This window comes from Micromonospora sp. NPDC057141 (genome assembly GCF_042670805.1).
Lineage (GTDB): Bacteria > Actinomycetota > Actinomycetes > Mycobacteriales > Micromonosporaceae > Micromonospora.
Genome location: NZ_JBHUVA010000009.1, coordinates 39,859 through 91,514 on the forward strand (window position 1 = coordinate 39,859; position 51,656 = coordinate 91,514).

Annotated in this window: 49 protein-coding genes; 19 read left to right on the forward strand and 30 right to left on the reverse strand. The window is 73.7% G+C overall.

Features of this window, described 5'->3' with window-relative positions:
• Positions 1-4 precede the first annotated feature (4 nt).
• Positions 5-1,426 (forward strand): arabinofuranosidase catalytic domain-containing protein, encoded by a 1,422-nt coding sequence (locus ACFT41_RS08540; protein WP_377613780.1) that lies wholly within the window; start codon positions 5-7, stop codon positions 1,424-1,426.
• Between the two features lie 90 nt (positions 1,427-1,516).
• Positions 1,517-2,989 carry an arabinofuranosidase catalytic domain-containing protein gene (locus ACFT41_RS08545; RefSeq protein ID WP_377613770.1) on the forward strand — a complete coding sequence of 491 codons (1,473 nt, stop codon included), beginning with the start codon at positions 1,517-1,519 and terminating at the stop codon, positions 2,987-2,989.
• An 83-nt stretch (positions 2,990-3,072) separates the two neighbouring features.
• Here ACFT41_RS08545 and ACFT41_RS08550 read toward each other — a convergent pair whose 3' ends face one another.
• The 4 genes from ACFT41_RS08550 to ACFT41_RS08565 are packed head-to-tail and all read right to left on the reverse strand — an operon-like array spanning position 3,073 to position 9,333.
• Entirely contained in the window at positions 3,073-5,475 is a 2,403-nt protein-coding gene (locus ACFT41_RS08550) for a GNAT family N-acetyltransferase (RefSeq protein WP_377587527.1), read from the reverse strand.
• Positions 5,472-6,764, reverse strand: a complete 1,293-nt coding sequence (locus ACFT41_RS08555) for a lysine N(6)-hydroxylase/L-ornithine N(5)-oxygenase family protein (protein WP_377587528.1) — start codon at positions 6,762-6,764, stop codon at positions 5,472-5,474. The genes ACFT41_RS08550 and ACFT41_RS08555 overlap by 4 nt, the downstream gene beginning before the upstream one ends.
• Before the next feature lie 45 nt (positions 6,765-6,809).
• On the reverse strand, positions 6,810-8,300 hold the full coding sequence (locus ACFT41_RS08560; protein WP_377587529.1) for a pyridoxal phosphate-dependent decarboxylase family protein: 1,491 nt from the start codon (positions 8,298-8,300) through the stop codon (positions 6,810-6,812).
• Positions 8,301-8,304: 4 nt separating this feature from the next.
• Positions 8,305-9,333, reverse strand: coding sequence for an ABC transporter substrate-binding protein (locus ACFT41_RS08565; RefSeq protein ID WP_377587530.1), 1,029 nt, complete (start codon positions 9,331-9,333; stop codon positions 8,305-8,307).
• 83 nt (positions 9,334-9,416) lie between these two features.
• On the opposite strand from ACFT41_RS08565, the gene ACFT41_RS08570 reads away from it, so the two are divergent.
• The 5 genes from ACFT41_RS08570 to ACFT41_RS08590 all read left to right on the forward strand — a co-directional run bounded on the left by ACFT41_RS08570 (position 9,417) and on the right by ACFT41_RS08590 (position 14,076).
• The gene (locus ACFT41_RS08570) at positions 9,417-10,511 is read left to right on the forward strand and encodes a FecCD family ABC transporter permease (protein ID WP_377587531.1); all 1,095 of its coding nucleotides are present in this window, start codon (positions 9,417-9,419) and stop codon (positions 10,509-10,511) included.
• Positions 10,508-11,533, forward strand: a complete 1,026-nt coding sequence (locus tag ACFT41_RS08575; RefSeq protein WP_377587532.1) for a FecCD family ABC transporter permease — start codon at positions 10,508-10,510, stop codon at positions 11,531-11,533. Before ACFT41_RS08570 ends, ACFT41_RS08575 begins: the two co-directional genes overlap by 4 nt.
• 95 nt (positions 11,534-11,628) lie before the next feature.
• The gene (locus tag ACFT41_RS08580) at positions 11,629-12,462 is read left to right on the forward strand and encodes an ABC transporter ATP-binding protein (protein ID WP_377587533.1); all 834 of its coding nucleotides are present in this window, start codon (positions 11,629-11,631) and stop codon (positions 12,460-12,462) included.
• Positions 12,459-13,430, forward strand: coding sequence for a response regulator transcription factor (locus tag ACFT41_RS08585; RefSeq protein ID WP_377587534.1), 972 nt, complete (start codon positions 12,459-12,461; stop codon positions 13,428-13,430). Before ACFT41_RS08580 ends, ACFT41_RS08585 begins: the two co-directional genes overlap by 4 nt.
• Before the next feature lie 151 nt (positions 13,431-13,581).
• The gene (locus ACFT41_RS08590; protein WP_377587535.1) at positions 13,582-14,076 is read left to right on the forward strand and encodes a hypothetical protein; all 495 of its coding nucleotides are present in this window, start codon (positions 13,582-13,584) and stop codon (positions 14,074-14,076) included.
• Between the two features lie 203 nt (positions 14,077-14,279).
• Here ACFT41_RS08590 and ACFT41_RS08595 read toward each other — a convergent pair whose 3' ends face one another.
• Positions 14,280-14,495: a hypothetical protein gene (locus tag ACFT41_RS08595; protein WP_377587536.1), complete on the reverse strand. Its 216-nt coding sequence runs from the start codon at positions 14,493-14,495 to the stop codon at positions 14,280-14,282.
• Between the two features lie 304 nt (positions 14,496-14,799).
• Between ACFT41_RS08595 and ACFT41_RS08600 the strand changes: the two genes are divergently transcribed.
• Positions 14,800-15,729: a condensation domain-containing protein gene (locus ACFT41_RS08600; RefSeq protein WP_377587537.1), complete on the forward strand. Its 930-nt coding sequence runs from the start codon at positions 14,800-14,802 to the stop codon at positions 15,727-15,729.
• Here the strand turns inward: ACFT41_RS08600 and ACFT41_RS08605 are convergent.
• Positions 15,710-16,249 carry a DUF6194 family protein gene (locus ACFT41_RS08605; protein ID WP_377587538.1) on the reverse strand — a complete coding sequence of 180 codons (540 nt, stop codon included), beginning with the start codon at positions 16,247-16,249 and terminating at the stop codon, positions 15,710-15,712. The genes ACFT41_RS08600 and ACFT41_RS08605 overlap by 20 nt on opposite strands.
• Positions 16,250-16,338: 89 nt before the next feature.
• Here ACFT41_RS08605 and ACFT41_RS08610 point away from each other — a divergent pair, with 89 nt between their 5' ends.
• Positions 16,339-17,070: a MerR family transcriptional regulator gene (locus tag ACFT41_RS08610; RefSeq protein WP_377587539.1), complete on the forward strand. Its 732-nt coding sequence runs from the start codon at positions 16,339-16,341 to the stop codon at positions 17,068-17,070.
• Between the two features lie 72 nt (positions 17,071-17,142).
• On the opposite strand, the gene ACFT41_RS08615 is transcribed toward ACFT41_RS08610, so the two are convergent.
• The 7 genes from ACFT41_RS08615 to ACFT41_RS08645 all read right to left on the reverse strand — a co-directional run bounded on the left by ACFT41_RS08615 (position 17,143) and on the right by ACFT41_RS08645 (position 23,088).
• Complete coding sequence (locus ACFT41_RS08615; protein WP_377587564.1) at positions 17,143-17,817, reverse strand: RibD family protein; 675 nt, start codon at positions 17,815-17,817, stop codon at positions 17,143-17,145.
• Positions 17,818-17,888: 71 nt separating this feature from the next.
• Entirely contained in the window at positions 17,889-18,542 is a 654-nt protein-coding gene (ribA, locus tag ACFT41_RS08620; RefSeq protein WP_377587540.1) for a GTP cyclohydrolase II, read from the reverse strand.
• A gap of 20 nt (positions 18,543-18,562) precedes the next feature.
• On the reverse strand, positions 18,563-19,585 hold the full coding sequence (locus ACFT41_RS08625; RefSeq protein ID WP_377587565.1) for a lysylphosphatidylglycerol synthase domain-containing protein: 1,023 nt from the start codon (positions 19,583-19,585) through the stop codon (positions 18,563-18,565).
• A 113-nt stretch (positions 19,586-19,698) separates the two neighbouring features.
• Positions 19,699-20,526 (reverse strand): class I SAM-dependent methyltransferase, encoded by an 828-nt coding sequence (locus ACFT41_RS08630; RefSeq protein ID WP_377587566.1) that lies wholly within the window; start codon positions 20,524-20,526, stop codon positions 19,699-19,701.
• 74 nt (positions 20,527-20,600) lie between these two features.
• The gene (locus ACFT41_RS08635; protein WP_377587567.1) at positions 20,601-21,626 is read right to left on the reverse strand and encodes a glycosyltransferase family 4 protein; all 1,026 of its coding nucleotides are present in this window, start codon (positions 21,624-21,626) and stop codon (positions 20,601-20,603) included.
• Positions 21,627-21,706: 80 nt separating this feature from the next.
• Positions 21,707-22,105 carry a 6-carboxytetrahydropterin synthase gene (locus ACFT41_RS08640; protein WP_043963320.1) on the reverse strand — a complete coding sequence of 133 codons (399 nt, stop codon included), beginning with the start codon at positions 22,103-22,105 and terminating at the stop codon, positions 21,707-21,709.
• Positions 22,093-23,088, reverse strand: a complete 996-nt coding sequence (locus tag ACFT41_RS08645) for a zinc-binding alcohol dehydrogenase (RefSeq protein WP_377587541.1) — start codon at positions 23,086-23,088, stop codon at positions 22,093-22,095. The genes ACFT41_RS08640 and ACFT41_RS08645 overlap by 13 nt, the downstream gene beginning before the upstream one ends.
• Before the next feature lie 131 nt (positions 23,089-23,219).
• Between ACFT41_RS08645 and ACFT41_RS08650 the strand changes: the two genes are divergently transcribed.
• Both ACFT41_RS08650 and ACFT41_RS08655 read left to right on the forward strand, forming a co-directional pair.
• Positions 23,220-23,978 carry a CDP-alcohol phosphatidyltransferase family protein gene (locus ACFT41_RS08650; protein WP_377587542.1) on the forward strand — a complete coding sequence of 253 codons (759 nt, stop codon included), beginning with the start codon at positions 23,220-23,222 and terminating at the stop codon, positions 23,976-23,978.
• A 31-nt stretch (positions 23,979-24,009) separates the two neighbouring features.
• A complete protein-coding gene (locus ACFT41_RS08655; protein WP_377587543.1) occupies positions 24,010-25,836 on the forward strand; it encodes a sulfatase in 1,827 nt (608 codons plus the stop codon).
• A gap of 55 nt (positions 25,837-25,891) precedes the next feature.
• Here the strand turns inward: ACFT41_RS08655 and ACFT41_RS08660 are convergent, their stop codons facing one another.
• Entirely contained in the window at positions 25,892-26,143 is a 252-nt protein-coding gene (locus tag ACFT41_RS08660) for a hypothetical protein (RefSeq protein ID WP_377587544.1), read from the reverse strand.
• Positions 26,144-26,385: 242 nt separating this feature from the next.
• On the opposite strand from ACFT41_RS08660, the gene ACFT41_RS08665 reads away from it, so the two are divergent.
• From ACFT41_RS08665 to ACFT41_RS08675, 3 genes are read left to right on the forward strand one after another with little or no spacing between them, the layout of a single operon-like run.
• Entirely contained in the window at positions 26,386-27,108 is a 723-nt protein-coding gene (locus ACFT41_RS08665) for a FadR/GntR family transcriptional regulator (protein ID WP_377587545.1), read from the forward strand.
• A complete protein-coding gene (locus ACFT41_RS08670; RefSeq protein ID WP_377587546.1) occupies positions 27,105-27,932 on the forward strand; it encodes a sterol desaturase family protein in 828 nt (275 codons plus the stop codon). Before ACFT41_RS08665 ends, ACFT41_RS08670 begins: the two co-directional genes overlap by 4 nt.
• Positions 27,929-28,645, forward strand: a complete 717-nt coding sequence (locus ACFT41_RS08675; protein WP_377587547.1) for a lysoplasmalogenase family protein — start codon at positions 27,929-27,931, stop codon at positions 28,643-28,645. The genes ACFT41_RS08670 and ACFT41_RS08675 overlap by 4 nt, the downstream gene beginning before the upstream one ends.
• A 54-nt stretch (positions 28,646-28,699) precedes the next feature.
• On the opposite strand, the gene ACFT41_RS08680 is transcribed toward ACFT41_RS08675, so the two are convergent.
• The 7 genes from ACFT41_RS08680 to ACFT41_RS08710 all read right to left on the reverse strand — a co-directional run bounded on the left by ACFT41_RS08680 (position 28,700) and on the right by ACFT41_RS08710 (position 35,096).
• Complete coding sequence (locus tag ACFT41_RS08680) at positions 28,700-28,969, reverse strand: GlsB/YeaQ/YmgE family stress response membrane protein (protein WP_377587548.1); 270 nt, start codon at positions 28,967-28,969, stop codon at positions 28,700-28,702.
• 111 nt (positions 28,970-29,080) lie between these two features.
• Positions 29,081-30,697 carry a hypothetical protein gene (locus ACFT41_RS08685; RefSeq protein WP_377587549.1) on the reverse strand — a complete coding sequence of 539 codons (1,617 nt, stop codon included), beginning with the start codon at positions 30,695-30,697 and terminating at the stop codon, positions 29,081-29,083.
• Entirely contained in the window at positions 30,697-31,029 is a 333-nt protein-coding gene (locus tag ACFT41_RS08690) for a YciI family protein (protein WP_377587550.1), read from the reverse strand. The genes ACFT41_RS08685 and ACFT41_RS08690 overlap by 1 nt, the downstream gene beginning before the upstream one ends.
• Entirely contained in the window at positions 31,026-32,348 is a 1,323-nt protein-coding gene (locus tag ACFT41_RS08695) for a hypothetical protein (RefSeq protein WP_377587551.1), read from the reverse strand. Before ACFT41_RS08695 ends, ACFT41_RS08690 begins: the two co-directional genes overlap by 4 nt.
• A 48-nt stretch (positions 32,349-32,396) precedes the next feature.
• Positions 32,397-33,191, reverse strand: a complete 795-nt coding sequence (locus tag ACFT41_RS08700) for an SDR family NAD(P)-dependent oxidoreductase (protein ID WP_377587552.1) — start codon at positions 33,189-33,191, stop codon at positions 32,397-32,399.
• Entirely contained in the window at positions 33,188-34,168 is a 981-nt protein-coding gene (locus tag ACFT41_RS08705; protein WP_377587553.1) for an alpha-ketoacid dehydrogenase subunit beta, read from the reverse strand. Before ACFT41_RS08705 ends, ACFT41_RS08700 begins: the two co-directional genes overlap by 4 nt.
• Complete coding sequence (locus ACFT41_RS08710) at positions 34,161-35,096, reverse strand: thiamine pyrophosphate-dependent dehydrogenase E1 component subunit alpha (RefSeq protein WP_377587554.1); 936 nt, start codon at positions 35,094-35,096, stop codon at positions 34,161-34,163. Before ACFT41_RS08710 ends, ACFT41_RS08705 begins: the two co-directional genes overlap by 8 nt.
• Before the next feature lie 131 nt (positions 35,097-35,227).
• Here ACFT41_RS08710 and ACFT41_RS08715 point away from each other — a divergent pair, with 131 nt between their 5' ends.
• Positions 35,228-36,358 (forward strand): mandelate racemase/muconate lactonizing enzyme family protein, encoded by a 1,131-nt coding sequence (locus ACFT41_RS08715; RefSeq protein WP_377587555.1) that lies wholly within the window; start codon positions 35,228-35,230, stop codon positions 36,356-36,358.
• A 97-nt stretch (positions 36,359-36,455) separates the two neighbouring features.
• On the opposite strand, the gene ACFT41_RS08720 is transcribed toward ACFT41_RS08715, so the two are convergent.
• The 6 genes from ACFT41_RS08720 to ACFT41_RS08745 form a co-directional block, all read right to left on the reverse strand.
• Positions 36,456-36,809: an L-rhamnose mutarotase gene (locus ACFT41_RS08720; protein ID WP_377587556.1), complete on the reverse strand. Its 354-nt coding sequence runs from the start codon at positions 36,807-36,809 to the stop codon at positions 36,456-36,458.
• 34 nt (positions 36,810-36,843) lie between these two features.
• Positions 36,844-37,677: a carbohydrate ABC transporter permease gene (locus ACFT41_RS08725; RefSeq protein WP_377587557.1), complete on the reverse strand. Its 834-nt coding sequence runs from the start codon at positions 37,675-37,677 to the stop codon at positions 36,844-36,846.
• Entirely contained in the window at positions 37,674-38,636 is a 963-nt protein-coding gene (locus ACFT41_RS08730) for a carbohydrate ABC transporter permease (RefSeq protein WP_377587558.1), read from the reverse strand. The genes ACFT41_RS08725 and ACFT41_RS08730 overlap by 4 nt, the downstream gene beginning before the upstream one ends.
• Positions 38,637-38,697: 61 nt before the next feature.
• Positions 38,698-39,999, reverse strand: coding sequence for an ABC transporter substrate-binding protein (locus ACFT41_RS08735; protein ID WP_377587559.1), 1,302 nt, complete (start codon positions 39,997-39,999; stop codon positions 38,698-38,700).
• Between the two features lie 13 nt (positions 40,000-40,012).
• Positions 40,013-41,014: a Gfo/Idh/MocA family protein gene (locus ACFT41_RS08740; RefSeq protein ID WP_377587560.1), complete on the reverse strand. Its 1,002-nt coding sequence runs from the start codon at positions 41,012-41,014 to the stop codon at positions 40,013-40,015.
• On the reverse strand, positions 41,011-42,267 hold the full coding sequence (locus ACFT41_RS08745; protein WP_377587561.1) for a M20 family metallopeptidase: 1,257 nt from the start codon (positions 42,265-42,267) through the stop codon (positions 41,011-41,013). The genes ACFT41_RS08740 and ACFT41_RS08745 overlap by 4 nt, the downstream gene beginning before the upstream one ends.
• A 102-nt stretch (positions 42,268-42,369) precedes the next feature.
• On the opposite strand from ACFT41_RS08745, the gene ACFT41_RS08750 reads away from it, so the two are divergent.
• Positions 42,370-43,197, forward strand: coding sequence for an amidohydrolase family protein (locus tag ACFT41_RS08750; RefSeq protein ID WP_377587562.1), 828 nt, complete (start codon positions 42,370-42,372; stop codon positions 43,195-43,197).
• 118 nt (positions 43,198-43,315) lie between these two features.
• On the opposite strand, the gene ACFT41_RS08755 is transcribed toward ACFT41_RS08750, so the two are convergent.
• Positions 43,316-44,944, reverse strand: coding sequence for an alkaline phosphatase D family protein (locus tag ACFT41_RS08755; RefSeq protein ID WP_377589986.1), 1,629 nt, complete (start codon positions 44,942-44,944; stop codon positions 43,316-43,318).
• 147 nt (positions 44,945-45,091) lie between these two features.
• On the opposite strand from ACFT41_RS08755, the gene ACFT41_RS08760 reads away from it, so the two are divergent.
• On the forward strand, positions 45,092-46,021 hold the full coding sequence (locus tag ACFT41_RS08760) for a diacylglycerol/lipid kinase family protein (protein WP_377589985.1): 930 nt from the start codon (positions 45,092-45,094) through the stop codon (positions 46,019-46,021).
• Positions 46,022-46,290: 269 nt separating this feature from the next.
• Here the strand turns inward: ACFT41_RS08760 and ACFT41_RS08765 are convergent, their stop codons facing one another.
• Together ACFT41_RS08765 and ACFT41_RS08770 are read right to left on the reverse strand one after the other, a co-directional pair.
• The gene (locus tag ACFT41_RS08765; RefSeq protein ID WP_377589984.1) at positions 46,291-47,955 is read right to left on the reverse strand and encodes an amidase; all 1,665 of its coding nucleotides are present in this window, start codon (positions 47,953-47,955) and stop codon (positions 46,291-46,293) included.
• Positions 47,952-48,254 (reverse strand): hypothetical protein, encoded by a 303-nt coding sequence (locus tag ACFT41_RS08770; RefSeq protein WP_377589983.1) that lies wholly within the window; start codon positions 48,252-48,254, stop codon positions 47,952-47,954. Before ACFT41_RS08770 ends, ACFT41_RS08765 begins: the two co-directional genes overlap by 4 nt.
• A 322-nt stretch (positions 48,255-48,576) precedes the next feature.
• Between ACFT41_RS08770 and ACFT41_RS08775 the strand changes: the two genes are divergently transcribed.
• Positions 48,577-49,593 (forward strand): DUF1996 domain-containing protein, encoded by a 1,017-nt coding sequence (locus ACFT41_RS08775; protein WP_377589982.1) that lies wholly within the window; start codon positions 48,577-48,579, stop codon positions 49,591-49,593.
• Positions 49,594-49,952: 359 nt separating this feature from the next.
• Positions 49,953-51,512 carry a polysaccharide lyase family 1 protein gene (locus ACFT41_RS08780; RefSeq protein WP_377589981.1) on the forward strand — a complete coding sequence of 520 codons (1,560 nt, stop codon included), beginning with the start codon at positions 49,953-49,955 and terminating at the stop codon, positions 51,510-51,512.
• The last annotated feature ends 144 nt before the right edge of the window (positions 51,513-51,656 follow it).

Genomic DNA, 51,656 nt, shown 5'->3' on the forward strand with positions numbered 1-51,656 from the left:
CCCGTTGGTCCTCGCCGTCGTCGCCGGGGCCTACGTGGTCTCGGACGCGCCACAGGCGCGGGCCGCCGGCACCGGCCCGTGTGACATCTACGCCTCAGGCGGCACGCCATGCGTCGCCGCGCACAGCACCACCCGCGCGCTGTACGGCGCGTACAACGGCCCGCTCTACCAGGTCCGACGCACCTCGGACAACACCACCCGCGACGTCGGCGTACTCAGCGCGGGCGGCTACGCCGACGCCGCCACCCAGGACTCGTTCTGCGCCAACACGAACTGCGTCATCACGATCATCTACGACCAGTCCGGCCGCAACAACCGCCTCACCCAGGCGCTCGGCGGCGCCGTGCCCGGCCCCGGTCCCGGCGGATCGGACAACCTCGCCGACGCGAAGGCGGCCCCGATCACCATCGGCGGCCAGAAGGCGTACGGCGTCTACATCGCGCCCGGCACCGGCTACCGCAACAACAACACCAACGGCGTCGCCACCGGCGACCAACCCGAAGGGATGTACGCCGTCCTCGACGGCACCCACTACAACGGCGGCTGCTGCTTCGACTACGGCAACGCGCAGACGAACGCCCAGGCCGACGACATCGGCATCATGGAGACCATCTACTTCGGCAACAACAACTGGTGGGGCTACGGCGACGGCGCCGGCCCCTGGATCATGGCCGACATGGAGTGGGGCCTGTTCTCCGGGGTGAACCCGCGATACAACCCCATGCCGCCCATCAACCACCGCTTCGTGACCGCCATCGTCAAGGGTGAGCCGAACCACTGGGCGATCCGGGGCGGCAACGCCCAGTCCGGCGCCCTGACGAACTACTTCGACGGACCGCGTCCCAACGGCTACCACCCGATGAAGAAGGAGGGCGCGATCCTGCTCGGCATCGGCGGCGACAACAGCAACGGTGCCCGTGGCACGTTCTACGAGGGCGTGCTGACCTCCGGATATCCGACGGCCGCCACCGAGGACGCCGTACAGGCCAACATCGCCGCCGCCGCGTACGCCCCGGCCGGCGGCGGCACCCCGCAACAAAACGTCCAACTCGTCGGCGCACAGTCCGGCCGCTGCATCGACGTACCCAACGCCAGCACCACCAACGGCACCCAGACCCAACTGTGGGACTGCACCGGCGGCACCGCCCAACGCTGGACCCACACCACCGCCAAGCAACTCCAGATCTACGGCAACAAATGCCTCGACGCCAGCGGCGCCGGCACCAGCAACGGCACCCAGGCAATCATCTGGGACTGCCACGGCGGCACCAACCAACAGTGGAACCTCAACACCAACGGCACCATCACCAGCGCCCAGTCCGGACTCTGCCTCGACGCCAACGGCGCCGCCACCGCCAACGGCACCAAACTCATCCTCTGGTCCTGCAACGGACAACAAAACCAACAGTGGACCCCGCGTAGCTGAGCCCGCCGCGACACCGATCGGCCGGGCCGTCTCCGCGAGGTCTGCGGGGGCGGCCCACGCACCACGCCATCCGCCACCCGAAAGGATCCGATGAACGTGAAGAAAAGGCTGAGTCGCTTCATGGCGGCGGCAGGGGTCCCGTTGGTCCTCGCCGTCGTCGCCGGGGCCTACGTGGTCTCGGACGCGCCACAGGCGCGGGCCGCCGGCACCGGCCCGTGTGACATCTACGCCTCGGGCGGCACGCCATGCGTCGCCGCGCACAGCACCACCCGCGCGCTGTACGGCGCGTACAACGGCCCGCTCTACCAGGTCCGACGCACCTCGGACAACACCACCCGCGACGTCGGCGTACTCAGCGCGGGCGGCTACGCCGACGCCGCCACCCAGGACTCGTTCTGCGCCAACACGAACTGCGTCATCACGATCATCTACGACCAGTCCGGCCGCAACAACCGCCTCACCCAGGCGCCCCCCGGCTACTGGCCCGGTCCCGCTCCCGGCGGGTGGGACAACCTCGCCGACGCGAAGGCGGCCCCGATCACCATCGGCGGCCAGAAGGCGTACGGCGTCTACATCGCGCCCGGCACCGGCTACCGCAACAACAACACCAACGGCGTCGCCACCGGCGACCAACCCGAGGGCATCTACGCCGTCGTCGACGGCACCCACTACAACGAGTGGTGCTGCTTCGACTACGGCAACGCGCAGACCGACGGCCTGGCCGACGCTCCCGCCATCATGGAGACCGTCTACTTCGGCGCCAACAAGCAGTGGGGCTACGGCGACGGCGCCGGCCCCTGGATCATGGCCGACCTGGAGTGGGGGCTGTTCTCCGGGGTGAACGCGGGATACAACAGCCTTGCGCCGATCAACCACCGCTTCGTGACCGCCATGGTCAAGGGTGAGCCGAACCACTGGGCGATCCGGGGCGGCAACGCCCAGTCCGGCGGCCTCACGAACTACTTCGACGGGCGGCGTCCCAACGGCTACCACCCGATGAAGAAGGAAGGGGCCATCCTGCTCGGCATCGGCGGCGACAACAGCGTCTCCGGTCGCGGCACCTTCTACGAGGGCGTGCTGACCTCCGGATATCCGACGGCCGCCACCGAGGACGCCGTACAGGCCAACATCGCCGCCGCCGCGTACGCCCCGGCCGGCGGCGGCACCCCGCAGCAGAACGTCCAGCTCGTGGGTGGCCAGTCCGGCCGTTGCATCGACGTGCCGGACGGCAGCACCACCAACGGCACCCAGGTGCAGCTGTGGGACTGCTGGGGCGGAGCAACGCAACGCTGGACATACACCTCGGGCAAGCAGCTCCAGGTGTACGGCAACAAGTGCCTTGACGCCAGCGGCGCCGGCACCAGCAACGGCACCCAGGCGATCATCTGGGACTGCCACGGCGGCACCAACCAGCAATGGAATCTCAACACCAACGGCACCATCACCAGCGCCCAGTCCGGACTCTGCCTCGACGCCAACGGCTATGGCACAGCCAACGGAACGAAGATCCACCTTTGGTCCTGCCACGGAGGCACAAACCAACAATGGAACCCGCGTAGCTGACCACCCGGCTGCGCCCGCTCGCCGCGCGCCGACGGGCAGGCCAACGTGGACCTGCCCGCCGGCGCACCGCCTCCCGCCAGGAATCAGGTAGGGCGGTGCGGGGCGTACGGTGCGATCGGGTTGTCCAGGGTGCCGGCGAACTGGAGCGCCGCCGACGGGTCGGCCAGGTCCACCATCTGCTGGTTGTCGCGCAGCTGGAGCCGGTTGAGGCAGGAGTGCGCGAACTGCGGCGCGAACAGGTCGTAGCGGGCCAGCCGGTCGGCCAGGTGCGGCACCCGGGCGGCGTAGGAGGCTGCGCAGTCGGCGACCGTGCGCCAGAACTCCTCCTCGGTGAGCAGCCCCGCGTCGAGCAGGACCACGTTGAGGTGACGCAGGAAGCAGGAGAACACGTCGGTGAAGATCGACAGGAGCTTCTCGGCCTCGGGGATGTTCGCCCGGACCCGGTGCACCGCCTCGGGCAGGTCCGTGTCCGGGTTCATCACCACGATCTCCTCGGCGATGTCCTTGAAGATCGCCCGCTCCACCGCCCCGTCGCGCAGCACCAGGATGACGTTCTCGCCGTGCGGCATGAACGCCAGGTCGTACGCGTAGAGGGAGTGCAGCAGCGGGGTGAGGTACGCGTCGAGGTAGCGGCGCAGCCACCCGCGCGCCGACAGCCCCGACTCGGCGACCAGGGCGGCGGCGAACGACCCGCCGGCCGAGTCGACGTGCAGCAGCGACGCCATGGTGGCCAGCCGCCGCCCCTGCTCCAGGCCGGGCATGGGGCTCTCCCGCCACAGCGCCGCCAGCATCTTGCGGTACGGGGAGTAGCGGTCGGTGGCCGCCTCGAACCGGCGGTTGCGGTAGCCGATCGCGGCCTGCTCCCGCAGGATCGTCAGCCCGGTGGACTTGAGCACGTCGTCGCGGTCGATCAGGTCGGCGAGCCAGTCGTTGATGGCCGGGGTCGCCTCCATGTACGCCGCCGACAGCCCCCGGACGAAGCCCATGTTCAGCACGGACAGGGCCGTCTTGACGTAGTGCCGCTCGGGGTGGGTGACGTTGAAGAAGGTCCGCACGGACTGCTGGGCCAGGTGCTCGTCCGGGCCGGGGCCCAGGCAGACCAGCCGCTGCTCGGCCACGTCGGCGGCGAACGTGACGGCGAGGCGGTTCCACCACTGCCACGGGTGCACGGGCAGGTACAGGTAGTCGGCCGGGTCGAGGCCGAGCCCGGTCAGCTCGGCGGCGAACCCGGCGAGCGCGCCGTCGCCCAGCTCGGCGCGGAACAGGGTGTCCTCGTCGGTGTCGGCGCAGCAGGTGAAGGTGGTGTGGTCGCGGTGCGCGGCGAGCCAGAGCAGCCGCACGGGCCGGCCGACCTCCGGGGCGTACCGGTGGTATTCGTCGATGCCGAAGCCGATGCGGCCGTTGTTGGCGACGAAGCCGGGGTGGCCCTCGGTCATCCGGGTCTCGACGGTCTGGAAGTCGGCGTGGGCCAGCTCGGCGGCGGCGATCTCCGGCCGGTCCAGCTTGTACGCCCAGCCGGCCAGGGTGGAGGTGATCTCCTCCAGATAGACCGGGAGCACCCGGTCGGTGAGGCCGAGCGCGCCGCGCAGCTCCACGCACAGGTCGAGGGCGTCCAGGGGCAGCTCCACGCCGTCGCGGCGGCGGGTGATGCTGGCCGGGTCGAGGTGCCAGTGGTCCAGGGCGAGCCGGCGGGCGGCGAACCGGTAGGTGACGGTGCCGTCGTCGCTGCGCACCTCGTACTCGGCGGGCGCGCCGGGGGCGTCGTCAATGGACTCCGGGGCGTCGCCGACGGGCTCGGGGGTGAGCAGCCGCTCGTGGGAGAACTCGGCGAGGGCCTTGCGGACCAGCAGCCGGTTGGCGCGCGCCCACGTGTCGGGGGTCAGGTGGGCGACGGCGTCCTGCGGGTCCACGGTGTCCGACTCCAGTGGCTCGGTGGCGGCGGCGAACCGGGCGCGGGTGCAGAAGCTGAGCAGGCCGGTCTTGCCGGGCAGCTCGACGGTGCCGGCCGGGGTGAAACCGACGGCGGCGTTCAGCGCGTGCACGGCGGTGTTGCGCACGTCCGGCTCGACGACCACCCGGCGGTGCGCGGGGTCGGCGAACAGCCACGCCATGACCGTGGTGATGACGGCCCGGGTGAAGCCGGAGACCGGGTTGTCGGTGGGCGCGCAGAGGAAGTGCATGCCCACGTCGCCGGGGCGGGCCGGGTAACGGCCGGCCAGCTCCACGCGCGCCGGGTCGTACCGTTCGACGAGGAACGCCGGCTCGCCGCGCCACAGGCCGACGAACGCGTCGTGGTGTGGGTCGGCGGCGATGCGGGCGTACTCGGCGGCGACCCGGGCCACGTCGGCGTCGCCCATCAGCCAGAACGCGGCCTTCGGGTGGGTCACCCAGGAGTGCAGCAGCGCGGCGTCGGCGGCCGGGTCGAGGGTACGCAGGGCGAACTCGCCGAGCCGGGGGTCGGTGCGGGTGAAGAAGACCTCCGTCACGCCCCCACCCCCGCCGGCACGCCGAACTCCTGGAACGCGATGCGCCGCTCCACCGGGTAGGGCTCGCGCCCCAGCAGCTCCCGGATGATCAGCGAGTTGCGGTACGGGCCCATACCCAGGTCGGGCGAGGTGACGCTGTGGGTGTGGGTGCCGCCGTTCTGCAGGAAGATCCGGCCGGCGTGGTCGACGCGGTAGTCGCGGGCGACGTCGAGACGGCCGTGGGAGTCGAACCGCAGCAGGTGCCGCACCGGGTCGAGGAAGTCCGGCACCTGGTAGCGGTAGCCGGTGGCCAGCACCAGGCCCTCGGTGTCCAGGTCGAACTCGCCGCCCTGCTCGACGTGGCGCAGCCGCAGCCGGTACGCGCCGTCGGCGTGCCCCGCGCCGGTCACCTCCGTGTTGGTGAGCAGCCGGGTGTCCACCGGCCCGGCCACGCTCTTGGCGTACAACAGGTCGAAGATGTCGTTGATCAGGTCGGCGTCGATGCCCTTGAACAGGCCCTTCTGCTCGGCCTCCAGCCGGTAGCGGGTGGGCTCGGGCAGGGCGTGGAAGTAGTCGACGTAGTCCGGGGAGGTCATCTCCAGGGTGAGCTTCGTGTATTCCAGGGGGAAGAACCGGGGCGAGCGGGTGACCCAGGTCAGCCGGTAGCCGTACGTGTCGATGTCGGCCAGCAGGTCCTGGTATATCTCGGCGGCGCTCTGCCCGGAGCCGACGACGGTGACGCTGCGCCTGCGCCGCAGCGCGTCGCGGTGCGCCACGTAGTCGGAGGAGTGCACGACGCCGTCGCCGTCGAGCCCGGCGCAGGCCGTCGGCACGTGCGGCGGGGTGCCGGTGCCGAGCACCAGGTTGCGGGCCCGGTGGGTGACGGTCTCGCCGGTGGCGGTGACCGTGGCGGTCACCGTGAACGCGTCGTCGGCCGGGTCGTGGGTGACGGCGGTGACCCGGTGGCCGAAGCGCACGCTGGCCAGCTTCTGCGCCGCCCACCGGCAGTACGCGTTGTATTCGCTGCGCAGCGGATGGAACCGCTCGCGGATGTAGAACGGGTACAGCCGCCCGGTCTCCTTGAGCCAGCTGAGGAAGGAGTAGGGCGAGGTGGGGTCGGCGAGGGTCACCAGGTCGGCCAGGAACGGGGTCTGCAACCGGACGGTCTCCAGCAGCATCCCGGGGTGCCAGTCGAAGGTGTCGCGGGCCTCCAGGAACAGGCAGTCCAGGTCGGGCAGCGGCTCGGTGAGGCAGGCCAGGCCCAGGTTGTACGGGCCGAGCCCGACGGCGACGACGTCACGGGTGGGCATGGGGTCGCTTTCTGCGCGGGGTCGGGTGGTGGGCACGGTCGCCGGTCAGCCGACCGGGCAGGGAGCGACGGCGGCGGTCCGCTCGCGCACGTACCGGTCGGCGTGCTCGGCGATCAGGTCGACGACGTGCGCCACGTCGTCCAGCGTGGTCTCCGGGTTGAGCAGGGTGAACTTGAGGAACTGCCGGCCGTCGACCCGGGTGCCGGCGACGACGGCCGCGCCGGAGGCGGCCAGGGCCCGTCGGGCGTGCCGGTTGGCGTCGTCGGCAAGGTGCTCCGCCGGGCCGGGCGGCAGGTAGCGGAACACGACGGTGCTCAGCGTGGGCCGGGTGACCACCTCGAAGCGGGGGTCGCCGGCGAGCAGCCGCCACGCCCCGTCGGCCCGGTCGATCACCTCGTCGAAGAGCGCGCCGACCGCGTCGGGGCCCATCATCCGCAGGGTCAGCCACAGCTTCAGCGCGTCGAAGCGACGGGTGGTCTGGAGGCTCTTGTCGACCTGGTTGGGCAGCTGCTCACCGCTCGCGCGGGGTGCCGGGTTGAGGTAGTCGGCGTGGTAGGTGGCGTGCCGCAGCACCTGCCCGTCGCGCACCAGCAGGGCGCTGGAGGAGACCGGCTGGAAGAACGACTTGTGGTAGTCGACGGTCACCGAGTCGGCCCGTTCGATGCCGGCGAGCAGGTGCCGCCGGGTGGGCGAGACCAGCAGCCCGCAGCCGTACGCGGCGTCGACGTGCAGCCGTACGCCGGCGGCGGCGCACCGGTCGGCGATGGCGTCGAGGGGGTCGATGGAGCCGAAGTCGGTGGTGCCGGCGGTGGCGACGACGGCCAGCGCGGTGAGCCCGTCGCGCTGGCAGCGGGCCAGCTCCGCGTGCAGCGCGTCGGGACACATCCGGCGCTCGGCGTCGGTGGGCACGGTGAGCACGGCGTCGGCGTCGAGGCCGAGCAGGGTCGCGGCCTTCTGCACGCTGAAGTGCCCGGCGGCGGAGGTGAGCACCCGCAGCCGGGGCAGCAGCTCGCGGCGGGGGGTCGCGGCGCGGGCGCACGCCTCCTCCCGGGCCAGCAGCAGCGCCTGGAGGTTGGACTGGGTGCCGCCGCTGGTGAAGACGCCGTCGGCGGCGGGTCCGAGGCCGATGCGCCGGGCCGTCCAGTCGATGAGGCGGCGCTCGATGAGGGTGCCGCCGGCGCTCTGGTCCCAGGTGTCCAGCGAGGAGTTCACAGCGGTGAGCACGGCCTCGCCGAGCAGCGCCGGGATCACCACCGGGCAGTTGAGGTGGGCCAGGTAGCGGGGGTGGTGGAAGTAGACGGCGTCGCGCAGGTAGACCTCCTCCAGCTCGTCGAGGGCGGCGGTGGCGTCGGCGAGCGGCCGGTCCAGGTCGACGGCCGCGACGGCCGGGGCCAGCGCTGCCGGGGTGACGCCGGTGAACGGGCGGTCGGTGCGGGCGATGCGCGCGCCGACCCGGTCGATCCCCTCGGCCAGCACCCGCCGGTAGTCCTCGGCGGTGCCGGTGGTCAACAGGTGGGAGCGGGGGGTGCCCGCCACGGCGTCAGCTCACCTTCTTCGCGGCGACGATGGCCTTGGCCAGGTTCTCCAGCAGCGGCGCGGCCCCGGCGTAGGAGAAGCGGGGCACGGCGTCCCACGGCGTGACCTGGTTGGCCTTGACCGCCGGCAGCGCCGCCCAGGTGGGCTTCTTGGCGAGGTCGGCGGGTTGCAGGGCGGTGCTGCGGTTGTCCAGCAGGATCAGGTCGGCCGGGAACCTGTCGGCGTTCTCCCAGCTCAGGGCCTCGAAGTAGTCGCCCTGCTCCAGCTTCGTCGGCACCACGATGTCGACGCCCAGCTCCGCGAAGTACATCAGGTCGGTGCTGACCTTCGGGTTGGAGGCGTAGAACACGTCGGGGCTGCCGGACGCGGCGAGAACCTTGATGCCGGGGTTGGCCTTGACGGCCTGCCGGACGCTCTCGGCGGCCGCCTCGAAGCGGGCCTTCGCGTCGGTGACCTTCTGTGCCTTCAGGTCGGCCCCGAGGGCGGCGGCCAGGGCGGCGTACCGCTCGATGGGGCGGTACATCGGCACCCGGGCGGTCTGGATGGCGACGGTGGGCGCGAGGGCGAGGATCTTGTCCTTGCTCTCGTCGGGGACGTACCAGAACGCGCCCGGGTCGTACATGTGGGTGACCAGCAGCTCGGGGCGCAGGGCGGCGTACTTCTCGATGCTGAACTCGCCCCAGACGTTGCCGAGCACGGTCACCTTGCCGACGTCGAGGTCGCCGGCCTGCGGCTCCTTCGAGCCGTCGGAGCGGGTGGTCTCGCCGAAGACGCCGACGAGCTGGCTGTCGAGTCCGAAGTCGACAAGCGCGGCGGCCACGCCGGTGAAGGCGACCACGCGAGTCGGGGTGGCGTCCCGGGTCACCTTCTCGGGCCGGTCGTCGGTGAACGACCACGGGCCGCCGGTGGCGGCCGGCGAGGAGGACTCGTCGGCACCGCCGCAACCGCCGAGCAGGGCGCCGACGGCGAGGGCGCCGCCGGCGGAGAGCAGGCCGCGGCGGGTCAGGCGCGGGCGGGACACGGGTACGGGCATGACGGCTTCTTTCCGCTCCGGGGTGGTCCGATGACCAAGGGCGAGGTTAAGTTACCCTAACCTAAGTTGTTGTCAACAGCCCCTTGCGTCCGATTCCCACCACACAGGAGCCCGCACTGTCCGTCACCGACTCGTCGCCGACCGCACCCGCGCCGGCGGCGGCGCCCCCAGTCCCGCCGCCGCGACGCGGCCGCCCGGCGGCCCGGCTCGCCGGGCTTCTGGCCGCGTTCGCTCTGCTCACGGCCGTGTGCGCGGTCAGCCTCGCCGTCGGCGCGCGGCAGCTCGGCCTCGCCGACGTCTGGGCGGGGCTGTGGGACCCCGCCTCCCCCGCCCACGCCGTGGTGCAGCAACTGCGGCTGCCACGCACCCTGCTCGGCCTGCTCGCCGGGGCCGCCCTCGGGGTCGCCGGCGCGATCATGCAGGCCGTCACCCGCAACCCCCTCGCCGATCCCGGGCTGCTCGGCATCAACGCCGGCGCGTCGGCTGCCGTGGCCAGCTCCGCCGCGTTCCTCGGCGTCGCCACCGTCGGCGGGTACGTCTGGTTCGCCCTGGCCGGCGCGGCGGCCGTCACCGCCCTCGGGTACGCCGTCGGCGGCGGCCGGGGCGCCACCCCGGCCCGGCTCGCCCTCGCCGGGGCGGCGCTCAATGCGGCCCTCTACTCGTACGTCAGCGCGGTGATGCTGCTCGACGCCGCCTCGCTGGAAAAGATGCGGTTCTGGACGGTCGGCTCGCTGGCCAGCGCCGACCTCGCCACGGTGGCCCGGGTGCTGCCGTTCATCGCGGTCGGCCTGGTGATCGCCCTCGCGGCGGCCCGACCGCTCAACGCCCTCGCCCTCGGCGACGACCAGGCCCGCGCGCTGGGCGCCAACCCCGCCGTGGTCCGCGCCGCCGTGATCGTCGCCGTCACCCTGCTCTGCGGCGCGGCCACCGCCGCCTGCGGGCCACTGGTCTTCGTCGGGCTGCTGGTGCCGCACCTCGTGCGCACCCTGACCGGGCCCGACCTGCGCTGGCTGCTGCCGGCCTGCGCGCTGCTCGCCCCCGTGCTGCTGCTCGGCGCCGACGTCGCCGGCCGGGTGCTCGGCCGCCCCGGCGAACTCCAGGTCGGCATCATGACCGCCGTGCTCGGCGGCCCACTCTTCCTGCACCTGGTCACCCGCACCCGGGCGGTACGCGCGTGAGCGTCGTCCGCCTGCGCCACTGGTCGGTGCGGTTCCGGGCCCGCGCACTGCTCGTCGGGCTCGGCTGCGCCCTGGCCGCCGGCGCGCTGGGCGTCGTGTCGATCGGCGGCGGCCACTACCCGATGAGCCCCGCCGACGTGCTGCGCACCCTCGCCGGCGGCGGCACCCCCGCCGAGGACTTCATCATCGGCGAGCTGCGGCTGCCCCGGCTCGTCACCGCGCTGCTCGTCGGCGCCGCCCTCGCCCTCGGCGGCGCGATCTTCCAGGCCCTCGTGCGCAACCCACTCGGCAGCCCCGACATCCTCGGCGTCACCCAGGGCGCGGCCACCGGCGCGCTCGTCGTCGTGGTCGTCGGTGGCGGCACCCTCGCCCTGGCCGGCGCGGCCGTGGCCGGCGGGCTGGCCACCGGCGTCCTGCTCTGGGCGGTCGCCTGGGCGCGCGGCGCGCACGGGCACCGGCTGATCCTCGCCGGCATCGGCGTCGCGGCGATCCTCACCGGCGTCAACGGCTGGCTGCTGACCCGCGCGCAGCTCATGGACGCCGCCCGCGCCGTGCTCTGGCTCACCGGCAGCCTCGACGGGCGCGGCTGGGCGCAGGCGGTGCCCGTCGCCGTCACCCTCGCGGTGGCCGTGCCGGTGGTGCTGTTCGGCTGTGGGCCGGCGCTGCGGATGACCGAGCTGGGCGACGACACCGCCGCCGCGCTCGGCGTACCGGTGCGGGGCCTGCGCACGACGCTGCTGGTCGCGGCGGTGCTGCTGGTCTCCGTCGCCGCGTCCGCCGCCGGGCCGGTCAACTTCGTCGCGCTCACCGCGCCGCACCTGACCCGCCGGCTCACCCGCGCGCCCGGCCCCAACCTGGCCGCCGCCATGGCGCTGGGCGCGGCGATGCTGGTCGCCGCCGACCTGCTCGCCCAGCGCGGCTTCCCCGGCCACCAACTCCCCGTCGGCGTCGTCACCGGCGCGCTCGGCGGCGGCTACCTGGTGTGGCTGCTGGCCACCGAACGCCGGGCCGGCCGGCTGTAGGGAAGGGCACCTTGACAACGCATTCTGTAGAGGAAGGGCCCCTTCCTGACACCCGCCCGGCCCACCATCCCCCGACAGAGAACGGAGCACTGCCCATGCGGCCCGGCACCCCCCGGCTCAGCGGCGACGGGCTGACCCTCGCGTACGACAGGCGGACCATCGCCGAGCGGCTCACCGTCGCCGTGCCCGACCGGTCCTTCACCGTCGTCATCGGGCCCAACGCCTGCGGTAAGTCCACCCTGCTGCGGGCCCTGGCCCGGATGCTGAAGCCGACGGCCGGCACGGTGCTGCTCGACGGGCGGGACATCCACGCCCAGCCGGCCCGCCGGGTCGCCCGCACCCTCGGCCTGCTCCCCCAGACCTCCATCGCCCCCGACGGCATCACCGTCGCCGAGCTGGTGGCCCGGGGCCGCTACCCGCACCAGGGGCTGCTGCGGCAGTGGTCCCGCGACGACGAGCGGATCGTCGGCGAGTCGATGGCCGCCACCGGCGTCGCCGACCTCGCCGACCGCCTCGTCGACGAGCTGTCCGGCGGGCAGCGGCAGCGGGTGTGGATCGCCATGGCCCTGGCCCAGCAGACCGAGCTGCTGCTGCTCGACGAGCCCACCACGTTCCTCGACATCGCCCACCAGATCGAGGTCCTCGACCTGTGCGCGACGCTGCACGAGGAGCAGGGGCGCACGCTGGTCGCGGTGCTGCACGACCTCAACCAGGCCGCCCGGTACGCCAGCCACCTCATCGCCATGCGCGACGGGCAGGTGGTCGCCGCCGGCCCGCCCCGGGCGATCGTCACCGCCGACCTGGTCGAGCGGGTGTTCGGGCTGCCCTGCCGGGTCATCGACGACCCGGAGACGGGCTCGCCGCTCGTGGTCCCGGCCGCCCGCCGCGTACCGACCGCGTCGGCTGTGGTGCCCATAATCGATGCGTGACTGCTGTAGGCACACGCTTCTCACTCACCGTTGCCCGCGCGCTGGAAACCGCCGACTTCTCCATCCGACAGGTCGCCCCGGGGGATCACCGGAAGCTCTACAACCTCGTCCGTGTCACGATGTCCACCCTCGCGCCCGTCGACAGCTTCTACATCGCGTTCCTCCGCGACGAGCACATGCTGGTGATCCCCTATGTCTACGACGGGAACGAGCACGAACACGCGGGTTTCCAGACCTACGGCCCGGACGGACTCACCGCGTGGATCAAGAAGAACGCGCGGCCGTACCGGTACGGGTCCGACAAGGGCCACCTGCTCCACAGGGGCCACACCTTCGGCGATCACGAACGCCTTTCGCGCGATGCCGTCGTCGTCCCGCTGCTGGAGTCCTCCGAAGACGGCCAGCGGGTCGTCGGGCTCGCGTCGATGCTGACCTATCAGCCCGACGCATACAGCGACGAGGCTGTCCGGGCGTTCGAGTGGCTGGCCCGCCGGACGATGCGCGCGCTGGCCCGCGAGCGGGAAGACGCGCATGAGCTGGCCGGGTTCGCCGAAGAAGGAAGTCGGAGCCCGCTGATCCAGGGCTCCGTCCCTGGTGTCGTCGAGATGGTCACCCACGCGCTGAACTCCATGACAGTGCGAATCACCGCGGCGATCCACCGCCCCGCCGGCGACCTCGACGCCGCCGACCGCGCCCTCCACGATCTGCTGGAGCAGTGTGAGCGACTGCAGACCGACATCGCCGAGCTCCTGCTGATGCCCACGAACGAGGGCGCTGACCTGCTTGCGACGCTCACCCCCAGAGAGCGTGAAGTCGCCGGGCTCATCGCCGACGGCCTGACCAACGAGGAGATCTCCACCCGCCTGGTCATCTCCGAGAAGACGACCAAGACGCATGTGACCCGCATCCTCAAGAAGTTCGGCGTCCGCCAACGATCGGCCGTCGCCGCCAAGCTGCGGCCGTTCTGACGCGCGGGTACGACTTTGTCGCACCCGCGCGACGAGCGCAGATACGCACCGGGTCAATAGCGCCGGGCGCGCCGTCCTCCGACGATGAGAGGAGTTGCCCCAGCCGGCCGCCGCCCGCGGTGGACAAAGAGAGGAACCCAGCATGAGAACAGTGACCGGAAACCGAAAGGTGCTGCACCGGCTCGTCACCGTGCTCGCGACCACCACGGCGCTGCTGCTGTCCGCCGCGACGACCGCCCACGCCGGAAGCGCCAGCGGTGGCAGCAACTACTACGACGGCAAGAACCCGGCGACCACCAAGGACCCGTCCGGCGTCTACTGCAACGTCAACGCCTCGCAGATCGCCACCCGGCCGATCACCGACCGCTACACCGGCCAGCAGGTCGCCACCCTCCAGATCTTCTACTCCTGGTCCTGCCAGTCGAACTGGATCCGCGTGACCGGGAACCCGTACGGTGGCAACACGACCAAGAACATCTTCTCGTCACTCGGGGGTTGGAACAGCGAGTCGGATCCCGGGTACGGGTCGAGCTACTCGATGATGGTCTACGCGCCGGGAACGACGCAGATCAACGGCGAGGTGACCCTGTGGGCCCCCGGGATCAACGAATACAACTGGAAGGCGAAGGGCACGTTCGCTCTGTAGACGCACGCTGACAAGACTCCCGCCGCGTCCCGGCCGTCGACCTCCCCGGGTGATCAAGAGGTTTGCGTCACGGCGGGGCCGGATGATGACGCAAACCTCTTGATCAACGCGTGCGGGGCAACGCGTGCCGGGCAACGCGTGCGGGGCAACGCGTGCGGGGCAACGCGTGCCGGGAGGGGCGGGCGGGATGCGGGTGACGCGGGTCAGGTGGTCAGGGCGCGTTGGATCTGAGAGATCAGCACGCTGCAGGCGTACCGGTCGGTGGCGCCGACCATACCGAGGATGGTCGCCGGGTGCGGGCCGTTGTCCGTGGCGGCCGGGTCGTAGTGCATGAACACGACGAGCTGCCCGCGGTCGATGAACGGGGCGAGGACAGGCTCGGCGTCGAGGCCCGGCGCGAGCGTGAAGAAAGTGGTCATGGCGCACGGGGGCTGCCCCAGCAGGGAACTGCGGTGCAGCACCGACGTGGTGGCCGCGCTGACCCGGAAGTTCGGTCGATGACCCGTAGCTCACCGTTTCGGCCGACCCCGGCGTCGAACGAGCAGTACCCCCGGTACCCGAGGGCGCTGGCCTTTCGGACCCCTGCCGTCAACGCTTCGACCAGTTCCGTGGGCGGTTGGTCGTCGTCGAGCACGCAACCGACCCACGTCGAGGTGGGCTGCGGCAGGTGTACGGACGCACCGAAGTACTCGAGTCGAGGGTGAGCTGGACCTGCGGGCGTTGATGGCCGCCCTCGGCGACGTGCACCGCCGACACGAAGCCCTACACGCCCGCTACCGACGGGTCGACCCACCCGTCGCGATCATCCCGCCCAACCCCGGCATGCCACAACTACTCCTACTCACCGACGCCACCACCACACAGGACGCCCTCGACCAACTCGCCGACGCCGTCCAACAACCCCTCGACTACACCCAAGGCCGCAACTGGCGCACCGCCCTCATCCGCGACCGCTCCACCAACCGCACCCTCCTCGGCATCGGCATCCACCACATCGCCTTCGACGGCTGGTCCCACACCATCCTCGTCCGCGACCTCACCCACGCCTACACCGCCCGCGCCACCGGCAAGACCCCCGAATGGGACCGGCCCGCACCCACCCTCCACCACACCTACGACGAACACACCCGACTCCACGACGCCGCCGACCTGGCCACCCAACGCGAATACTGGCGCACCCAACTCCACCGCCTCCCCTGCCAAGGCGACGGCGAGCTCAAAGTGCCGCTGGAACAAGCCCTCGCCTGGGGCCCAAAGGCCGGGCACATCCTCACCGTCAGCCCGCAGATCCTGCAGCGCTGGGACCAGGCGGCCCGCGAACACCGGTTCAGCCGCTCCAGCTACTTCGTCGCCGCCTTCGCCACCGCCCTGCGCGCCGTCCACCAACAGGACGACATGCCCGGGTTCGCGTACCAGGACAACGCGGTGCTCCCGCTGGACCTGCCCGGCTGCCGCACCGAGGAGGTCGTCGAGCCGTACGCCCGGGAGGTGATGAGCGGGCTCACCGTCGAGGCGATCCCCCGCCACGCCGACGCCCTGCTGCGCATCACCATCCGCACCGATCTGCTGCCGTTCGCCCTCGCCGAGGAACTGGGCGCCCACATGCTGCGCTTCCTCGAAGCTGGGCCCCAGGTCACCGGCCCGGCGCGCTGAGGGAACCACCGTCCGGCCCGTGGCGGTCGCCGGCCCGCCGGTGCCGGTCGGCCGCCCAGGCGTACGCGTGGGCGAGCAGCCGGTCCACCTCCGGGAGCAGGTCGACGCCGGGACGCAGGACGCACGCCCAGCCGTGCAGGCCGTACGCGGGGTGGGGCAGGACCTCGTCGTGCCGGGTGAAGTCGATGCCCGCGCGGTGGTCGGGAAAGCGCGCGGGCGGGTAGCCGAACCGGCGCTGGAACTCCGCGCGGCCCAGCTCGACGTTGAGGCGGTAGACGTCCGGCCGGTCGAGGCGCGAGTCCTCGTCGAACCCGGGTGTGTCGTGCGCGACGATCGTGGCGAACGGCCGGCGGCGGTCCGGGCCGACGAAGAAGAACCGCTCGCCCCAGCTGGCCCGGGGCGCGCCCGACGCCGCGTCGGCCCGCACCTGCGTGACGCCGGGCAGCCCGAGGATCCGCTGGGCGAGTTCGTCCTCGGTCGGCACGTCGGTGGCGGGGGCGCGCGAGGGAGGCTGAGTCATGGTCTCTACCGTATCGTTGAACTCCCTTGTGAAGCTCGGGCCGGCATCTGAACGGCAGGGCCAGCGAGAAGCATCAAACGGGAGGACAGGTGCGCAGGAGCCCCTACCGGCCGACCGACCTCGCGCGCGAGCACGGCATCTCGACGCAGACGGTCCGCAACTACGAGCGCGACGGGGTGTTGCCCCCGGCCCGGCGCACACCCAGCGGCTACCGCGCCTACACGACCGTGCACGTCCGGGCGCTGCGGGCCTACCTGGCGCTGATCCCGGCGCACGGGTACGCCACCAGCGGCGAGATCATGCGCGCCGCCAACGCCGGTGACCTGGACACCGCCCTGCGGGCGATCGACCGCAGCCACGCCCAGCTGCTACGCGACCGGGAGACGCTCGACGCCGTCGAGGTGGCCGTGAGCCTGCTCACAGGGTCACCGGCGACGACCCGACCCGACCGGCCGCCGACGGGCCGACCCGACCGGCCGCTGGCGATCGGTGGCCTCGCCCGCCGGATCGGCGTGACCCCGGCGGCCCTGCGCAAGTGGGAACGGGCCGGGATCCTCACGCCGGGCCGGGGCGCGGCCACCGGCTACCGCCTCTACTCGGCCGACGACGTGCGCGACGCCGAGCTGGCCCACCTGCTCCGGCGCGGCGGCTACCGGCTGGACCACATCGCCACGGTCGTGCGGCAGGTCCGCGACGCCGCCGGCACCGAGCCGCTGGCCGAGTCCCTGGAGAACTGGCGGCGGCGGCTCACCGACCGGGGCCGGGCCATGCTCACCGCCGCTGTACGACTCGCGGAGCACCTGTCCCCGCCGGACGTCTGACCTGCGCGGCGCGGCGGCCAACGCCTGGCCGGCACGCCGGGGCGGAGCAGGCACCCGCGCGGCGCGGCCGGGTCAGGCGCCGGGGCATCTCCCGGAGAGTGCGTAGCGCAGCAGGACGACGTCGCCGATCTGGCGGACCTCCGCCAGGCCGGCGCGGCGGCCTGGGTGCCACGGAAACCGGCCCTCGCCGGGGAAGCGCGGCGCACGGCGGTCGCCGACGAAGAACGGGGCGACCACCAGGTGCAGCTCGTCGGCGAGGCCCGCGCCGAGGAACAGGGCGTGCACGGCCGCCCCGCCTTCCACCATGAGCCGGTGTACCCCCCGGGCGGCCAGGTCGGCCAGCACCCGGCAGGGGTCGACCGGATCGCCGCCGTCGGTGACCGTGGCCAGTGCGCCGAGCCGGTGCCGGGTGCGCGCCAGCACGGACGTGGCGCAGTAGACGACCCGGTCGGCGTCGCCGACGGTGAAGAACCGGGCCGCCGGGTCGAGCTCACCGCTCGCGGTGACGGTCACCTTCGTCGGCGACGGCGGCAGGCCCCGGGCGGTCCGCTCCTGCCGGCGCTGCGGCGAGCGGATCACCAGGCGCGGATCGTCGACCCGGACGGTGGCCGCGCCGACGAGGATCGCGTCGCAACCGGCCCGCACGGCGTCGACCCGGTCCAGGTCCGCCTCGTTGGACAGCAGCAACCGCTGGTCGGTGGCGTCGTCGATGTAGCCGTCGATCGACATGGCGCAACTGAGCAGCACGTACGGCCGCCGCGGGTCGGGCGTACCGGCGGCGTCGGGCCCGGCGTCCTGCGGAGCCGGCGCGGCGTCGGTCACCGGACGAACGGGAGGTCGATGGTGTGGGCGGCGCGGTCCACCTTGGCCGCGAGGTAGCCGGCGTTGGCCTCGGACAGGTGCAGCCCGGTGGGCACCCGCTCGGCCACCTCGATGCCGAGCCGGCGCAGCTGGTCAGCCTTGTCGGGGTTGTTGCTGAGCAGCGCCACCCGGCCCGCGCCGAGGGCAGCCAGCATCTGCGCGGCGACGGTGTAGTCCCGCTCGTCCGCGCCCCGGCCCAGCGCCAGGTTCGCCTCGTAGGTATCCAGACCGGCGTCCTGCAGGGCGTACGCGTCGAGCTTGGCGTACAGGCCGATGCCGCGCCCCTCCTGGCGCAGGTAGAGCAGGAGCCCGCCGGCGTCGGCGATCCGTTCGACCGCCTCGCGCAACTGCGGCCCGCAGTCGCATCGCTGGCTGCCGAACACGTCCCCGGTCAGGCACTCGCTGTGCGGGCGGACCAGCGGGGGCGGCCCGCCGGCGGCGGCCCGGTCCAGCGCGACCGACCAGTCACCGAGCCCGAACGCCAGATGCTCCCGGCCGTCGACGAGGCCGTGGAACGAGAACACCCGGGCGGTGGTGGCGTAGCCGTCGGGGAAACGCAGCGGGACCGTCACCTGGGTCCGGATGGTCGCGACGGGCAGTGCTTCGGACATCGGTCTCCTTCGTCGGACGGTCAACCGTGCACGCCGGTGCGCGCCGGACGCGACGCCCACCAGGCGGCGCGGGCGGTGACGACGGGGGTCGGGGCGGTGACGACGGGGGCCGGGGACACGACGCCGGCCGCAGCGGGCGGCGGGAGCCGGCGGGCCAGCAGCACCACGGCCCCGGGCAGGCTCGCCGCCAGCGCCAACGCCCCGTACACGGTGGCGGCGGCGACGCCCTGGGCAGCGGTCAGGCCGGCTGCGGCGAACGCCCAGGCGGCCACTCCCTCGCGCGGCCCGAAGCCGCCGACGTTCAGCGGCAGGATCATCGCGAGCAGCGCGAGCAGCGTCAGCGGCAGCAGCCGGGACAGCGGCGCGTCGGCGCCCGCCGTGCGGGCCGCGACGACGAACGTGGCCAGGTGACCGGCCATCACCACGGCGGAGGCGACCAGCACGCCGGCCCAGGTCCGGCGGCCCAGCACGCCGGATCGGACGTCGGCCACGGCGGTGCGCAGCGCCCGCGCCCACCGGGACGCCCCCGACCGGGGCGCGACGCGCCCCAGCAGCACCGCGCCCAGCGCGGCGGCGGCCACCAGCGCCGCCACCGCCGGCAGGTGCGGTCGCACCGGCGACGGGAACGCGGACAGCACCCCCACCGCGAGGACCACCGTGACCGCCTGGCCCGCCGTGCGCTCCCAGACCACGGCCCGCACGCCCCGGCCGACGTCCCCGCAGTCGCGGCCGTGGCGCACCGCGCGGTCCACGTCGCCGAGCACCCCGCCGGGCAGGGTGGAGTTGAGGAACGCGGCCCGGTAGCAGTGCGCCACCGCCTCGCGCAGCGGCAGCCGAACACCCAGCCCGCCAGCGACCAGGCTCCACCGCCAGGCGGCGCAGACGGTGGTGACCAGGCCGATGCCCAGCGCCGCCGCGAGAGCCGCGCCGTCGATCAGGCGCAGCCCGGCGACGAACGGGCCGCTGCCCAGCCGCCACAGCAGGGCCGCCAGCACGCCGACTCCGGCGAGGGTGCGCGCCCACCCCCAGAACGACCGGGGCAGCCGGACGCCCCGCGCGGCGGGCGACGCCGCCGGTTCCGTGCTCGCTGGCAAACCCGGTCCTCCCTGCACGATCATCTTCCTGGCCGGGTTCACGTATGGCACGCCCGGATGGTTCACCCGCAGCCGGCGAGCAGGTCGCGGTGGTCGACCAGGACGTCGAGCGTACCGGCGCGGGCTGCGGCCCGCCGGGCCCGGCCGTACGCCGTGGTGCGCGCGGCCAGCTCGGGTCGTTGCTCACGGGCGGCGCCCAGCCAGCCGGTGAACCACTCGGCCGTCAGTCCGGCGGAGTCCGGGCCGAGCCGCCACGGGCTGGGCCGGGTCAGCACATCGACGCCGCGTCGGGCGAACGCGGCCATGCAGGCGGCGACCGCGTCGGGGCCGAGCAGGGCACCCCGGCCGGCCGCGACGCGCCGCTGGTGGTCGTCGAACGCGGCGGCGACCTCGGCGTCCAGCGGGTCGGCGGGGCTCAGCTCCACCCGGCCGACCACGGTGAGGGTGAGCAGGGTGGGCCGGCCGGCGCAGGCCGCCACGATCCGCTCGACCTCCTCGGCGGTGAGCATGTCCAGCAGCGCCGACGCGGTGACCAGGGACGCGTCGGCGAGGTCGGCGGCGGACAGCCGGGTGATGTCGGCCCGCCGGGTCTCGACGGTGACCTCGCCGCCGCCGTCGGCGGCGACACCCGCCAGGGCGCTCCGGGCCCGTTCCAGGAGGCCGGGGTCGCGGTCGTGGAGCACCCAGTGCTGGGGGCCGGGTAGCCGGGGGGCCAGCCACCGGCCCATCGACCCGGTACCGGCGCCCAGGTCGTGGATCACGACCGGCCGGTCGGCCGCGAGGCGTCGGCGCACCGGCGTCAGCAGGTCCGCCGCGCGGGCCGCCGCGTCGGCGGGCTCCCGCAGCCGCAGCCAGTCGGCGAAGGCGGCGGTATCGTCGCCGTCGCTCATGTGCCCCACCGCCGCCCCGCTGCCGTGGCCGTCGCGCGGGCGGACCGTCGGGCCCCCGCTGCCGTGTGCGTCGCTCATGTCGCCGCTCCCTTCAGGACCGCCGCGAGGATGGTGGAGGTGGTCGACCAGTCGGCCAGGGCCGGCCGGCGGGCGCGGGCGGCGCGGCGCAGCCGCCCCCGCAGGCCGGCGTCGCCGAGCCAGTCGCGCAGCGCCCCGGCCAGCGCCGCCGGGTCGTCGGGCGGCACCAGCAGGCCGGGGCGTTCGCCGTCGGTGGCGCGGCCCAGCGCCTCGGGCAGGCCGCCGACGTCCGTGGCCAGCACCGGGATCCCGCGCGCGAGGGCCTCGGTGACGACCATCCCGTACGTCTCGACGCGCGAGGCCAGTACCAACAGGTCGGCGGCGGCGTACGCGGCGGCCAGGGCCGGACCGGTGCGCGGCCCGAGCAGCTCCACCCGCCCGGTCAGGCCGGACCCGGCGGCCTGCCGGCGTAGCCGCCGCACGTAGGCGGGGTCGCGGGTCAGCGCGCCGACGCAGGCGCACCGCCACGGCAGGTCCGCCACCGCCGCCAGGGCGGCCAGCAGCACGTCGTGCCCCTTGTGCGGGGCAAGGGCCGCGACGCAGAGCAGCGCCGTTCCGGCGGCCGTGCCGGCAGCCGGCGGGGCGGGGTCGACCCCCGGCGCGGCGGCGTGGACCCGGTCGGCGGGCAGCCCGTACCGGTCGAGCAGCCGGCGGCGGGTCCACTCGCTGGTGGTGACGACGGCGGTGGCGGCGGCCAGGGCGCGGGCCTCGGCGTCGTCGTCGCGCGGCTGGTGCACCAGCACGACCGGCCGCAGCCGGCCGGCATGCGCCCGCAGCGCCTCCGGCGTGACCGAGGCGACCAGCCCGTCGAGCAGCACCACCGCGCCGTCGGGCAGGGCGGCGAGCCGGGCGGCGAGGTCGGCTCGCGCTGCCGGGCCGGGCGTCGGCCAGTCACCGGGCACCGGATGCTCGCGGACCCGCCAGCCGGCGTCGGCCAGCCCGGCGCAGACCCGGCGGTCGTAGTGGTTGCCGCCGCTGGGCGTCGCCGGATCGTCGATGTCGCCGGGGAGCACCACGTGCACCTCGGGGCGGGCACCGGCGGGGGTGCCGGCGACGGCCGCCCCACCGGCGGGAGCGCCCCCGCCGCCCGGATCGGCGGCTGTCACAGGGGCCGCTCGTAGCTGGCCCAGGCGACGTGCGACTCGTGCAGGGTGACGGTGATCCCGGCCAGCCCTCGCGCGCCCGCGCCGAGGTCGCCGGCGTGCACCCGGTCGGCGAGCCGGTCGGCGACCGTGCGGGCCAGCACCTCCGTGGTGGTGTTCACCCCGGCGAACGCGGGCTCGTCGTCGAGGTTGCGGTAGGTCAGCTCGCCGAGGACGGCGCGCAGCTGTTCGGTCGCCAGGCCGATGTCGACGACGATGCCGTCGGCGTCCAGGTCGGGGCGGCGGAACGTGGCGTCGACGACGAACGTGGCCCCGTGCAGGCGCTGGGCCGGGCCGAAGACGTCGCCGCGGAAGCTGTGGGCGATCATCATGTGATCGCGGACGGTCACGCTGAACACGGGTCACTCTCCTGATAGGTGATGAGGTGGCACAGGGCCGGCAGGCTACCGTCACTGAGGCCGACGAGCACGTCGGGCAGTTCCGCGAACGGCGAGCTGCCGGTGATCAGCGCGTCGAAGGCGGGGTCGGCGAGCAGTTCCAGGGCGAGGGCGAGCCGGTCGGCGTACGTGCGGCTGCCCCGCCGGGCCGGGGCGACCATGCCCACCTGGCTGCTGCGCACGGTCAACCGGCCGGAGTGGAACGCTCCGCCCAGCGACAGCCGCACCGCGCGGTCGCCGTACCAGCTCAGCTCCAGCACCGTGCCCTCCGGGGCGAGCAGCTCCAGCGACCGCTGGAGGCCGTCGGAGGTGGCGCTGGCGTGCACCACCAGGTCACGCCCGCCGGTGGCCCGCTCGGGGGTGGCGAAGTCGACGCCGAGGGCCTCGGCGACGGCGGCCCGGTCGGGGTCGGCGTCGACCAACTCGACCCGTACCCCGGGGAAGCGGGCCAGCAGCGCGGCGACCCCGCAGCCGACCATCCCCGCGCCGACGACGCTCACCCGGTCGCCGACCAGCGGCGGGGCGTCCCACAGGGCGTTCACGGCGGTCTCCACGGTGCCGGCCAGCACGGCGCGGGCGGCCGGCACTCCGTCGGGCACGGGCACCACCGCCGAGACGGGCACGACGTACGCGCTCTGGTGCGGGTGCAGGCAGAACACGGTACGCCCGCGCAGCTGCGCCGGGCCCTGCTCGACGACGCCGACGCTGAGGTAGCCGTACTTCACGGGGGCCGGGAAATCGCCCTCCTGGAACGGGGCGCGCATCGTGGTGTGCTGATCGGCGGGGACCCGGCCGGCGAAGACGAGGGTCTCGGTGCCCCGGCTGACCCCCGAGTAGCGGGCCCGCACCAACACCTCGTCGGGGCCGGGGGCGGGCAGCACCGCCGGACGGATCTCCCCCACCCCGGGCTCCCGCAGCCAGAACGCGTACGCCTCGCCGGTCACCGGAGGGTCCTCGTCGTCACGTCGTCCTCCTCGCGTCGCCCGCCACGCCGAACCGTTCGGCCGGATTCTCCGTGTTGTCTGTCGACAGCCCGTCGAACAGCAGGCTCTCGATCATCAAACACGGAGGCACGGTGCGCAGGGTTCAACACGGTCCGCTGGCGGGACTGCTCAGCCTGTTCGTCCTGCTGGCGGGGATCGGCGCGACCGTCGGCCTCGGCCCGGCCGGTTGGCTCGCCGGCACGGCGTACGGAATGGTCCTCTGCGCGCTGCTCGCCCGTGCGCTGCGCCGGGCGGGCGGGGCCGGCCTGGGGCCGGCGGACGTGGTGACGTTGAGCCGGGCGGTCCTGATCGGCGGGGTGACGGCGCTGGTGGCCGACGGGTTCACCCGGGCCACGCCGGTGCCGCTGCTGGTCGGCCTCGCCGCCGTGGCGCTGCTGCTCGACGCCGTCGACGGGCAGGTGGCGCGGCGCACCGGCACGTCCAGCGACCTGGGGGCCCGGTTCGACATGGAGGTCGACGCGTACCTCATCCTGCTGCTGGGCGTGCACCTGGCGCCCAGCATCGGGGTCTGGGTGCTCGCCCTGGGCGCGATGCGGTACGCGTTCGTGGCGGCTGGCTGGGCGTCGCCGTGGCTGTGCGGGACGCTGCCGCCGCGGCAGTGGCGTAAGGTCGTCGCCGCGCTCCAGGGCATCGTCCTGGCCGTCGCCGCCGCCGGGGTCCTGCCGCCGGCGGCGGCGGCCATGCTGCTGGCCGGAGCGTTCGCCCTGCTCGTGGAGTCGTTCGGGCGCGACGTCGGGTGGCTGTGGCGGCACCGCCCGGTGGCCGACCGCGACGGCGCGACCCTGCGCCGGGACGAGCCGGTCCGGGTGCCGGCCCATCTGCCGGCCTGACCGCCCGCCCCTGCACGGGAGAGAAGACGACGTGACGAACCACACGGACGACCCGACCAGCGCCACCGGCGACGGCACGACCCGCGCCACCGGCGACGGCACCAACGACGACGGCACGACCGGTGACGGCACGAACGACGACAGGACCGGCGACGGACGACGCGCGGCGGACGACGCGGGCCGGCCGGCCGCGGTCCCGGGGCGCGGCCGGCGGGTCCGGCGGGCGGTGACCGGCACGCTGGCCGCGCTGCTCGTGGCCGCCGCCCTCACCGCGCCGGACCAGCTGCGGGAGCTGAACCCGGCCGCGTTCCTGCGACTGCCGGTCGAGGCCCTGGTGGTGGCCGCCCTGCTCCTCGCCCTGCCGCCACGCCCGCGCCGGGTGGTCGCCGCGCTGACCGGGGCCGCCCTGGGTCTGATCACCGTGGTCAGGCTCACCGACCTGGGCTTCCAGGTCGCCTGGGACCGCCCCTTCGACCTGGTGTCGGACTGGGTGCTGTTCGACGACGCGTACGGGTTCCTCGCCGGCTCGATCGGCCGCGCCGGCGCGAGCGGCACCGCCGTGGGCGTCGTACTGCTCGCGGTGGCCCTGCTCGTGGCCCTGGCGCTGGCCGCGCTGCGGCTGGCCGCGCTGCTCGCCCGGCACGACACCGGGGCGAGACGGGCCGTCGCCGCGCTGACCGTCGGCTGGGTCGCCTGCGCCGCCTTCGGGGTGCGGATCGTCCCCGGGGTGCCGGTGGCCGACACCGACGCGACCGCCCTGGTCCGCTACCACTCGGCCCAGCTGCGCGGCGGACTGTCCGATCGGGAGGTGTTCGCCGCCGAGGTCGCCGCCGACCCGTTCCGGGACACTCCGGGCGACCAGCTGCTGACCGCGCTACGCGGCAAGGACGTCGTCGTCGCGTTCGTCGAGAGCTACGGCCGCGACGCGGTGGAGGAGCAGGAGTTCGCGCAGGTCGGCGCGGTGCTCGACGAGGGCACCCGGCGGCTGCGGGCGGCGGGGATCGGCTCCCGCAGCGCGTTCCTCACCTCCCCGACGGCAGGCGGCGGAAGCTGGCTGGCCCACGCCACGCTGCTGTCCGGGCTGTGGATCAACAGTGAGCAGCGGCACCGCAGCCTGCTGGCCACCGACCGGCTCACCCTGGGCGGGGCGTTCCGGCGGGCGGACTGGCGGACCGTCGGGGTGATGCCCGGCGCCCTCGCCGACTGGCCGGAGGGGAAGTTCTACGGCTACGACCGGTTCTACCCCGCCCGGGAACTCGGCTACCAGGGGCCGAAGCTGGGCTACTTCCTCATGCCCGACCAGTACGCGCTGTCGGAGCTGCAACGGCGCGAGCGGGCGGCGGACGGTCACCCGCCGGTGATGGCCGAGATCCCGTTGACCTCCAGCCACTCCCCCTGGACGTCGTTCCCCCGCGTCATCGACTGGGACGACGTGGGCGACGGGTCGGTCTACCACCGCAACTCGGCGGTGGCCGACGTCGGCGGGAAGCCGGTCCGTCGCACCGCCGCCCAGATCCGCGCGGACTACCGGCGCACCATCGAGTACACGCTGAAATCGCTGATCTCCTACGTCGAGACCTACGGCGACGACGACCTGGTGCTGGTCTTCCTCGGCGACCACCAGCCCTCCCCGGTCGTCACCGGCGAGAACGCCAGCCGGGACGTGCCGGTCACCATCGTGGCCCGCGACCCGAGGGTGCTCGACCGGATCGACGGCTGGCAGTGGCAGGACGGGCTGCGGCCCGGCCCGGGCGCGCCGGTGTGGCGGATGGACAGCTTCCGGGACCGCTTCCTCACGGCGTTCGGGTCCCGGCCCGGCCCCGCGCCGTCCGCGCCGCCGGCCGCCGCGCCCCGTTGACCGATGGGCGTACGGGCGGGTCGGGCGGGTCGGGCCGCTCCGGCCTCCGGGCCGGTCAGGCGGCCTCCCGCCCGGCGCGCGAGGGCTCGGGCCGGGCCGGCGCGGCGGGGGCGGGGCGGGGCGCGGGGAGTTGCGGGCCGGTGGCCGCGTCGCCCCGGGCCAGCCGCATGGCGCGCTCGGCGTTCACCAGCGGACTACAGGGGGCCTGCTGGCCGCCGCAGAGCAGGTTGCGGCAGCAGCCGGTGGCGTCGGGCCGGTGGGCCTCGGCGACGTCGTACGCCAGCCGCCACAGCAGCGTGTCCGCCACGTCACTCGGCGGTGCCGTGTCGTGACTGGGCCGGTGGCGCGTTGTGCCGGACACGCGGAATCCCCTCTCGTCGTCGCCACCCGAACAGGTTGACCGGTATTCCGGCCCGCTGAACCCGCCCCGGGCAGGCGGTTGGTCACACCCCGCCGATTGTCGTTCCCCGCCGCAACTGCGGGCGGGCGGCTGGCGCGATTGGTCCAACCAGTTGACGGGTTGATGTGGGCGGGGCCACACTGCACCGCATGACGTTCGTTCCCGTCCCCCGGGGTTCCGTCTCCGACCACGTCTTCGGGCAGCTCCGCGACGCCGTCGTCAGCGGCGCGTACCGGCCCGGCGACACCCTGCCCGGCGAGCGGGAGCTGGCCGCCGCGTTCGCGGTGAACCGGCACGCCGTGCGCGAGGCGCTGCGCCGCCTGCAACAGCTCGGCCTGGTCCGGGTCAGTCAGGGCGGCGCGACCCGGGTGCTCGACTGGCGGGTGCACGCCGGGCTCGACCTCGCCCTGTCCCTGGTCCGCTCCGGCGACGTCCTGCCGGTCGGCACACTCGTGCGGGACATGCTGGAGATGCGCGCCTGCATCGGCGTCGACGCGGCCCGGCTCTGCGCCGAACGGGCCGACGCGGCGACGCGGGAGACCGTCACCCGCGCCGCCGAGGAGTACGCGGCGCTCGCGCCGGACCTGCTCCGGATGGACGAGGCCAACATCGCCCTGTGGCGGCACGTCGTGCGCGGCTGCGGCAACACCGCGTACCTGCTGGGTTTCAACAGCCTCGTGGCCGGCGCGCTCGCCGTCGGCGAGGTGCCGCCGCAGCGGCGCGCCGCCGAGCTGCTCGACGTCGGCGGGCACCGGCGGCTCGCCGGGGCGATCGCCGCCGGTCGGGGCGACGACGCCGCAGCGCAGGCCCGGGCCCTGCTCACCGCCGCCCTCACCACCCCCACCACACCCGGAAGGGAATGCCGAGCATGATCCCCGCCGTGCTCTACGCCGTGCCTGCGTTCCTGCTGCTCGTCGTCGTGGAGGCGCTGTCCTACCGGTTCGCCCCCGACGACGACGAACGCGGCTACGAGCTGCGCGACACCACCACGAGCCTCACCATGGGCGCCGGCAGCCAGGTGATCGGCTTCCCGTGGAAGCTGCTCACGATCGGCCTGTACGCCGGGCTGTGGACCGTCGCGCCGGTCCAGCTCTCCCCCACCAGCGTCTGGACCTGGGTGCTGCTGTTCCTCGCCGACGACCTGGCCTACTACTGGTTCCACCGCACCCACCACGAGGTGCGGCTGTTCTGGGCCAGCCACGTGGTGCACCACTCCAGCACGTTCTACAACCTGTCCACCGCGCTGCGGCAGAGCTGGACGCCGATGACGTCGCTGCCGTTCTGGCTGCCGCTGGCCCTGCTCGGCATCCCGCCGTGGATGATCTTCCTCCAGCAGTCGGTCAGCCTGCTGTACCAGTTCTTCCTGCACACCGAGCGGGTCCGGATGCTGCCCCGGCCGATCGAGTGGATCTTCAACACGCCGTCGCACCACCGCGTCCACCACGGCGTGAACGCCGAGTACCTGGACCGCAACTACGGCGGCATCCTGATCGTCTGGGACCGCCTGTTCGGCACCTTCGAGCCGGAACGCGCCCCCGCCCGGTACGGGCTGACGAAGAACATCGGCACGTACAACCCGCTGCGGGTGGCCACCCACGAGTACGCGGCGATCTGGGCCGACGTGCGCGCGGCGGCATCCTGGCGGCACCGGTGGGGCCACCTGTTCCGCCGGCCCGGCTGGCAGCCGGCCCGATGAGGCGGCTCGCGCCCTTCGGGCTGGTCGTCGCCGTCGAGCTGGTCGGCGTCGCGCTCGACGACATCGTGCTCCAGTGGCTGGCCAAGCCGCTGCTCGCCCCGCTGCTGCTGCTCTGGCTGCTGTGCCCCGGCCACCGGCGCCCCGCCGGCCGGCAACCCGTCGACGGGCGGCAACGCCCCGACGGCCGGCGGCGCTTCGACGCGGTCGCGCTCGGGCTGGTCTTCGCCACCGCCGGCGACGTGGCGCTGCTGCTGCCCGGCGAGCCCGCGTTCCTGATCGGCATGGGCTTCTTCCTCGGCACCCAGGTCAGCCTCATCGTGGCGTTCACCCGGCACCGACGGCCGCCGGTGGCGGCGGTGGCCGGCTACCTCGCCCTGTGGGCGCTGGCCAACGCCGCGCTGTGGGGCTCGCTCGGTCCGCTGCGGCTGCCCGTGCTCGGCTACAGCCTCGCGCTGTGCCTGATGGCCGCCGCCGCGGCCGGCGTGTCGGCCCGCGCGGCGGTCGGCGGGGCGCTCTTCCTCGGGTCCGACCTGCTGATCGGCGTGGACGCGGCCGGCACCGCCCTGCCCGGCCACGGCCTGCTGGTGATGGGCACCTACATCGCCGCGCTGCTGCTGCTCACCACGGCATGGGCGGCGGCCGGCACCCCGGACGCGCCCGGCCGTCCGGGGCGGACCGGGCCCGCGCCCGCGCCCGACCCGGCGACCCCCTGAGCCGCCGCCGACCCGCCCCGGATCGGGGGCGGGCCGGGCGGGCGGCGCGGGCGGTCAGTGCCGGCGGCGGCCGTACGCGCCCGCAGCGATCGACACGCCGATCGCCGCGAAGACGACCTGGATGAACAGCTCGATCCAGTCGACGCCGCGGGTCTCGTCCACCCCGAGCGCGCCGGCCACCAGCGTGCCGAGGATCGCGGCCACCACGCCGATCAGCAGGGTGAGCCAGATCGGGATGTTCTGCTTGCCGGGCACGACCAGCCGACCCAGCGCGCCGATGATCAGACCGACGATGATGGCGGTGAAGAATCCGGTGACTTCCACGGTGGGCCGTTCCTCTCGAGGGGTTCTGTCGCCTGCGCCCTCCACGATGCCCCCGCCGGGCGGGCGGCAAAACTGCCATTGGGCCTGAACACGGTGTTCTTCACACGACTGTCATGGTCCCGCGCGACAACCGTCACGCGCGGGCGGCGGGTCGGCCGAGTGGGCGTATCGGGCGGCCCGCTCGGCGAGCCACAGCCAGCGGCGCTGCACCTCGCCGCCGGTGGCCGCGACCATGGCGAGGGCGTCGCCGCGCACGGCGTCCAAGGCCGCCGCGGTGGCCGCCGGGTCGTCGAGCAGGGCCGCGCCGTCGCGGAACGCCTCGGCCTCGGCCGACCCGCCGAAGCGGGGGGCGACCTCGTCGCGCCAGAAGTCCGCCCAGGCCAGCTCGGGGTTCCAGGAGAATCGGGCGTACGCCAGGTAGCTGATTTCGTTGGTCGGGTGGTAGGCCGCCGCCTCGGCGAAGATGGTCAGTCCGCGCATCCCGGCCGCCCCGGCGCGGGTGGCCATGTCGGCGTACATCTCGGGCACCCAGGAGTGGCGCTGCCGGTTCCACTGCGACCCGGCGTGGGTGCGCAGCACGTTGGTGGTGTGCGGCAGCCGGTCGACGTGCTCGGCGGTCAGGCGGTCCCGGTTGTCGCACCAGAAGCCCCGGTTCACGCAGTACTGGTAGGCCACGTCGTCGGGCAGGTCGGCCAGGGGCTGCTGGGCGTCGAGGTCGAAGATGTTGTCCCAGTAGACCTCGACGAGGTGGCGCAGCGGCACCCCGGCCGGGCCGGGGCGGCGGGCGGTCTCCAGCAGCGTCGGGTAGACCGACCGCATCGCCTCGTACGACCAGGAGGTGCGCTCGCCGCCGGCATGGGCGGCGCAGCGGGCGCAGGCGCAGCTTCCGTAGTCGCCGGTCTCGAAGTTGATCCCGCCGATAGGCAGGGTGTCCAGCAGCCAGTCGATGGCGTCGCGGTGCCAGGCCAGGTTGTCCGGCTGGGACGGGCAGGCGGCCATCATGTACTCGCTGGCCGGGAAGTGCAGGTCGCCGAACTCGTCGATGTCGAAGCCGACCTTCTTCGGCAGCTCGGCGGCCAGGTCGGGGCGCGGGCGCAGCCAGGTGGCCAGGTTGTAGCGGTGCCGGCCGTCGAAGTAGATCCCGCCGTAGGCGTTGACGCCGATGCCGGCGATGATTCGCACGCCCCGGGCGTTGGCGTACTCGCACAGGTCGCGGGCCGCCCCGACGCCGCCGTGGGCGTCGCGCAGCAGCCCGTACACCACGATGCCGCCGATCCGTTCCTGGCTGCAGAAGTCGACGAGCCGCCGGTAGTCCGCGCCGAACGCGTCGGCGGACTTCGCGTACGGGTTGAGCGCGCCGATCTCCTGCTGGCCGAGCTGCCGGGTGTCCCAGTTGGTGGAGTGGTCCCAGGTCCACAGGGTGCGCAGCGGCAGCCCGGGCGCGGTGGCGGACGCGCCGACGGGCAGGCCGGCGGGGGTGGCCCGGCCGACGAGTTCCCGGGCGGCATAGACCAGGCCCGCGAACGGGTCGCCGGTGAGCCGGACCTCGCCGACCTCGGGCACGTCGACGCAGTGGCCGCCCTCGGGCAGCGCCGGATCGAAGGCGAGGCGCACCGGCACGGCGTCGGGGCCGCCGTCGCCCCACGCCCCGCGCAGCAGAGCGGCGGCGTACGGCGCGTGCTCGGCCCCGAGCACCCGCACGCCGGGAACCTGGCGGTACGACGACATCATGTCCTCCCGAGGGTGTGGCTCGTGGCGGCGAGGTAGTCGGCCACGTCGAGTGTGGTCCACACCCCGTGCCGCCAGTAGGGGTCCCGTTCGACGAGGGTGCGGGCGGCGGCCGCGTCGGCGGCCCGCAGCACCAGCACGGAGGCGGTCAGATCGGCGTGCGCCCCGGCGAGCAGGGCAGTGCCGTCGGCGAGCAGTGCCCGCACGTGCGCCAGGTGCGCGGCCCGGTGGGGTTCGCGCCGGACGGCGGCGTCGGCGGCGAAGGCGGCGGTGACGAGGTACGTCGGCTCGAAGCGCAGGGGCGCGCCGGCGTCGGGAGCCGGGGCACTCACGCCTCGGCCCCGATCGCGCCGAGGAGCCGTCGCATGGCGACCCGGTAGACGGCCTGCGGGCGGCCCGCGCCGGTGCTCACGTGCACGCCGACCTCCTCGGCGAAGCCGGCCGCGCGCAGGGCCTTGAGCAGCCGGCGGGCGGAGCGCGCCTCCACCCCGTACGCGTCGGCCAGACCCCGGGCGGTGACCTGGTCGGGGTCCATCTGGTGCAGGGCCTCCAGCAGCCGGCGGGTCGACAGCGGCCCGATCCGGAGCTGCTCGGAGACGCGCAGCACGCCCGGGGCGGTTTCCCGCAGCCGGGGACGCACGGCGGTCTCCCGGCTGGAGTAGACCTCCCCGTCGGGGAAGACCACGTGGGTATCGCCGCTGTGCCGGCCCAGCGCGAGGGCCTTGCGGGCGTTGTCCTCGGCGGCGGCGATCGTGGTGCCCGCGCCGAAGCCGACGGCGTGTTCGACGTCGACCCCGCGCAGGGTGAGCACGGAGGCGTGCCCGTCGCGGTGCCGGGCGATGGCGCTCTCCACGGTGCCCCGGGTGGTGGTGATCACCATGGTCCGGTCGTCGACCGCGGCGAGTCGGCCGCGCATCCGCTCGGCGTGTTCCAGCAGCGCCTCACGCACCCGCAACCGCTGCCGCTCGGCCTGGTACGGGTCCTGCGCCCGGTGCGTCGACGCGCCGAGGTCGACCATCATCACGGCGATCTGGGTGGCCCGGGACTGGCGCACCTCGGCGGCGAGCCAGGCCCGGCGCAGCGCGTCGCGCACCGAGGCGCGGGTGTGCTCGACGCGCCACACCGGGACCCCGCTGTCGGCCAGGTCGCGGTGCACCGCGCCGAGGCACGTCAGGCACGCCTCGACCGCGCCGGAGGCGTACCGCTCGCGGTGGTAGGCGGTGACCTCGCCGAGGCTGGCGAAGAGCAGCCCGGATGAGTCGGCGATCGGCAGGATCTCCGTGGGCGGGGCGACCTCGATGTCATGGTACGTCTCGCGGACGATCTCGGCCTCGATGGTGTCCACGCTGACCCGAGGCAGCTTCCCGCCGGTGGCCAGCAGCATCCGCGACAGGGTCCGGTACAGGTCGATGCCGGCGTGCGGGACGTAGTCGATCTCCGCCCGCAGGTCACCGGCCGCGCTGGCGAACGCGTACGGGATGCGGCCGGTGAACAGCAGCACCTGGCACACCTCGTCCAGCTCGCGGGCGAGGTCGGGTGCCTGCTCAGGCCGGGTGTAGGCGCGCGCGGTGACCGTGTCCGCGCGGCCCTCCCCGGCCGCCACCTCCTGCGCGAGCCGGATCGAGTCCTCCGGGCCGATGATCCCGATCACGATGCTGCCTCCATGTGGTGCGCCCGCTGGCCTGGTGGGGTGGGGTGCTCAGCCAGTGCAGACCGTGCCGGCGAGGCCGGCGCTGACCGGTGACGCCAGCAGGACCAGCACCGAGGCCACGTCCTCGGGGCGACCCAGCGCAGCCTCGACCGCGGCGATCCGCCCGCCTTCGGCGCCGTTGGTCCGCGCCTCGTCCAGCGACCGCCGCATCAGCGGCGTGTCGATGTCCCCCGGGCAGAGCGCGTGCACTCGGATCCCCTGTGGACCTAGCTGTCGGGCCAGCGTGAGCGCCAGGCCGTGCAACCCTCCCTTACTCGCGCCGTAGGGTACCGAGCCGGAGCCGGTCTGCACGCCCGCCTTCGACCCGACCAGCACGAGCACCCCGTCGCCGGGGCTCAGGTGCCGGGCGGCGTGCTTGGCGACCAGGAACGGGCCGGTGAGGTTGACTGCGATGACCTGCGCCCACAGCGCGACGGGCACGTCGCGCACGTCCAGGCCCTGACCGCGCATCACACCCGCGACGTGCAACACGGCGTCGACCCCGCCCAGTTCGGCGGCGGCGGCGTCGAGCGCCTCGGCGACCTCGTCCTCGACGGTGACGTCCACGCCCCGCGAGCAGGCCGTCGCTCCGGCGGCGCGGGCCTGCTCGGCGGCGCGGTCCGCGCCGGCGGAGTCGGCGTCGAGCACGGCGACCGCCGCGCCGGCCCCGACGGCGGCGGCCACGGTGGCCAGGCCGATGCCGGACGCGCCGCCGACGACGACCACCCGCCGGCCCGCCAGCAGGCCGGCGTGCGCGGTGCCGCCGCCAGCCCCCCGACCGGCCGCCGGGATGTCGTCGCTCACGCGCGGACCGTCCGGCGCATCGCGTCCGCCACGGTCGCCGCGTCGGGCACCACGACGGCCTGGAGGGCGGGCGCGGCGGGCATCGGCACGTCCGGGGCGGCCACCCGGGCCACCGGGGCACGCAGGTCGGCGAAGCACTCGGCGGCGGCCCGGGCGGCGATCTCCGCACCGAACCCGCCGGTCAGGTTGGCCTCGTGCGCGACGACCAGCCGGCCGGTGCGGGCCACCGACGCGGCGACCGTGTCGAAGTCCAGCGGGTTGAGCCAGCGCAGGTCGACCACCTCGACGTCGACGCCCTCCTCGGCGAGGGTGGCGGCGGCGTCGAGGGCCGCCGACACCATCCGGGACCAGGCGACGACGGTCACGTCGGCGCCGGGCCGGACCACCCGGGCCCCGCCGATCTCCTCGACCGGGGCGTCGGTGCGCACCGGGCCTCGGGTCGGGTAGAGCATCCGGGCCTCGGCGACGACCACCGGGTCATCGCTGACGACGGCGGTGCGCAACATCTGGTACGCGTCGTCCGGGGTGGCCGGCAGCGCGACACGCAGGCCGGGGGTGTGCGCGAAGTACGCCTCCGGCGAGTGCGAGTGCTGGGCACACGCCCCGGGCGAGTAGCCCTGCTGCATCCGGATCACCAGCGGGGCCTTCCACCGCCCGGCGCTGGAGTAGTGGATGGTGGCGATCTGGTTGACGATCTGGTCCATCGCCACGAACGAGAAGTCGGCGTACATGATCTCGGCGATCGGCCGCAGCCCGGTCATGGCCGCGCCGAGGGCCATGCCGAGAAAGCCGGTCTCGGAGATCGGGGTGTCGAAGATCCGGTCGGAACCGAACCTCTTGTGCAGCCCTTTCGTGGCGCCGAACGGCCCGCCCGGCAGCGCCACGTCCTCGCCGAAGTAGACGGTGTCGGTCCGGCTGTCCAGGGCCCAGGCGAGCGCCGCGTTGACGGCCTGGATGTAGCGCAGCGACTCAGACATAGACATGCTCCCTCGCAGTCGCCGGGTCCGGGTAGGGCACGGCGCGGGCGGCGGTTACGGCGGCCTCGATCTCGGCGGCGACCTCGGCGTCGACGGCGTCGAGCCGGGCGGTCAGGTCGACGTCGGCGGCGGCGCGGATGCGGGTCAGCGGCTCGCGTTCCCGGGCAGCGGCGATCTCGCCGGCCGGGCGGTAGTGCTGCGCGTCGCCGCTATAGTGGCCGACCAGACGCTCGGTCATGGCCTCCACGATGGACGGACCGGAGCCCTCGCGGGCACGGCCCACGGCCTCGGTGACCGCCTCGGCGACGGAGTCGGGATCGTTTCCGTCGACCACCCGGCCCGGCAGTCCGTAGCCGGCGGCCCGCTCGGCGAGCTGCCGCACCCGCACCATGTCGGAGATTCGGGACATCTCGGAGTAGACGTTGTTCTCCACCACCAGCACCAGCGGCAGGTCGAGCACGGCGGCGAGGTTGAGCGCCTCGTGCACGTTGCCCTGGTTCATCGCGCCGTCGCCGATGCTGACCACCGACACCGCCCCGCTGCCGGTGCGCTGCGCGGTGAGCGCCGCGCCCGCCGCGATCGGCACGCCGGCGCCCACGATGGAGTTCTCGCCGACGAACCAGCGGCCTGGGTCCGACAGGTACGGCGAGGCGGCACGCCCGCCGCACAGCGCCGAGTCGCGGCCCATCATCTCGGCGAACAGGCCGGTGAGATCGACACCCCGGGCGATCGCCCAGCCGTGCCCCCGGTAGGTCGAGGTGACGTGGTCCCCGTCGCGCAGCACCCGGCAGGCACCGACCGGGATGGCCTCCTGGCCGTTGCACAGGTGGATCGAGCCCGGGATCTCGCCGGCGTCCTTGAGGGCGGTCAGCCGCTCCTCGAACCGGCGGATCCGGGCCATGAGCCGATAGTCGTCCGGCAGCCCCATCACACCCCCCACAGATAATTGAGCCTTATTTAGGCTCGTTGGTTGTGGAGCCTAGACCAGCAGTCCAAGGCTATGGAAGAGTGTTGAAGCAAGTTTGTGACCGTTATTAGTCTCTAATTTGGGGAGCGGGCATGGAGATCGCCGAGGTCGAGTCGGTGGTGCGCGGCGACGCGCACTTCGTCCAGGTGCACACGACGGACGGGCTGACCGGGGTCGGCCAGTCCGCCTGCTGGGGCTACCCGACGGCGGTGCACGCCGTGGTGGAGACGTTCCGGCCGTACCTGCTCGGCGCGGATCCCCACCGGATCGAGCACCACTGGCACCACCTCTACCGGATGGGCCCGTTCCGCGGCTCGGTGCTCACCGCCGCCGTCTCCGCCGTCGACCTGGCCCTGTGGGACCTGCTCGGCAAGCGGCTCGGCGTCCCGGTGTGGCAACTGCTCGGCGGTCGGGTCCGCGACAGGATCCGGCTGCACCTGCTGCTGGGCGCCACCGGCGCGCAGGCCCTCGCGGCCGAGGCTGCCGTCGCCGTCGCCGACGGATTCACCGCCGTGAAGTTCGACCCGCTGCCGGCGAACCACGGCGACTTGTCGCAGGCCCGCCTCGTCGCCGAGACCGAAGCCACCACGGCGGCGGTGCGCGACACCGTCGGCGCGGACGTCGACCTGCTGATCGAGCTGCACCGCAAGCTCACCCCGTTGCAGGCCGAGGCGGTCGTGCCGGCGCTGGCCCGGCACCATCCCCTGCTGGTCGAGGACCCGATCCAGATCGACAGCGTGAGCAGCCAGGCCGGGGTGACCCGGCGGGCGCCGGGCGTGCCGATGGCCAACGGGGAACGGCTGCACACCATCTGGGAGTTCAAGGAGCTGCTCGCCCAGGGCGGCGCGCAGTATGTCCGGCCCGACGTCGGGCTCGCCGGCGGCCTCAGCCACGCTCGCAAGATTGCCGCGCTGGCCGAGGCACACCACGCGGCCGTGGTCACCCACAACTGCCTCGGCCCGCTGCTGACCATGGCCTCGGTGCACCTCGACACGGCCATCCCCAACTTCGTCACCCAGGAGTACTCGCCGCTGGACGACGCGCTCGCCGACGGCCCGGCCCGGGCCTGCGTGCGCCGCGAGGGCGGCTTCCTGCCGGTGCCGCAGGCCCCCGGGCTGGGCGTCACCCTCGACCTGTCCGACCCCACGCCTCTGGACCTGACCGGCCGGCCGCTGACCCGCATCCCGCTGCGCGCCGACGGCTCCGTCGCGTACGCGGTTTAAGGAAGGGCTCCCTGTTAACGCCTGCGGTAGAGAAGGGAACCCCTCTCACCGCAGACGCAGGGCGCGGCGCGCGGCCGGAGCGACGCGCGCCGCGCTCCTAGGCGGGCGGCGGGTGGCCGGGGTAGCGGAACACCCGGTGCGCCCACAGCGGCTCGCCGTCGGCGTCAGCGATCTCGGCGAACAGGTGGGTCAACGACGCCGTCCACCGGGCCTGCACCTGCGAGGCGGCGGTGACCGCGCATGCCTGGGCGTAGCCCCACCGGGTGCGCAGCACGCAGATCAGCAGCAGGCCGCGCCGGTAGATGGCGTAGTCGTAGATCCCCGCCTCGCCCAGCGACGCGGACAGCTCCGGCCACACCTCGGCGTGCCGGCGCTCGTACTCGGCCTCGGCGCCGGGGCGTAGCCGGTACAGGTGGCACACCTGCTCCCCCGGCCCGGCGGTCGCGCTCACCGCGCGCCCCACCGGGCCGTCTTCGCCGGGGGCGTCACTTGCCGGAGCCGGCCAGCGCGCCGGAGACGAGCTGCCGCTGGAAGACCAGGTAGATGACCAGCACCGGCAGCAGCGCGACGATCAGGCCGGCGCTGACCAGCGGCACCGACACGTCGTACTGGCCGCTGAGCAGGGAGACGCCGACCATCAGGGTCTTGCTGTCCGAGCCGCCCATGATGACCAGGGGCAGCAGCAAATCGTTCCACATCCAGACGAAGTTGAAGATGGCCAGGGCCGCCAGGGCCGGGGTGGCGATCGGGGCGAGCAGCCGGAACAGGATGGTCAGGTGCCCCGCGCCGTCGACCCGGGCCGCCTCAATCAGCTCGTCGGGCACCTGCTGGAAGTAGCCGGCGAGCTGGTACGTGCCCAGCGGCAGCCCGAACGCCGCGTACGCCAGGATCAGGCCCTGGTACTCGCCGGACATGCCCAGGTCGAGCACGGTCTGGTAGAGCGGGTAGATGATCGCCTGGCTGGGGATGGTCAGGGACACGATGATCAGCAGGAAGACGGCCTTCCCGCCGCGGAAGCGCAGCTTCGTCACCGCGTACGCGACCAGCAGCGCGGCGAGCACCGACAGCACCAGCCCGCCGACGGTGGTGATCAGCGAGTTGAGCAGCAGCCGGGGCATGTTCATCCGGCGGAACGCCTCGAGGTAGTTGTCCAGGGTGATCCCGGCGGGCAGGCCCAGCGGATCGTGGGCGAAGCCGGCCTGCGTCTTCAGCGAGCTGACCACGGTGAACAGCAGCGGGTAGATCGCCGCGACCGCGACGACGACCAACGCGAACGTCAGCAGGTAGCGCCCGATGCGGGCGTAGTGGCGCGTGTTCATCGCGGCTTGCGGGTCCCCTCTGTGAACATGTGCCGCACGCTGAAGATCGACAGCACGGCGACGAAGACGAACAGGGCGATGCCGATGGCCGAGCCGTAGCCGCGGTCGAGGAACTGGAAGGTGGTGAGGAACACCAGATACTCGGGCAGCATGGTGGCGTCGCCCGGCCCGCCCTGGGTCAGCGCGTAGATCAGCGGGAACAGCCAGATCAGCACGCCGGAGGCGCAGATCACGCTCCAGTACGCCACGGTCGGGCGCAGCATCGGCACGACCACCGAGAACAGCCGCCGGAAGAACCCGGCGCCGTCGAGGTACGCCGCCTCCAGCGTCTCCTCGGGGATGGTGGACAGGCCGGCGAGGTAGGTCATCACGCCGAGCCCAAAGAAGCTCCACAGGGCGACCGCGACCAGCGAGAACAGCGCGCTGTACCGGCCGTTGAGCCACTCGATCGCCAGCGGCTGGAGCCCGACGCCACGCAGCAGGGCGTTGAGCGGCCCGTCGGGGGCGAGGATCTGCCGGAACATGATGCCGACGACGATGGGCGCGATGGTGTACGGCACGAAGTAGACGGCGCGGAAGAACCTCCAGCCCGGCGAGCGCTGGTGGATGAGCAGCGCCAGCACCAGCGGGACCACGATCCACACCGGCAGGGTGGCCACCACGAGCAGGGCGTTGCGGAAGCTGGTGCGCACCATCGGGTCGTCGAACATCCGGGTGTAGTTGTCGGCCCCGGCGAACTCGCTGCCGCCGAACCCGCTGGACGACTCGAAGCTGGTGAGCACGCCCCGCGCGAGGGGCACCAGCTTGAACAGCACGACCAGGACGAGCGCGGGCAGCACCAGCGCGACGCCGAGCCACCACTCCCGGGCCTGTCCCGGCCGGCGTGCCAGGCGGCGGACCGGCGCGGGCGGGACGTCGGTGGCCACCGGCTCCGACGCCGGCGCGGTGGAGATCGTCATCAGGGTTCCTCTCCCCGGGCTGGCCGGGCAGGGCGACGAAGGGTCGCCCCGCCCGGGGTAGCTACTTTGTCTGCTTCTTCGTGGGGCTGCGCTCCAGCGCCTGCTGCATCTGCCCGGCCCACTTGTCGACGGTGAGCTGGCCGAGGGTGACCTGCTGCCAGCCACGAGCCAGGGCGTCGGCCTCGGGGCCGGAGAGCATCACGCCGGAGTGCAGGGTCGGCTGGGCCACCAGCTCCTGGATCTTCAGGAAGGCCGGTGACGAGGGCAACAGCGCCTTGTCGACGTTCTTGTTCAGGGGCTGGCCCTTGCCGTGCTTGACCCAGAGCTCGCCATTCTCCTTGCCGGCGAGCCAGGTGATGAACTCCACGCCGGCCTGCTTCTTCTGGCTCCACTGGGTGACGCCGTAGACGGCGCCCTCGATGCCGGAGAACTTCTGGGCCAGCGGGGCCGCCGGGTCGATCGCCGGCCACCGGGTGACGCCGAGCTTGTCGTCGCCAAGGGCCTTGCCGAATGCCTCCCAGTTCACCGCGTCGGAGATGATGGTGCCGGCGAACGCGGCGTCGCCGCGCTGGAAGATGTCCGCGCCGTCGGGGAGCATGGTGATCGACGGGGCGTTCTTGTTCGCCCAGCCCTTGGTGGTGATCTCCGCGAGCTTCTCCAGCACCGCGACGAGCTTCGGGTCCGTCCAGGACAGCTTGCCGGCGAGCAGGGCCCGGATGTCGTCCTCGGTGAGATAGTTGCGGGCGATCTCCGGGAAGTCCCAGTACGCCGGGAAGGTGCCGGAGAGCCCGAGCGCGAGGCAGGTCTTGCCGGCCTTCTTCACCGCGTCGCAGGCCGCGCCGAACTCGTCCCAGGTCTCCGGGGGCTGCTCCGGGTCCAGCCCGGCGGCGGTCAGGACGGCCTTGTTGTAGTAGAGGACGTTGCCCTGATACGAAAACGGCACGCCGTAGCAGGTCTTGCTCGTGTCGAAGCCCTCGCAAGCGCCGCTGTAGGTGACCAGGTCCTTGGTGATCTCGGCGGCCTTGTCACCCAGCGGCACGTACGCGCCGCGCCGGTCGAACAGCTCCAGGCCGGCGTTGTTGGCCATCACGTCCGGCCCGGACTGGGAGGTGATGTACGGGCCCTGCACCTCGGGGTACTTGTCGAAGGGGACGGACTGCATCTCCAGCTTGATGTTCGGGTGGCCGGCCTCGAAGCTGCTCTTGACCTGCTTCCAGTACTCGGTGCCGCCGGGCTCCCAGGTCAGCACCTTCAGGGTGACCGGGCCACCGTCGGTGGCGTCGTCACCGCCGCCGCATCCGGTCAGCAGCACGGCGGCCGCTATGCCGGCGGCGAGTGCGCCGGCCAAACTCCGTCGAAACATCGGGTAGCTCCTGTCACAAGTGGGGGCTCTGAGGAACGCGGCGGGCCGACCCGCCAGCGGTGGCGCTGTCGACCACGGCCTCGGCGACCCGGACGACGTGCAGGCCGTCGGCGAGCGGGACGACCGCCGTCGGCTCGGTGCCGTCGATCCGGCCGAGGAAGTGCCGCAGCTCGGCGGCGAGCGCTCCGCCGCCGTCGACCGGGGAGAGGAGCCAGTCCGGCGCCTCGGTCGGCTCGCCCTGGACGAGCAACGTGGGGTGGCCGAGGTCGACGTGCGCGACCCCGTCGGTGCCGTACACCTCGACCAGGTCCGAGGTGTGGTTCGGGGTGTGTTCGGGCAGCAGGTAGCTGTTGCGGATCGACGACACGACGTCGTTGGCGTGCCGCAGCTCCGCCCACACCAGGACCGGGGTCGCCGATCCGGGTCGGGTCCGGGCCGCCGCGCGGACCTCGACCACGGGCGCTCCGGCGTACCAGAGGGCCAGGTCGATGTCGTGCACGGCGGTGAGCAGCGCGGGGTGCTCGCGCGGGAAGTGCCGGCTGAGGGTGCGGGGGCGGTCGCGGCGGGACGACACGGCGAGCACGTCGCCGATCCGGCCGGCGCGGACCGCCTCGTGCAGGGCCCGGTGCGGGGCGCTGTGCCGCAGGATGTGCCCCGGCTGGCAGAGCACGCCGGTGCGTTCGGCGGCGGCCACGATGGCGGCGGCGTCAGCGCCAGTGGCGGCGAGCGGCTTCTCCACCAGCACGGGCACCCCGGCGGCCAGCAGGTCGACGGCCACCGCGCGGTGCGCCGGGCCGGGGACGCACACCGACGCGGCGTCCGGCGGGGCGGCGGCCAGCAGTTCGGCCACGGAGGCGTACGTCTGTGGCACGCCGTGCTGGGCGGCCACCCGCTGGCGGGTCGCGGCGTCCGGTTCGACGAGGGCACGCACGGGCACGCCGAGCGACCGGTACGCGGCCAGGTGCCGCGCGCCGAACGCCCCCACGCCGACCACGGCGACCGACGGGCGGCTCACGCCCCGACCGCCTCGACGGCGGCACGGTCACCGGGGGCGGCACCGGCGTCTCCCCGGCCGTCGGCGACGGCATCCACCTGCGCGAGGCGGCCGGCGAGGACGGACCGGGTAAGGCGTTCCAGGGCTGCCACGCCCACCCCGATGCACCGCTCGTCCACGTCGAAGGCACCCGAGTGCAGCGACGCGCCGCCGCGTTCGCCGGTCACACCGAGCTTGACGTACAGGCTGGGGCCGAATGCGCCCAGCAGAGCGAAGTCGTCGGTGGTCAGCGGCGGCGCGGTCAGGTCTGCGACGGTGGCCACGGCGGGCAGCTCGGCGTGCGCGAGGGCCACCAGCGACGCGGCGTTGCGCACCGGGGGCATCTCGTTGGCCCAGGTGAAGCGCAGTCCTAGGTCGAGCGCGACGGCCTGCTGCCGGGCGATGCGCTCGATGACCTCCTTGAGCCGTTCGCGGACGGCCTCATCGTGGGTACGCAGGGTGCCGGTCGCCTCCGCCCGCTCGGCGACCTGGCTCTGGCTGGCCCCACCCGCGATCGTGCCGATGTTGAAGGCGACCAGATCGTGGGGGTTGCGGAAGCGGGCGACCCCGGCGTGCAGGAGGTTGACGATGCCGGCCAGGCCGAGAATCGCGTCCCGGCCCAGGGCGGGGGTGGCGGCGTGCGCGGCGCGGCCGAGCACCTCGACCCGGAAGGCATCCTTGGCCGCCATCGCGGTCTCCCGGTCGATGCCGACGGCGCCGACCGGCAGGTCGGGCCAGCAGTGCAGACCGAGGACGGCGTCGAAGCGCCGGCCGCGCAGGGCCTCGTCGGCGAGCACGGCGGCGGCACCGGAGTCCTCGCCGAAGGGGATCTCCTCAGCCGGCTGGAACAGCACGGTCACCGTGCCCCGCTCGGGCGGGTCGGCCGCGAGCCGGGCCGCGACGCCGGAGACGACCGTCATGTGCACGTCGTGCCCGCAGGCGTGACAGACCCCCGGGTTGCCCGACGCCCAGGGCACCTCCTTGGCGTCCTGGACCGGATAGGCGTCCATATCGGCCCGAAGTAAGACCGAGGGCCCGGGGGTACGTCCTTCGATCTCGGCGACGAGGCCGGTGCCCGCGACACCGGAGCGAACCCGGGCGATCGAGGCGAGCCGGCCGGCGAGGACGACTGCGGTCTGCTGTTCGGCGAACCGCAGCTCAGGGCGCTGGTGGAGCTGTCGCCGCAGCCGCACCAGATCGTCAATGCCCTCGTACGCCTGCACCACGCGGTCCACCCCTCACCTGCGTCCGATAATCCGGACCTAATTGAGACAAGAACCTAAGGGAGGGGTCCTCCCACGTCAATGGGCAGGTCGGAATCGGCTAGGGTCCGGCCCATGGAACGCGCCGACGCACACCTGCACCTCTTCGCCGACGGGTATCCGGGCCGCCACGGAAGGTCACCGGCCGGGGGTGACGAACTCGCCGTCTACCGGACGTTGCGCCACGAACACGGCATCGATCGGGCGCTCGTGGTCGGCTACGAGGGCGCCCCGAAGTTCGCCGGCAACAACCGGCACCTGGCCCAGCTCGCGGCCGCGCACGACTGGATCGTGCCCCTGGCGTACGTTCCGGTCACCGGCACGGACCGGGCCGGGCTGGACCGGCTGCGGGCAGCGGGGTTCGCGGGCGTCGCGGCGTACCTGCCGGACCCGGCCTCGGCCGACGCGTTCGCCGGCTGGGCCGCGACGGCGGCCGGGCCGCTCAACGCCGCCTCGGCGGTGCTCAGCCTCAACGCCACGCCGGAGGCGGCCGGCCGGCTCGGGCGGGCGCTGGCCGCCCTCGACGGGTGCGCGGTGCTGTTCAGCCACCTCGGCCTGCCCGGCCGGCAGCAGGCCGTGCCGACCCCGCAGGCCGCCGCCGACCGGCTCGCCCCGGTCACCGACCTCGCCCGGCTGCCCCACGTCGGGGTCAAGGTCTCCGGCCTGTACGCCGTCAGCGACCCCGCCGACGCGTATCCGCACGCCGCCGCCCGGCCGTTCGTCGGCCTGCTCCTGGACCGGTTCGGCGCGCGGCGGCTGTACTGGGGCTCGGACTTCTCCCCCAGCCTGGACCACGTGTCGTTCGCCCAGACCCTGCGCCCGGTCGGGCTCGACGGGCTCTCTGCCGCCGAGGCGGCCGCCGTGTTCGGCGGCAACCTCCGCCGCGCCCTACGCCGGCGCTGAGGCCGGAACAGCCGCCGACACCGACGTCGGAACGCGGCGGGCGGGGCGGGGCGGGAGGACGGTGGCTGCCGCCGGGGCGGGACGGGCGGATCGCGTCCGCCCGTCCCGCGGGGCCGGGTCAGACCTGCGGCGCGGCCTCCCGGCGCAGCGTCGACGACCCGGCGGCCACCGACCAGCCGGCCACCCACCGGCTGGCGCTGCCGGGCCGGGTCCGGTCCGCCAGGTGGTACCAGTCCATCCGGCACCGCTGCCGGGTCACGTCCAGCACGCCGTAGCCGTGGCCGTCCAGCTCCGTCCAACGCACGTGCGTGTTGGTCGCGCGGAGCAGGTCCGCGCCGAGGACGCTGAGCGCATTGCCCTCCCGCAGGCCGAGAAAGTCGTTGACGTTGTCGCTCGTCACCGAGGGCACCACGAACTCGGCGGCGGCCGGGGCGGACGTGCCCGTGGCCCGGGTGGTGACCTCGTTGGCCCAGGAGGTGTGGATGTCGCCGGTCAGGAAGACGACGTCGCGGGTGCCGGCGGCCCGGAGGTGGTCGACCAGCTCGTTGCGGTCGGCGTTGTAGCCGTCCCACTGGTCGGGGTTGAGCACCACGCCGTTCTCGGGGACGCCCAACAGCCTGCCGATCGGGCCGAGCAGCCAGGCGGGTAGCGTGGCGAGGTCGACCCGGGCGATCATGACGGGGTTGCCGACCAGCTTCCACCGGGCGGTGGAGGCGGCCAGTCCGCTCTTGAGCCAGGACATCTGCGCGTCCCCGGTGATCGTCCGGGTCGGGTCGTCGACGGCGGAGCCCGACGCCTGCTGCGACCGGTAGGTGCGCAGGTCCAGCATGGACAGTTCGGCCAGCCGCCCGAACCGCAGCCGGCGGTAGATCGCCCCGTCCGCGCCGGTGCGCACCGGCATCCACTCGGCGTACGCCTGCCGGGCGGCGGCGACCCGGTCGGCGAACTCGCCCTCGGTGGCCGGGGTGTGGTTCTCCGCGCCGCCGGACCACTGGTCGTTGGCCACCTCGTGGTCGTCCCAGGTGATCACCCACGGCACCGCAGCGTGCAGCGCCTGCAGGTCCGGGTCGGTCTTGTACAGCGCGTGCCGGATCCGGTAGTCGGCCAGCGTCAGCACCTCGTGCGCCGGGAGCACCGGCCGCACCACCGTCCCGCCGGCGTCGAACTCGCCGGTTCCGTACTCGTAGAGGTAGTCGCCGAGGTGCACGACGAGGTTGAGGTCGCCCCGGTCGGCCAGGTTCCGGTACGCCGAGAAGTAGCCCGCCTCCCAGTTGGCGCAGGAGACCACGCCGAGGCGGAGCCGGTCGATGTCGGCGTCGGCCGGCGGCGCGGTCATGGTGCGCCCGGTCGCCGACCACGCGCCCGCGTGCCCGAACCTGTACCACCAGGTGGTGGCCGGGGCCAGGCCGCTCACCGCCACCTTGACGGTGTGGTCGCGCGCCGGGCCAGTGGTCAGGGTGCCCTGGGCCGCCACCGTCGCGAAGTCGGGGTCGGCGGCGACCTGCCAGGTCACCTCCGCCTCCGGGCCGACGCCGGAACCGGGCTGCGCCTCGTCGGTGGGGGTGAGCCGGGTCCACAACAGGACCCCGTCGGGCAGCGGGTCACCGGAGGCCACCCCGTGCCGGAACGCGCCGCCGGCCGCGCCTGCGGGGGACGGGCCGGCCAGGGTGGCGCCGGCGAGCACGGCCGTGCCGGCGGATGCGCCGGCCAGCCTCAGGAGGGTACGACGGTCGATGGTGTTCGTCATGCCTCACGTATCTACCGTCTTCACCGTCCGGCCCGCTGCCCCGCGCGCCAGAGTTCGCCGATCCTTCACCGGTTGTCGGCCGTCCCCACGCCACCCGGCGGGCCTTGGCACCGGAATCCCCGGCCGGCGGAGATAGGGTCGGCAGCCATGCGGACGAAGCAGGAGTTGGGCGCGGCCATCCGGCGGGACCGGCGGGCGGCGCTGGTGGTCAACGCCCGCTCCCGCCGGGGCCGCCGCCTCTACGAGCACGCCCGGGCGCTACTGGCCCGGTCGGGCTTCGAGCTGCTCGGGGCGTATCCGGCCGACCGGCCCGGTGAGCTGGAGCGGAGCCTCGACGACGCCCTCGCCCTCGGGCCGGACCTGCTCGTCGCCGGCGGCGGCGACGGCACGCAGAGCGCCGCCGCGCGGCTGCTCGCGCACCGCGACGTGGCGCTGGGCCTGCTGCCGCTGGGCACCACCAACAACTTCGCCCGCACCCTCGGCCTCCCGCTCGACCTGGGCTCCGCCGTGGCGGTCCTCGCCGACGGCAAGGTGATCGACGTCGACCTGGGGCTGGCCGGCGACGTGCCGTTCGCCAACCACGTCGGGGTGGGGCTGTCGGCCGACATCATGCTGCGGACCCCACCGGCGCTCAAGCGGGTCACCGGCCGGCTCGCGTATCCGGCGACCGCCCTGGCGCTGCTGGCCCGGCACCGGGCGCTGCGGGCCACCGTGCGGGCCGGGGACGCGACGCACGAGTTCCACACCCACCAGCTGTACGTGGCCAACGGCGGCTTCCACGCCGGCCGGCCGATCACCGCCGACACCGACGCCGACGACCGGCTGCTGGTGGCGTACCCGGTCGGCGGGCCGACCCGGCGCGGCCTGCTGCGGGACACGGCCCGCAACGCCGCCACGGGGGCCCGGCGCACCCTCGCCGAGACGCCGTTCCTCGCCGTCGGCGAGCTGTGGCTGGAGACCGACCGGCCGGCGCGGGTCGAGGTGGACGGCGAGCTGTGCGGCGAGACCCCGATCCGGATCGGACTGGCCGCCAACGCGCTGCGGGTGATGGCCCCCGCCGACAGCCCGGACCGCTGACGGCGCAAGGAAGGGCCACCTGTTGACGCATACGGTATAGAAGGGTTCCCTTCTCACGGCTGGAGGGCCCACGCGCGCCAGGCCGGCGGCGCGCCGGACGGGGCGCGCCACCGACGGGAGTCAGGACCCGTACGGCCGGGCCGCCCGCGCCGTGCGCAGCGCCTCGGCCCACCAGCCGGTCAGGCCCCTCCGGCAGCCCCGACGGCGACCGCGGGACGCCTCCGTCGCCGACCCGCCCGGAGGCGACGGGACGGCGACGGGACGGCGGGTCACTGGGCCAGCTCGACGACCTCCTCGGCGGTCAGCCGCAGGGCGGGGGCCGCGGCCGGTGCCAGGCCGCGCGCCGCGGCGGCCGGGGCGGGTGGGACGGCCGGCGGGTCGGCGGGCCGCCGCCGGTGCCAGTCGGTGACCGCCTGGTACGCCGCCGCCACGGACAACAGCCGGTCCTCCCCGTACGGCAGGCCACCGAGGATGGTGCCGATCGGCACGCCTGCGGCGGTGAAGCCGATCGGGAAGGCGATCTCCGGCAGGCCGAGGATGTCGAACGGCACCGGGCTGCTCTGCACCACCACGTCGCAGGAGGCGAAGAGCTGGTCGAGCACCCGCTCCATGAGCAGCAGCTTGGCCCGCTGGCCGGTGATGAACTCGCCGGCGCCCAGCAGCGCGCCCTGCAGCCAGCCCGTCACCGACACGCCGAAGCCGCGCAGGTCGGTGCGCAGGTACGGCATGAACGGCTCGCTGCGTTCGGGCAGCCGTACGTTGTTGAACGCGCCGCCGGTGAGCAGGTCCCACTCGTCGGGCAGCGGCACGTCCACCACGGTCGCGCCGGGGATCGCGGCGAGCTTCGCCAGGTACGCGGCCCGCGCCGCCGCCGTCTCGGTGGTGCCGGCGGTGAAGCCCGGTAGCACACCGATGCGGGTCTTCCAGCGCAGCTTCAGCCGACCGTTGGAGCGGACCGGGGTGGCCGCGTCGATCAGCTTCGGCACCCCGGGCAGGCCCTGCGTACGCGGGTCGGCGGGGTCCTCGCCGGCCATGGCCGTGAGCATGATGGCCGCGTCCTTGGCGTCGCGGGCCAGCGGGCCGGGGTGGTCGCGGGTGTAGCTGAGCGGGATGATGCCGTGCAGCGAGACGCGGCCCATCGTCGGCTTGAGGCCGGTGAGGTTCTGCGCGTTGGACGGCGCGGTGATCGAGCCGCCGGTCTGGGTGCCGGTGCCGGAGGCGGCGAGCCGCCCGGCGACGGCGGTGGCGGTGCCGGTGGACGAGCCGCCGGGGTCGGTGCGGATGTCGGTCGGGGTCCACGCGTTGACGGTGGTGACCACCCCGCTCGGGGTGGTGGCCCGGGTGGTGGCCAGCGGTCCCATCTGGGTCTTGCCGAGCACGATCGCCCCGCCGGCGAGGAGCCGTGACACGGCCGTGGCGTCGTACGGCGGCCGGAAGTCGGCGAACAGGTAGGAGTTGGCGGTGGTGGGCACCCCGGCGGTGTAGTAGTTGTCCTTGATCGCCAGCGGGATGCCGTGCAGCGCGCCCCGCCGGGGCTTCTTCGCCAGGGCGGTCGCCGCCTTGGCCGCCGCCTCGGCGAGGACCAGATTGAACGCGCGGTACGTGCCGTCGTACGTGGAGATGCGGGCCAGATACGCCTCGACCAGCTTGGCGGGGGTGAGCTTGCCGGCGCGGATCAGCCAGGCCGCCTCGGCGACGGTGAGCTCGGTGGGGTCGGCCACGGCCTCCGGGCGCGGCTTGACGTAGGCGTTCGGCACGTCCAGCGCCGGGTTCCACTTCGCCGCCGTGAGCAGGGGTGTTCGGGCGGGACCGGCCGCCGAGGCCACGGCGGGCAGGCCGACGGCGCCGCCGACCGCCGAGGCGGCAGCCAGGGCGGCGGTGCGGGCGAGGAAGGCGCGGCGGTCGACGCCGCGATCGACGGGGGCTTCGCTCATCGGTTCCGCCATTCCGTGCTGATCGAGGGGTAGAGCATCGGCGCGGGCTGCTGCGACAGCGCCATGGCCACGACGGGGTCGGTGCCGGCCGGGGCGGGCAGCTGGTACGCGGCGAGCGTGCCCACGGTGCCGCGGACGAAGGACCGCAGGGACGCCAGCACGGAGTCGCGGCCGGGGGAACCGGTCTGCGGGTCGGCGGTGGTGCCCGGCGGGAGCTGGTCGAGGTCGATGCCGAGGGACGCGAGCCGGGCGCGGATGAGGACGTCCAGTTCGGCGTCGGTCGGTGGGGTTGGCGCCAAGGGGTGCTCCTCCAGGGTGGGAGATGATGCGCCCACTGTCGGGCCGGGCCGTGTCACCGGCGTGTCGAGTCGATCTCGGCGCAGTGAACCCACGCGGGTCTATGCCCTCTGACCTGCGCGGGTACGGCCGCTCCCGCCCCGCCCGACCGCTGAGGCTCCCCGGCCCGGCACTGTCCGGGGTGGACCGGGAGCACCGTCACTCAGATTGACAGGCGTAACTGCGTTCGGTTATCAATGACACAGAGAGCGCTCTCACCCATCCGTCCCGTCTACGGCCCGGCGATCCCGGGCCGGTGCCCGGTGCGCCGGGCGAGGAGGAAGCATGCGGTTCATCCGAGGGCGCCGTGACGCCGATCCGATCCCCCGTCCGCGCCTGCGCCGCGCCGGCGCGCTGGCCGTGGCGCTGCTGACCCTGGTCGCGGGCGGGGTGCTGGCCGACCGGGATGCCGTCGACGCGCGGGCGGCGACCGGCGGTGCGGCCGCCGCAGGCGGTCACGCCGGCCACGCGTACGGGCTCAGCCCCGAGCAGGCGGCGGCCGCCCTGGAACTCCAGCTCGCGCCGGTGCGCGGCTCCGAGTTCCGGGCCGACTGCCCGAGCAAGGGACGGGCCAACGACGACCCGATCGTCATGTGGGGCCGCCCGGGCGCCTCGCACACCCACGAGTTCTTCGGCAACACGACGACGAACGCGTACACCGACCTGGCCTCCCTGCGGGCCGGCGGGACGACCTGCAACCCGGTGGCCGACAAGTCCGCGTACTGGGTGCCGACGCTCTACCAGAACGGCGTGGCGCAGAAGCCGCAGAGCGTCCGGATCTACTACCAGGTCCTCACCGACCGGGCGAACGTCAAGCCGCACCCCCAGGGCCTGCGGATCGTGGTGGGCAATCCCCTCGCGACCAGCGCGGGCCAGAATCCCGCCGCCCGGTGGAACTGCGTCGGCATCCCGGCCGCCAGCGGCGACTTCCCGGTCTGCCCGGCCGGGTCCAAGCTGGAGACCTACCTGGACTTCCCGACCTGCTGGGACGGGAAGAACCTGGACAGCCCCGACCACAAGAGCCACATGGCGTTCGGCCTGGGCGGCGTCGGCGGCACCTGCCCGGCCAGCCACCCGGTGCCCGTGCCCCGACTGGAGTTCCTCATCACGTACGACGTGCGCGGCACCGGGCTCAGCCTGGCCGGCATCCGCAACGGGGCCAACGTCACCACCGCCCCCGGCTACACGTTCCACGGCGACTTCTTCAACGCCTGGGACGAGGCAGAACTCGCCCGGCGGGTGCAGACATGCATCGTCGACGGCTACATCTGCGGCAACGACGGGCAGCCGATCCAGCAGTGACGATCCCGGCGGCGGTACGCGCCGACCAACAGACCGGCGCGCACCGCCGCGTAGGCCAGTACCCGCACGGCCGCCCCGTCGACGCGATCTTGGACAGCGGTCGACGTTCATTACGCCGCAAACCGGTCAGGTTCTTGCCAGACCAATCGACTCCTCCCTATCCTCGGCTGTGGAAAGCGCTTTCCGAATGGATGCGGACCGTTCCGGCACCGGCGACCATCGCCGTACCCGTAGCCGTCCGTCACGGTTTCGACGGCGACGGCCCCCCACAGACCACGTCCCAGGCCGGGGGCCGCCTCGTCGCCTCCGGCAGTCGCCGGGCCGTACCACCCCAGGAACACATCGAAGGCGAGGCAAGGATGAAACGACCAGTCCCACTGCGACTCCACGCGGCGGTGGCCGCGACGGTCATCGGGGCCGCGATCTGCGTGGCACTGCCGACGCCCCAGGCGTCGGCGGCGACCGGCGGCGTGACCGGCTATGCGACCCAGAACGGCGGGACCACCGGCGGCGCGGGCGGGCAGACGGTGCGGGCCACCACGGGGACCGCGATCCACACGGCGCTGTGCACCCGGGCCAGCAGCAGCACCCCGATCATCATCCAGGTCGAGGGGACCATCAACCACGGCAACACGGCCAAGGTGTCGGGCAACAGCTGCAACACCGCCGCCGGCCTGATCGAGCTCAAGCAGATCAGCAACGTCACGATCGTCGGCGTCGGCAGCGGGGCGGTCTTCGACCAGCTGGGCATCCACATCCGCGACTCCAGCAACATCATCATCCAGAACGTGACCGTCCGGAACGTCAAGAAGTCGGGCTCGCCCACCTCCAACGGCGGCGACGCCATCGGCATGGAGAGCACCGTCCGCAACGTCTGGGTCGACCACGTCACCCTGGAGGCATCCGGCGGGGAGTCCGAGGGATTCGACGGCCTCTTCGACATGAAGGACAACGTGCAGTACGTGACGCTGTCCTACAGCACCCTGCGCAACTCCGGCCGCGGCGGCCTGGTCGGCTCCAGTGAGAGCGACCTGGGGAACAACTACATCACGTTCCACCACAACCTGTACGAGAACCTCGACTCCCGCGCGCCCCTGCTGCGCGGCGCCACGGCCCACATGTACAACAACTCCTACGTGAACCTGCGCGAGTCCGGCATCAACTCCCGGGCAGGCGCGAAGGCCAAGGTGGAGAACAACTACTTCAAGGACTCCAAGGACGTCCTGGGCACCTTCTACACCAACGAGCGCGGCTCCTGGCAGGTCGCCGGCAACGTCTTCGACAACGTGACCTGGTCGAGCCCCGGCGACGAGAACTACCCCGCCGGGCCCAACCCCCAGTCGACCACCACCGTCAGCATCCCCTACACCTACCGCCTCGACGGGGCCAGCTGCGTGCCCAACCTGGTGCGCCAGACGGCGGGCGCGAACAAGGGCCTGCAGGTGTCGGACGGCAGCTGCACGCCGCAGACCCCGACGCCGACCACCCCCGCGCCGACCAGCCCCACCCCAGGGCCGACCAGCCCGACGCCGGGCCCGACCAACCCGGGTGGGACGAACCTCAGCATCGGGGCCGGGGCCGACGGCTCCAGCAAGGCCAGCGGCACCAGCTACGGCAACGTGCTGGACGGCAACCTGAGCACCTACTGGTCGCCCTCCGGCTCGACCGGCCGGATCTCGGTCAAGTGGGACGCCGCCGTCCGGGTCGGCTCGGTGAACATCCGGGAGGCCTCCGGCGCCACCGGCGTCATCCGCTCCTGGCGACTGGTCAACAACGACACCGGTGCCGTCCTCGCGTCGGGCAGAAACGGGGTGGGCGTCGTGTCCTTCAGCCCGACCTCGCTGAAGAAGATCAACCTGGAGATCGACGGCGCGAACGGCACGCCACGGGTCGCCGAGTTCGAGACGTACGCCGGCTAGCGCTTCGCCGCTGATCAGCCGGAACCGGGGCCGGGGACGGTCCGAACCCGCCGGCGCGCGGGGACCTCGGCCGGAGCACCCAGCGCACGCGAAGCGGGTCACCAAGTCCTAGCCGCCGACCCCACCACCAGTCTCTTAAACAGG

What these genes read in the sequence shown, in the direction of transcription:
- ACFT41_RS08545 (WP_377613770.1), top strand. Translation starts at nt 1,517, where the DNA reads ATGAACGTGAAGAAAAGGCTGAGTCGCTTCATGGCGGCGGCAGGGGTC.
- ACFT41_RS08555 (WP_377587528.1), bottom strand. Translation starts at nt 6,764, where the DNA reads ATGCCCACCCGTGACGTCGTCGCCGTCGGGCTCGGCCCGTACAACCTG.
- ACFT41_RS08565 (WP_377587530.1), bottom strand. Translation starts at nt 9,333, where the DNA reads ATGCCCGTACCCGTGTCCCGCCCGCGCCTGACCCGCCGCGGCCTGCTC.
- ACFT41_RS08580 (WP_377587533.1), top strand. Translation starts at nt 11,629, where the DNA reads ATGCGGCCCGGCACCCCCCGGCTCAGCGGCGACGGGCTGACCCTCGCG.
- ACFT41_RS08595 (WP_377587536.1), bottom strand. Translation starts at nt 14,495, where the DNA reads ATGACCACTTTCTTCACGCTCGCGCCGGGCCTCGACGCCGAGCCTGTC.
- ACFT41_RS08600 (WP_377587537.1), top strand. Translation starts at nt 14,800, where the DNA reads ATGGCCGCCCTCGGCGACGTGCACCGCCGACACGAAGCCCTACACGCC.
- ACFT41_RS08605 (WP_377587538.1), bottom strand. Translation starts at nt 16,249, where the DNA reads ATGACTCAGCCTCCCTCGCGCGCCCCCGCCACCGACGTGCCGACCGAG.
- ribA (WP_377587540.1), bottom strand. Translation starts at nt 18,542, where the DNA reads ATGTCCGAAGCACTGCCCGTCGCGACCATCCGGACCCAGGTGACGGTC.
- ACFT41_RS08630 (WP_377587566.1), bottom strand. Translation starts at nt 20,526, where the DNA reads ATGAGCGACGGCGACGATACCGCCGCCTTCGCCGACTGGCTGCGGCTG.
- ACFT41_RS08665 (WP_377587545.1), top strand. Translation starts at nt 26,386, where the DNA reads ATGACGTTCGTTCCCGTCCCCCGGGGTTCCGTCTCCGACCACGTCTTC.
- ACFT41_RS08670 (WP_377587546.1), top strand. Translation starts at nt 27,105, where the DNA reads ATGATCCCCGCCGTGCTCTACGCCGTGCCTGCGTTCCTGCTGCTCGTC.
- ACFT41_RS08675 (WP_377587547.1), top strand. Translation starts at nt 27,929, where the DNA reads ATGAGGCGGCTCGCGCCCTTCGGGCTGGTCGTCGCCGTCGAGCTGGTC.
- ACFT41_RS08685 (WP_377587549.1), bottom strand. Translation starts at nt 30,697, where the DNA reads ATGTCGTCGTACCGCCAGGTTCCCGGCGTGCGGGTGCTCGGGGCCGAG.
- ACFT41_RS08705 (WP_377587553.1), bottom strand. Translation starts at nt 34,168, where the DNA reads ATGTCTGAGTCGCTGCGCTACATCCAGGCCGTCAACGCGGCGCTCGCC.
- ACFT41_RS08710 (WP_377587554.1), bottom strand. Translation starts at nt 35,096, where the DNA reads ATGGGGCTGCCGGACGACTATCGGCTCATGGCCCGGATCCGCCGGTTC.
- ACFT41_RS08715 (WP_377587555.1), top strand. Translation starts at nt 35,228, where the DNA reads ATGGAGATCGCCGAGGTCGAGTCGGTGGTGCGCGGCGACGCGCACTTC.
- ACFT41_RS08725 (WP_377587557.1), bottom strand. Translation starts at nt 37,677, where the DNA reads ATGAACACGCGCCACTACGCCCGCATCGGGCGCTACCTGCTGACGTTC.
- ACFT41_RS08730 (WP_377587558.1), bottom strand. Translation starts at nt 38,636, where the DNA reads ATGACGATCTCCACCGCGCCGGCGTCGGAGCCGGTGGCCACCGACGTC.
- ACFT41_RS08735 (WP_377587559.1), bottom strand. Translation starts at nt 39,999, where the DNA reads ATGTTTCGACGGAGTTTGGCCGGCGCACTCGCCGCCGGCATAGCGGCC.
- ACFT41_RS08750 (WP_377587562.1), top strand. Translation starts at nt 42,370, where the DNA reads ATGGAACGCGCCGACGCACACCTGCACCTCTTCGCCGACGGGTATCCG.
- ACFT41_RS08755 (WP_377589986.1), bottom strand. Translation starts at nt 44,944, where the DNA reads ATGACGAACACCATCGACCGTCGTACCCTCCTGAGGCTGGCCGGCGCA.
- ACFT41_RS08760 (WP_377589985.1), top strand. Translation starts at nt 45,092, where the DNA reads ATGCGGACGAAGCAGGAGTTGGGCGCGGCCATCCGGCGGGACCGGCGG.
- ACFT41_RS08765 (WP_377589984.1), bottom strand. Translation starts at nt 47,955, where the DNA reads ATGAGCGAAGCCCCCGTCGATCGCGGCGTCGACCGCCGCGCCTTCCTC.
- ACFT41_RS08775 (WP_377589982.1), top strand. Translation starts at nt 48,577, where the DNA reads ATGCGGTTCATCCGAGGGCGCCGTGACGCCGATCCGATCCCCCGTCCG.
- ACFT41_RS08780 (WP_377589981.1), top strand. Translation starts at nt 49,953, where the DNA reads ATGAAACGACCAGTCCCACTGCGACTCCACGCGGCGGTGGCCGCGACG.